This window comes from Enterobacter sp. Ap-867 (genome assembly GCF_011752855.1).
In the GTDB taxonomy this organism is placed as follows: domain Bacteria; phylum Pseudomonadota; class Gammaproteobacteria; order Enterobacterales; family Enterobacteriaceae; genus Cedecea.
On sequence record NZ_VWWS01000003.1, the window covers coordinates 56,707 to 111,957 of the forward strand.

At 54.4% G+C, this 55,251-nt stretch carries 62 protein-coding genes (2 of these 62 cut by a window edge); 37 read left to right on the forward strand and 25 right to left on the reverse strand.

All coding sequences use genetic code 11. The features are described 5' to 3' along the window. The 4 genes from ghrA to F3J26_RS10675 all read left to right on the forward strand — a co-directional run. Positions 1-216: the 3' end of a glyoxylate/hydroxypyruvate reductase GhrA gene (gene ghrA / locus F3J26_RS10660; protein WP_166993710.1), read on the forward strand. The gene continues 726 nt to the left of window position 1, outside the view; 216 of the gene's 942 nt are visible here — the last part of the coding sequence; the start codon falls outside the window, past its left edge; the stop codon is at positions 214-216. A 103-nt stretch (positions 217-319) separates the two neighbouring features. Beyond that, complete coding sequence (locus tag F3J26_RS10665) at positions 320-1,057, forward strand: phosphatase (RefSeq protein ID WP_008453572.1); 738 nt, start codon at positions 320-322, stop codon at positions 1,055-1,057. 28 nt (positions 1,058-1,085) lie between these two features. Further along, complete coding sequence (locus F3J26_RS10670; protein ID WP_166993712.1) at positions 1,086-1,640, forward strand: molecular chaperone TorD family protein; 555 nt, start codon at positions 1,086-1,088, stop codon at positions 1,638-1,640. Positions 1,641-1,743: 103 nt separating this feature from the next. Continuing rightward, entirely contained in the window at positions 1,744-2,232 is a 489-nt protein-coding gene (locus F3J26_RS10675) for a DUF1097 domain-containing protein (protein ID WP_166993714.1), read from the forward strand. Between the two features lie 41 nt (positions 2,233-2,273). Here the strand turns inward: F3J26_RS10675 and csgG are convergent, their stop codons facing one another. From csgG to csgD, 4 genes are read right to left on the reverse strand one after another with little or no spacing between them, the layout of a single operon-like run. Further along, on the reverse strand, positions 2,274-3,107 hold the full coding sequence (gene csgG, locus F3J26_RS10680; RefSeq protein ID WP_166993716.1) for a curli production assembly/transport protein CsgG: 834 nt from the start codon (positions 3,105-3,107) through the stop codon (positions 2,274-2,276). A 38-nt stretch (positions 3,108-3,145) separates the two neighbouring features. Beyond that, positions 3,146-3,562: a curli production assembly/transport protein CsgF gene (csgF, locus tag F3J26_RS10685; RefSeq protein ID WP_008453564.1), complete on the reverse strand. Its 417-nt coding sequence runs from the start codon at positions 3,560-3,562 to the stop codon at positions 3,146-3,148. Positions 3,563-3,571: 9 nt separating this feature from the next. Continuing rightward, positions 3,572-3,958, reverse strand: coding sequence for a curli production assembly/transport protein CsgE (gene csgE / locus F3J26_RS10690; protein ID WP_008453562.1), 387 nt, complete (start codon positions 3,956-3,958; stop codon positions 3,572-3,574). Between the two features lie 4 nt (positions 3,959-3,962). After that, positions 3,963-4,613: a biofilm master transcriptional regulator CsgD gene (gene csgD / locus F3J26_RS10695; RefSeq protein WP_008453560.1), complete on the reverse strand. Its 651-nt coding sequence runs from the start codon at positions 4,611-4,613 to the stop codon at positions 3,963-3,965. A gap of 779 nt (positions 4,614-5,392) precedes the next feature. On the opposite strand from csgD, the gene csgB reads away from it, so the two are divergent. The 9 genes from csgB to ymdB all read left to right on the forward strand — a co-directional run bounded on the left by csgB (position 5,393) and on the right by ymdB (position 13,821). Beyond that, positions 5,393-5,842 carry a curli minor subunit CsgB gene (csgB, locus tag F3J26_RS10700; protein ID WP_008453558.1) on the forward strand — a complete coding sequence of 150 codons (450 nt, stop codon included), beginning with the start codon at positions 5,393-5,395 and terminating at the stop codon, positions 5,840-5,842. A gap of 45 nt (positions 5,843-5,887) precedes the next feature. Then, positions 5,888-6,301, forward strand: coding sequence for a curli major subunit CsgA (gene csgA / locus F3J26_RS10705; protein ID WP_008453557.1), 414 nt, complete (start codon positions 5,888-5,890; stop codon positions 6,299-6,301). 57 nt (positions 6,302-6,358) lie between these two features. Further along, complete coding sequence (csgC, locus tag F3J26_RS10710; RefSeq protein ID WP_166993718.1) at positions 6,359-6,688, forward strand: curli assembly chaperone CsgC; 330 nt, start codon at positions 6,359-6,361, stop codon at positions 6,686-6,688. Positions 6,689-6,808: 120 nt separating this feature from the next. Then, positions 6,809-7,117, forward strand: coding sequence for a YmdA family protein (locus F3J26_RS10715; protein ID WP_166993720.1), 309 nt, complete (start codon positions 6,809-6,811; stop codon positions 7,115-7,117). 103 nt (positions 7,118-7,220) lie between these two features. Then, positions 7,221-7,826 (forward strand): LolA-like protein, encoded by a 606-nt coding sequence (locus F3J26_RS10720; RefSeq protein ID WP_166993722.1) that lies wholly within the window; start codon positions 7,221-7,223, stop codon positions 7,824-7,826. Between the two features lie 97 nt (positions 7,827-7,923). After that, a complete protein-coding gene (fhuD, locus tag F3J26_RS10725; RefSeq protein WP_166993724.1) occupies positions 7,924-8,805 on the forward strand; it encodes a Fe(3+)-hydroxamate ABC transporter substrate-binding protein FhuD in 882 nt (293 codons plus the stop codon). Further along, a complete protein-coding gene (gene fhuB, locus F3J26_RS10730) occupies positions 8,736-10,733 on the forward strand; it encodes a Fe(3+)-hydroxamate ABC transporter permease FhuB (RefSeq protein ID WP_166993726.1) in 1,998 nt (665 codons plus the stop codon). Before fhuD ends, fhuB begins: the two co-directional genes overlap by 70 nt. Before the next feature lie 190 nt (positions 10,734-10,923). Next, a complete protein-coding gene (locus tag F3J26_RS10735) occupies positions 10,924-13,140 on the forward strand; it encodes a TonB-dependent receptor (protein WP_166993728.1) in 2,217 nt (738 codons plus the stop codon). Positions 13,141-13,290: 150 nt separating this feature from the next. Next, positions 13,291-13,821, forward strand: a complete 531-nt coding sequence (ymdB, locus tag F3J26_RS10740; protein WP_166993730.1) for an O-acetyl-ADP-ribose deacetylase — start codon at positions 13,291-13,293, stop codon at positions 13,819-13,821. A 94-nt stretch (positions 13,822-13,915) separates the two neighbouring features. Here the strand turns inward: ymdB and mdoC are convergent, their stop codons facing one another. After that, positions 13,916-15,076 (reverse strand): glucans biosynthesis protein MdoC, encoded by a 1,161-nt coding sequence (gene mdoC / locus F3J26_RS10745; RefSeq protein WP_008453541.1) that lies wholly within the window; start codon positions 15,074-15,076, stop codon positions 13,916-13,918. A gap of 295 nt (positions 15,077-15,371) precedes the next feature. Between mdoC and mdoG the strand changes: the two genes are divergently transcribed. The 3 genes from mdoG (at position 15,372) to F3J26_RS10760 (ending at position 19,761) form a co-directional block, all read left to right on the forward strand. Further along, a complete protein-coding gene (gene mdoG, locus F3J26_RS10750; RefSeq protein ID WP_166994047.1) occupies positions 15,372-16,907 on the forward strand; it encodes a glucans biosynthesis protein MdoG in 1,536 nt (511 codons plus the stop codon). After that, positions 16,900-19,431: a glucans biosynthesis glucosyltransferase MdoH gene (mdoH, locus tag F3J26_RS10755; RefSeq protein ID WP_166993732.1), complete on the forward strand. Its 2,532-nt coding sequence runs from the start codon at positions 16,900-16,902 to the stop codon at positions 19,429-19,431. The genes mdoG and mdoH overlap by 8 nt, the downstream gene beginning before the upstream one ends. 108 nt (positions 19,432-19,539) lie before the next feature. Next, positions 19,540-19,761 (forward strand): YceK/YidQ family lipoprotein, encoded by a 222-nt coding sequence (locus F3J26_RS10760; RefSeq protein ID WP_409450381.1) that lies wholly within the window; start codon positions 19,540-19,542, stop codon positions 19,759-19,761. A 3-nt stretch (positions 19,762-19,764) separates the two neighbouring features. Here the strand turns inward: F3J26_RS10760 and F3J26_RS10765 are convergent, their stop codons facing one another. From F3J26_RS10765 to F3J26_RS10775, 3 genes are all read right to left on the reverse strand, one after another. Beyond that, positions 19,765-20,139 (reverse strand): MysB family protein, encoded by a 375-nt coding sequence (locus F3J26_RS10765; RefSeq protein ID WP_008453535.1) that lies wholly within the window; start codon positions 20,137-20,139, stop codon positions 19,765-19,767. 94 nt (positions 20,140-20,233) lie between these two features. Continuing rightward, the gene (mdtG, locus tag F3J26_RS10770) at positions 20,234-21,460 is read right to left on the reverse strand and encodes a multidrug efflux MFS transporter MdtG (protein ID WP_166993734.1); all 1,227 of its coding nucleotides are present in this window, start codon (positions 21,458-21,460) and stop codon (positions 20,234-20,236) included. Positions 21,461-21,609: 149 nt separating this feature from the next. Beyond that, entirely contained in the window at positions 21,610-22,533 is a 924-nt protein-coding gene (locus tag F3J26_RS10775; RefSeq protein WP_166993736.1) for a Kdo(2)-lipid IV(A) acyltransferase, read from the reverse strand. A gap of 223 nt (positions 22,534-22,756) precedes the next feature. Between F3J26_RS10775 and trhO the strand changes: the two genes are divergently transcribed. Beyond that, complete coding sequence (gene trhO, locus F3J26_RS10780) at positions 22,757-23,809, forward strand: oxygen-dependent tRNA uridine(34) hydroxylase TrhO (RefSeq protein ID WP_008453532.1); 1,053 nt, start codon at positions 22,757-22,759, stop codon at positions 23,807-23,809. 32 nt (positions 23,810-23,841) lie between these two features. Here trhO and F3J26_RS10785 read toward each other — a convergent pair whose 3' ends face one another. From F3J26_RS10785 to mdtH, 9 genes are all read right to left on the reverse strand, one after another. Next, entirely contained in the window at positions 23,842-24,414 is a 573-nt protein-coding gene (locus tag F3J26_RS10785) for a YceI family protein (protein WP_166993738.1), read from the reverse strand. Positions 24,415-24,431: 17 nt separating this feature from the next. Beyond that, positions 24,432-24,986 (reverse strand): cytochrome b, encoded by a 555-nt coding sequence (locus F3J26_RS10790; protein WP_008453530.1) that lies wholly within the window; start codon positions 24,984-24,986, stop codon positions 24,432-24,434. A gap of 264 nt (positions 24,987-25,250) precedes the next feature. Then, positions 25,251-25,364 carry a DUF2770 family protein gene (locus F3J26_RS10795; protein WP_071530454.1) on the reverse strand — a complete coding sequence of 38 codons (114 nt, stop codon included), beginning with the start codon at positions 25,362-25,364 and terminating at the stop codon, positions 25,251-25,253. A gap of 46 nt (positions 25,365-25,410) precedes the next feature. Next, the gene (gene solA / locus F3J26_RS10800; protein WP_166993740.1) at positions 25,411-26,532 is read right to left on the reverse strand and encodes an N-methyl-L-tryptophan oxidase; all 1,122 of its coding nucleotides are present in this window, start codon (positions 26,530-26,532) and stop codon (positions 25,411-25,413) included. 129 nt (positions 26,533-26,661) lie between these two features. Next, entirely contained in the window at positions 26,662-26,916 is a 255-nt protein-coding gene (gene bssS, locus F3J26_RS10805) for a biofilm formation regulator BssS (protein ID WP_008453527.1), read from the reverse strand. A 299-nt stretch (positions 26,917-27,215) separates the two neighbouring features. Next, entirely contained in the window at positions 27,216-27,461 is a 246-nt protein-coding gene (gene dinI / locus F3J26_RS10810; RefSeq protein WP_008453524.1) for a DNA damage-inducible protein I, read from the reverse strand. Between the two features lie 75 nt (positions 27,462-27,536). Then, positions 27,537-28,583, reverse strand: coding sequence for a dihydroorotase (pyrC, locus tag F3J26_RS10815; protein ID WP_166993742.1), 1,047 nt, complete (start codon positions 28,581-28,583; stop codon positions 27,537-27,539). 153 nt (positions 28,584-28,736) lie between these two features. Beyond that, on the reverse strand, positions 28,737-29,297 hold the full coding sequence (locus F3J26_RS10820; protein WP_039301825.1) for a lipoprotein: 561 nt from the start codon (positions 29,295-29,297) through the stop codon (positions 28,737-28,739). A 98-nt stretch (positions 29,298-29,395) separates the two neighbouring features. Then, a complete protein-coding gene (gene mdtH, locus F3J26_RS10825; protein WP_166865567.1) occupies positions 29,396-30,610 on the reverse strand; it encodes a multidrug efflux MFS transporter MdtH in 1,215 nt (404 codons plus the stop codon). Between the two features lie 229 nt (positions 30,611-30,839). Here mdtH and rimJ point away from each other — a divergent pair, with 229 nt between their 5' ends. The 5 genes from rimJ to F3J26_RS10850 all read left to right on the forward strand — a co-directional run bounded on the left by rimJ (position 30,840) and on the right by F3J26_RS10850 (position 35,216). After that, positions 30,840-31,430, forward strand: coding sequence for a ribosomal protein S5-alanine N-acetyltransferase (rimJ, locus tag F3J26_RS10830; RefSeq protein WP_166993744.1), 591 nt, complete (start codon positions 30,840-30,842; stop codon positions 31,428-31,430). A gap of 3 nt (positions 31,431-31,433) precedes the next feature. Beyond that, positions 31,434-32,081 (forward strand): YceH family protein, encoded by a 648-nt coding sequence (locus tag F3J26_RS10835; protein ID WP_008453511.1) that lies wholly within the window; start codon positions 31,434-31,436, stop codon positions 32,079-32,081. A 2-nt stretch (positions 32,082-32,083) separates the two neighbouring features. Then, the gene (locus F3J26_RS10840; RefSeq protein ID WP_166993746.1) at positions 32,084-33,007 is read left to right on the forward strand and encodes a Gfo/Idh/MocA family oxidoreductase; all 924 of its coding nucleotides are present in this window, start codon (positions 32,084-32,086) and stop codon (positions 33,005-33,007) included. A gap of 113 nt (positions 33,008-33,120) precedes the next feature. Then, positions 33,121-34,656, forward strand: coding sequence for a murein biosynthesis integral membrane protein MurJ (gene murJ, locus F3J26_RS10845; RefSeq protein WP_166875183.1), 1,536 nt, complete (start codon positions 33,121-33,123; stop codon positions 34,654-34,656). Between the two features lie 77 nt (positions 34,657-34,733). Further along, positions 34,734-35,216, forward strand: coding sequence for a cold shock domain-containing protein (locus F3J26_RS10850; RefSeq protein WP_008453505.1), 483 nt, complete (start codon positions 34,734-34,736; stop codon positions 35,214-35,216). A 54-nt stretch (positions 35,217-35,270) separates the two neighbouring features. Here F3J26_RS10850 and flgN read toward each other — a convergent pair whose 3' ends face one another. The 3 genes from flgN to flgA form a co-directional block, all read right to left on the reverse strand. Continuing rightward, entirely contained in the window at positions 35,271-35,696 is a 426-nt protein-coding gene (gene flgN, locus F3J26_RS10855) for a flagella biosynthesis chaperone FlgN (protein WP_008453503.1), read from the reverse strand. Positions 35,697-35,698: 2 nt separating this feature from the next. Further along, complete coding sequence (flgM, locus tag F3J26_RS10860) at positions 35,699-35,992, reverse strand: flagellar biosynthesis anti-sigma factor FlgM (RefSeq protein ID WP_039291844.1); 294 nt, start codon at positions 35,990-35,992, stop codon at positions 35,699-35,701. A gap of 95 nt (positions 35,993-36,087) precedes the next feature. Further along, on the reverse strand, positions 36,088-36,747 hold the full coding sequence (flgA, locus tag F3J26_RS10865) for a flagellar basal body P-ring formation chaperone FlgA (protein WP_008453501.1): 660 nt from the start codon (positions 36,745-36,747) through the stop codon (positions 36,088-36,090). A 159-nt stretch (positions 36,748-36,906) separates the two neighbouring features. Here flgA and flgB point away from each other — a divergent pair, with 159 nt between their 5' ends. From flgB to flgL, 11 genes are all read left to right on the forward strand, one after another. Then, on the forward strand, positions 36,907-37,317 hold the full coding sequence (flgB, locus tag F3J26_RS10870) for a flagellar basal body rod protein FlgB (protein ID WP_008453500.1): 411 nt from the start codon (positions 36,907-36,909) through the stop codon (positions 37,315-37,317). Positions 37,318-37,320: 3 nt separating this feature from the next. Further along, positions 37,321-37,725: a flagellar basal body rod protein FlgC gene (gene flgC / locus F3J26_RS10875; protein ID WP_008453499.1), complete on the forward strand. Its 405-nt coding sequence runs from the start codon at positions 37,321-37,323 to the stop codon at positions 37,723-37,725. An 11-nt stretch (positions 37,726-37,736) separates the two neighbouring features. Then, positions 37,737-38,435 carry a flagellar hook assembly protein FlgD gene (gene flgD / locus F3J26_RS10880; RefSeq protein ID WP_008453498.1) on the forward strand — a complete coding sequence of 233 codons (699 nt, stop codon included), beginning with the start codon at positions 37,737-37,739 and terminating at the stop codon, positions 38,433-38,435. 26 nt (positions 38,436-38,461) lie between these two features. Continuing rightward, the gene (gene flgE / locus F3J26_RS10885) at positions 38,462-39,712 is read left to right on the forward strand and encodes a flagellar hook protein FlgE (RefSeq protein WP_008453497.1); all 1,251 of its coding nucleotides are present in this window, start codon (positions 38,462-38,464) and stop codon (positions 39,710-39,712) included. A gap of 20 nt (positions 39,713-39,732) precedes the next feature. Beyond that, on the forward strand, positions 39,733-40,488 hold the full coding sequence (locus tag F3J26_RS10890) for a flagellar basal body rod protein FlgF (RefSeq protein ID WP_166993748.1): 756 nt from the start codon (positions 39,733-39,735) through the stop codon (positions 40,486-40,488). A 30-nt stretch (positions 40,489-40,518) separates the two neighbouring features. Next, on the forward strand, positions 40,519-41,301 hold the full coding sequence (flgG, locus tag F3J26_RS10895) for a flagellar basal-body rod protein FlgG (RefSeq protein ID WP_039291854.1): 783 nt from the start codon (positions 40,519-40,521) through the stop codon (positions 41,299-41,301). A gap of 55 nt (positions 41,302-41,356) precedes the next feature. Then, complete coding sequence (locus tag F3J26_RS10900) at positions 41,357-42,052, forward strand: flagellar basal body L-ring protein FlgH (RefSeq protein WP_085938871.1); 696 nt, start codon at positions 41,357-41,359, stop codon at positions 42,050-42,052. Positions 42,053-42,063: 11 nt separating this feature from the next. Continuing rightward, complete coding sequence (locus F3J26_RS10905) at positions 42,064-43,161, forward strand: flagellar basal body P-ring protein FlgI (protein ID WP_008453489.1); 1,098 nt, start codon at positions 42,064-42,066, stop codon at positions 43,159-43,161. Then, complete coding sequence (gene flgJ, locus F3J26_RS10910; protein ID WP_008453487.1) at positions 43,161-44,105, forward strand: flagellar assembly peptidoglycan hydrolase FlgJ; 945 nt, start codon at positions 43,161-43,163, stop codon at positions 44,103-44,105. Before F3J26_RS10905 ends, flgJ begins: the two co-directional genes overlap by 1 nt. Positions 44,106-44,180: 75 nt before the next feature. Further along, positions 44,181-45,836 carry a flagellar hook-associated protein FlgK gene (gene flgK, locus F3J26_RS10915; RefSeq protein ID WP_008453485.1) on the forward strand — a complete coding sequence of 552 codons (1,656 nt, stop codon included), beginning with the start codon at positions 44,181-44,183 and terminating at the stop codon, positions 45,834-45,836. Positions 45,837-45,850: 14 nt separating this feature from the next. Continuing rightward, complete coding sequence (flgL, locus tag F3J26_RS10920; protein ID WP_166993750.1) at positions 45,851-46,819, forward strand: flagellar hook-associated protein FlgL; 969 nt, start codon at positions 45,851-45,853, stop codon at positions 46,817-46,819. 86 nt (positions 46,820-46,905) lie between these two features. Here flgL and F3J26_RS10925 read toward each other — a convergent pair whose 3' ends face one another. From F3J26_RS10925 to rne, 4 genes are all read right to left on the reverse strand, one after another. Then, positions 46,906-47,088 (reverse strand): DUF1869 domain-containing protein, encoded by a 183-nt coding sequence (locus F3J26_RS10925; RefSeq protein ID WP_008453480.1) that lies wholly within the window; start codon positions 47,086-47,088, stop codon positions 46,906-46,908. Between the two features lie 5 nt (positions 47,089-47,093). Then, a complete protein-coding gene (locus F3J26_RS10930) occupies positions 47,094-47,444 on the reverse strand; it encodes a TehB family protein (protein ID WP_008453478.1) in 351 nt (116 codons plus the stop codon). Between the two features lie 16 nt (positions 47,445-47,460). Beyond that, positions 47,461-47,790, reverse strand: a complete 330-nt coding sequence (locus F3J26_RS10935) for a TehB family protein (protein WP_166993752.1) — start codon at positions 47,788-47,790, stop codon at positions 47,461-47,463. 175 nt (positions 47,791-47,965) lie between these two features. After that, entirely contained in the window at positions 47,966-51,268 is a 3,303-nt protein-coding gene (gene rne / locus F3J26_RS10940) for a ribonuclease E (RefSeq protein ID WP_166993754.1), read from the reverse strand. Positions 51,269-51,837: 569 nt separating this feature from the next. Between rne and rluC the strand changes: the two genes are divergently transcribed. Next, positions 51,838-52,791, forward strand: coding sequence for a 23S rRNA pseudouridine(955/2504/2580) synthase RluC (gene rluC / locus F3J26_RS10945; RefSeq protein ID WP_166994048.1), 954 nt, complete (start codon positions 51,838-51,840; stop codon positions 52,789-52,791). Between the two features lie 34 nt (positions 52,792-52,825). Here rluC and F3J26_RS10950 read toward each other — a convergent pair whose 3' ends face one another. Continuing rightward, positions 52,826-53,410: a Maf family nucleotide pyrophosphatase gene (locus F3J26_RS10950; RefSeq protein WP_166993756.1), complete on the reverse strand. Its 585-nt coding sequence runs from the start codon at positions 53,408-53,410 to the stop codon at positions 52,826-52,828. Between the two features lie 232 nt (positions 53,411-53,642). Here F3J26_RS10950 and yceD point away from each other — a divergent pair, with 232 nt between their 5' ends. The 3 genes in view from yceD to plsX are tightly spaced (at most 16 nt apart) and all read left to right on the forward strand, a layout consistent with a single transcriptional unit that may run on beyond the window. Further along, entirely contained in the window at positions 53,643-54,164 is a 522-nt protein-coding gene (yceD, locus tag F3J26_RS10955; RefSeq protein ID WP_008453471.1) for a 23S rRNA accumulation protein YceD, read from the forward strand. Positions 54,165-54,180: 16 nt separating this feature from the next. Then, positions 54,181-54,351: a 50S ribosomal protein L32 gene (gene rpmF, locus F3J26_RS10960; protein WP_008453470.1), complete on the forward strand. Its 171-nt coding sequence runs from the start codon at positions 54,181-54,183 to the stop codon at positions 54,349-54,351. Between the two features lie 12 nt (positions 54,352-54,363). Further along, a protein-coding gene (plsX, locus tag F3J26_RS10965) for a phosphate acyltransferase PlsX (protein ID WP_166875161.1) crosses the window boundary here: on the forward strand, positions 54,364-55,251 show its 5' portion. Its footprint extends 147 nt past the window's final position; 888 of the gene's 1,035 nt are visible here — the first part of the coding sequence; it begins with the start codon at positions 54,364-54,366; the stop codon falls past the right edge of the window.

Genomic DNA, 55,251 nt, shown 5'->3' on the forward strand with positions numbered 1-55,251 from the left:
GCCGGGCAGCTCAAGGGGGCAATGCTGGACGTCTTCTCTAAAGAGCCGCTGCCGGAAAATAATCCGCTATGGGCACATCCTCGCGTGGCAATTACGCCGCATGTTGCAGCGGTAACTCGTCCTGATGAGGCGATTGCCTATATAGCAAAAACGATTACTCAACTGGAAAACGGTGAAGCCGTTTCAGGTGAGGTCTCACTTCAGCACGGCTATTAAGCATCAAGCCCGGCCCTGGCCGGGCTGATAACGTTCCGGAAGCAGGCTAAAAATTGTCATAGATTGCTGGTATCCTTACTTCAAAATAGAAAAGGAGAAAGCCATGTATCCCGTTGACCTGCATATGCATACCGTTGCCAGCACCCACGCCTACAGTACCCTCCACGATTATATTGCCGTTGCGAAAGCCAAAGGTATCAAGCTGTTCGCCATTACCGACCACGGCCCGGATATGGCGGATGCGCCGCATTACTGGCACTTTATTAATATGCGTATCTGGCCACGACTGGTCGATGGCGTCGGCATTTTGCGCGGTATTGAGTCGAACATTAAAAATACCGCCGGGGAAATAGACTGCACCGGCCCGATGCTGGACGCGCTGGATTTAATTATCGCGGGCTTCCATGAGCCGGTGTTCCCGCCCAAAGATAAAGCCACCCACACCGAAGCGATGATCGCGACGATGGCGAACGGCGACGTACATATCATCAGCCATCCGGGGAATCCTAAGTTTGAGATTGATATCCCAGCTGTTGCGGCGGCAGCGGCGAAGTATAACGTCGCGCTGGAGCTGAATAATTCTTCGTTTACCCATTCGCGTATTGGCAGCGGCCCAAACTGCCGCGCTATTGCCGAAGCCGTGCGCGATGCAGGTGGCTGGCTGGCGTTAGGATCCGACTCTCACACTGCCTTTACGCTGGGTGATTTCACCGAATGCCGTAAAATCCTCGACGAAATCAATTTCCCGGAAGAGCGGATCCTTAACGTCTCTCCGCAGCGCCTGCTGGGCTTCCTGGAAGCCCGTGGTATGGCGCCAATTGCTGAATTTGCCACACTGTAATTAACACCCGTAATGGATAGAGCCAGTCATGAATGAATTTTCAATTATTTGCCGCGTACTCGGATCGCTTTTTTATCGCCAGCCGCAGGATCCCCTGTTGGTGCCTCTTTTTACGCTGATCCGTGAAGGGAAGCTGGCGGCAAGCTGGCCACTGGAGCAGGATGAGCTGTTGGGCCGGCTGCAAAATAGCTGCGATCCGCAGCTGCTGGCGGGCGACTTTAACGCTTTGTTTGTTGGCGAAAAATGCAGCGTGCCGCCATTCCGTTCCGCATGGGAAGAGGGGAGCGATGAAGGCGAAGTGCGCCAGTTCCTGAAGCAGCGTGGCATGCCGCTGGGTGAGTCCCCGGCCGATCATTTTGGGACGCTATTGCTGGCGGCCTCGTGGCTTGAAGACCAGTCTCAGGAAGATGAGTTTGAAGCGCAGGTGACGCTGTTTGATGACTACCTGATGCCGTGGTGCGGGACTTTCCTGGGCAAAGTTGAAGCCCATGCCACAACGGCATTCTACCGTACGCTGGCGGCGATCAGCCGTGAGGCGCTGCAGGCCATGCGCGATGAGCTGCAGGAATCAGAGGATGAGTAATTGTGATGTTAATCACAATTAAAATGTAACACTGATTTCTTATTTGCAAAAAACGTGCGCCAGATCGTAGTGGTTGGTCCGGCCTCTGCTATGATACGGCGCCATGAAGACACTTATTCCATTAGCAATCACCACCGGTATTCTCTCCGGCCTTTGGGGCTGGGTGGCGGTGAGCCTCGGCCTGCTGGGCTGGGCCGGTTTCCTCGGCTGTACCGCTTATTTTGCCTGTCCGCAGGGCGGTATGAAGGGGCTTTTTATTTCCCTGTGTACGCTGTGCAGCGGCGTGCTGTGGGCGCTGGTGATTATTCACGGCAGCGCGCTGGCGCCGCAGGCGGAAATCCTGGGCTACATCATGACCGGCGTAGTCGCCTTCCTGATGTGTATTCAGGCGCGCCATATTTTGCTCTCGTTTGTCCCCGGGACGTTTATCGGCGCCTGTGCAACCTTTGCCAATCAGGGGGAGTGGCACAACGTTCTACCTTCATTGCTTTTAGGCCTGGTGTTTGGCTTTGCCATGAAAAACAGCGGGTTGTGGCTCGCTGCCCGGCGGGACAAGCCAAAACCGAAAGCCAGCTCATTGCTAAGCGAATAAAAAAACCAGCGAAAGCTGGTTTTTTATCGATGCACAGAGCCTCATGAAGTGGGCGGCGTTGAGAGCTGTTTGTATTTCACCAGCACCGGATTGTTAATATCGGCCGGGTTCTGTAGATCCCAGAGTCCCCGGTCGATACCGTCGTTGACCAGATAGATGACCCCCGTTTCAATGGCGGACATCAGGCACAGCATGACCGGCTCGTTGCTGGTATAGCCCACTTCACCTTCCAGCAGACGCTGATAATCAATAAACCGGAAGACGCCGGCTTGCACCTCGTATGACAGGATCGTTTTGCTGGTGTTGACGGACGACATAACTTCGCCGGTACTGACGTCCACCACCCTTAAATTAACGGCAATTTGATCAAGCTGGTACTGCGTGTCGGCCCCAATGCCAAAGTAGCGAGCGCCCGCACCACCCGACTTGACGTTACTCTCGTAGCCAATGATCGAGCCTTCAATCATCACATTGGCCGCCATCAGAGAGTGCAGCGGGGCGCGGTTATTATCGGCCACGGTGCCATTTTCCTGGGCGGCACGAATAATTTTGCGTTCGTTCAGCAGGTTTTGCAGCCCCTGGCGTTCAAGGGGGATAAACCAGCGGGAATCCTTCAATGCCGTGACCAGCATAGACGTCGCGCTCTGCGGTACGGCGGTAGAAAAGTTGCTGGCAGGATAGGGCTTGAACTGGCCCGTTTCGTCCTGAATGTTATACACCGAGACATAAAGCTTCCCTTTTGCTTCCGGCAAATGCGTCAGGTCGAGGTAGCTTTGCGCGCGCGGTAATAACGTTGGTTTGGCAGCCTCTTTTGGCGGAGCCGTTAAACAACCACTTAATAAAAACACCGCCATAATCAGAAGTATGCGCTGCATGATAGTGATCCTTTCAGAGGTATTATGATTTTAAGCCACTAAAAATTCGTGGAATTTGCCTGCAGGCCGGATACCTGAATGGTTGACGTTTTGCCGGTTTTGCGGTCGGTGACGTTGAGCTGAAGCTGGCCGTCAGTGTTGGCAATATCGACGATAAAATCATTGGTGACCATGCGCCCTGGTTTGCCAGTATTAATATTGGTCAGCAGCCCGCCCAGCACCTGCGACTGCAGCGCCTGGGTGAAGTTATCCAGCGCGCTGGGCATTTGAATGCCGAGATCGCTGCTGTAGCTGGGATCTTTATAAGAGTTTTGCGCCTGGGCCGAATTTAACAAATAGGCGCCGTTATTGGGGTTACCGCCAAAATTGGGGTTCACAAACTGGAAAACCATATTCCCGCCCCAGGCCAGCGGCGTAAATAACAGCACGGGCAGTACGGCATGATAAATACGCATCATCGTCTCCTAGAATTCATCGTGGGTTAAATCGCTGGTGCTCAAGAGTTGCTTATCGATCAGCCTGCGTTTAAGCGCCTCATCGGTATGGACCAGTGCAACGTCAACGTTTTTGTCAAAGTCGCGCTTTGTGGGGAAAAGAAAAGCCTGATAAACAACATCCTGGCCTGCGGTAATCGTTATCCAGCTCCCCCAGCGGGCGCTGGGGCGCTCGTTGATGGTTAAATTACCGGTATAGTTGCTTTCCCATTTATCGCTGAAGGCGCGATAAAAGCTGTGGCCAACGGAGGTGACGGTATGGTCTGTCAGCAGTCCAGGGATCTCGACTTCTTCGGCCAGGACACTGCTTATCAGGCAGCAGCAAGCTGCCAGCGTAAATGCAGCTGAACGTTTCATGGGGCTATCGCCGAAGATTATCGTTGGCCCAGGAAACCGCCTGAGTTCGGTTCTTGACGGCTATCTTTCTGAACAGGTTATACAGGTGCGTTTTGACCGTGTTCTCGCTGATAAACAGCGAACGCGCGATTTCAACATTGGAAGAACCAACGCGCAGCTTATTCAGTATTTCCTTTTCGCGCTGCGTCAGGCGGGATGACTCGGCGTTGTTAAACCGGTAGTTGCCGGAGTGGCTGATCAGATAACTGGCCAGTTTCTGCGAGAAGTAACATTCGCCAGCCAGTACCCCGCGCAGTCCCTCGATGACTTTGGGCTCTTCTACAGCAAGATAAAAAACGCCATTGATGTGCGGCCAGCTTTCAATCTCGCGGAAGGGATACTCCTCCGGCGTATTGAGTAACAACAATTTTATCTGACAGTTTTTACGACTTAGTTTATCCTGCCAGAACAGAATGGTCTTTTTATCTGTTTCCGCCATATCAAATAAAATCAGAACATTACCGGGAAATTCATCCAGTGGCCGCTGAATATTATGAATACGGCCATTTATTTCTAACGAGGCGCGCAGGTGCTGTAATAAGGCTGAAGCCTGGAGAGAGGGTTTTGTCATTAACAATAACGTAGGGCCCTGAAGGGCATGGACTTCATTATACATGATGAAACTCCACCTGGTTTATGTCGCTACCTTTTGAATTAATAAGAATTAATTCTCTATAACGTGACGAGTGCCGCGACGGTGCTGTATGTTAAATATTTTTAATCGCCGAAATGATTTTATTTCGGTCAGCAAAAGAAAATTAACTAAAGAAGTGGTAACTGTTTCCAATTTAGCGATTGGATATTTTAACGCAAGTGTTAACTATGTAACCAAATGTTTCTTTGGATATTAAAATGTTTCAATTGAGAGTGTTCGCTATTTAATTTTAAGCAGAAAGTTGTACGTTTTTTGCTTTCTGTATAGAAAATTAATTTTGATTTTTAATTTTAAATAATTGTATTTTATGTATTTTATTTTTTATTTTTTTGTTTTCCTTACTCTGTTCATAATTTTAAAAACTGCGTTCCCAGCATTCAACCGCTTCGCTTAAGAAAACTGATCATGATGACAAGGTTTTTTCATAAACTGACTAAGCATCGCTTAAGTTGTGCTAAGTCAGTGAGAGTTAAGGTGACTTTAAATAAGTGTGCTAATGATTATCCGATCCCTGGATCAGGGGGTTGTAATAGTGATGATTGTCTGTTTTTATTTCGTATTAATACTTTGGTGTGAATTTTATAATGCAAAATACCACCCCAGCATGAGATATTTTTAATTGTTGCCGTAACATACTCATTTGCGTAACGATGCAATAACACATTATTGTTGGTCCGTTATGCTTGACCTGAATGTTACGCGTCATATTGTTCCGGCATTATCTGGTTCAGGGTGACAGAATGAAAAAATATTTTATTTCTATAATGTTCGCTGGCCTGGCGAGTCATTGTTTTGCGGCGAGTAACGATCTCGCCACTGCTGAGTATAATTTTGCTGTCAATGAATTGAGCAATCCTCAATTTAATCAAACGGCCATTATTGGCCAATCTGGTAGCAATAATAATGCTGCAGTAGTTCAGCGGGGTCAGAAGCAACTTTCTGAGGTTACGCAAAGCGGAGCAGGCAACCGGGCAAACATCGAACAATCAGGCAGTTATAACCTGGCTTATATCTCGCAAGAAGGTAACGCCAACGAGGCGGGTATTAAGCAGGATTCATTTGGTAATGCGGCGCTTATTATCCAACGAGGTTCTGGTAATAAAGCAAACATTACCCAGTACGGTACCCAGAAGTCAGCAGTTGTTGTGCAAAACCAGTCACAAATGGCGATTCGCATTATTCAGCGATAAGCAAAATATTTGGGCTGAAACTATCAATCCGATGGGGGTTTTAGTATGAATCTTTTCAAAGTGGCAGCATTAGCAGCACTGGTTGTTTCCGCAGGTGCAATGGCGACCTATCCGCAGCAGGCTCAGCACTCGACCTTGAAAATATATCAGCAGGGTAACGGAAATAATGCCACAGCGCTGCAGTCGAATGCGTTCTATTCGAAGACTGAAATTAAACAGCTGGGCACGGTGAATGGGGCAAAAGTTGGCCAGGGCTCAGACAGCAGCGATATTAAACTGCTGCAGGATGGCTACGGTAACAATGCCACCATCAGCCAGTGGAACGGGAAAAACGCGCAGATTGATGTTCAGCAGTTCGGGACCAACAACGGGGCAGTGGTTAATCAGACGGCATCCAGCTCTCTGGTGTCGGTCACCCAGTTCGGCAACGGTAACCACGCCACTGCGTCTCAGTACTAAAGCGACCTGGCTATCGCGTGAACAGGGCCGACGGCCCTGTTTTTCTTTGGAGGTTGTATGCATACCCTGGTATTGCTTGCCGCACTCTCAAGTCAGCTGACGTTTAATACCCGGCAGCAGGAAAACATCTACACAATAACGCCTGTCGCGACGCTGGCGGCGGATTGCCAGTGCACCTTGACGCTGGTGGCAACCAAAACCGGCCCGTCGGGGAAAAGCTCCAGCCACCAAAGCAGCGAACTGTTTATAAAAGCACATCAGGCCGTCGATCTGTCGCAGCTAAGTTTGAATATTGACCCCGGAGACAGCGTCACGGTCATTGTTACCCTGAGCGACGGAAAAGCCTTTCACCTTGAGCAACAGTGGCAAAAGCCGGGGAAGTCTTGACCGCAAACAAATATATGTGACGGAAGTATTGCAAGAACAAAAAACATGGATCACTGTTTAATTATCTTTGATTTTCTGCCGATAACCTTCAGGGACGACAGCAATCGAGGAGTAATAAACGTGAAAGCAAGTTTTCAGCAGTATTTGCTTTGTCTGGCGATGGGCATCGCGGTTTCACCGCTGTCTCAGGCTGCATCCTCTGGCATCATTCATTTTCGAGGTGAAATAGTAGAAGGCGGCTGTCAGTGGACGTCGGCCAGCTCCAATGTCGCCATGACCTGCACCGAAAAAGGCAAACCCGTCACTCAGACCGTTGCCCTTAGCTCTCTGGATGGTATTACCCTTCATAATGACAGTACGATGCAAACCCGTGTGAAATACCTCGACCCACAGCACAAAACAGCAGTGCTGTACGTTACCTATCAATAACGCCACGGCCCGTTTAACGCGGGCTGTGTATTTTTGGTTTCAGACCACATAGCAGAGTAAACTAACGCGGATCGATTTCAGTTGAACGCATAGGGTTATTGCTGTGAAAAAAAGTTTGCTCCTTTCTCTTCTGCTGGTGGCGCAGGTGACCGGGGCGGTAACGCTGGATGACATCCAAAAGCGATTTGCCGCCGTGCCGGTAATGCGGGTGCAGTTTGAGCAGGAGCGCCAGATAAAAGGCATGGCGCAGCCGCTGCATTCCAGCGGGCGGATTGTGGTGACAAAGCATAAAGGGCTGTGGTGGCAGCAGCGTCAGCCTTTCCCGATGGGACTGGTTGTTGGGGAGAATCGGATGGTTCAGGTGATGGGTAACCAGCCGCCGCAGGCAATCACCGCGGAGAACAATCCGCCAATGTTTCAGTTCAACCAACTGCTGCGTACGCTGTTTTATCTCGATCGAAAAGCGCTTGAGAAAGACTTTATCAGCGAGTTTTCCGACCTGGGGGAGGGAAGATGGCGGCTGGTATTAATTCCCTTTGAGAAAACGCTCAGCGGGCTGTTCCGCTCGATTACGCTTTATGGTGAGAAGTCGCTGGACCGAATTGAGCTGAATGACGTGGAGGATGACGCTACGGAAATAACGTTTACGCACCATCAGTTTGAACCCCGCAGACTTAGTCAGGAAGAGCGCAAACGCCTTGTCTTCTAAATAATGCCCGGCCGCTAGCTGAGTTTTTGATTGCGTTGGCGGCGGCTGGCGGCATAATGTGTAAAACTTAATTAGAACGATAACTATTGCTATTTATATGGACGTTTCTTTAAGCCGCCGACGCCTGCTGGCGCTAGCCTCCCTGCTGCCTCTGGCGGCCATTCTTCCCTGCCAGGCTGATGCCCGCCGCTTTGATGTCGCACGTATTATTGCTCTGGAATGGCGACCGGTTGAAATGTTGCTGGCGCTCGGGATTATGCCGATGGCGATTGCCGATAAGCGTAATTATCACCGCTGGGTAGGGGAGCCAACGTTGCCTGAAACCGTCGTTGACGTTGGGCTGAGAAACGAGCCTAACCGCGAGCTGATGCAGCGTCTCACCCCTTCTCTTTTTCTCATCTCCAAAGGCTTCGGGCCGGCTGAGTCAGATTTAACACCTATCGCTCCCTGCTGGTCGACGGCCTTTAATGATGCCTCTGGCCGCCCGCTGGCGCTGTTGGAAAAAGATCTTCTGAGGCTTGGGCAGTTTTTAGGGCGGGAGCAGCAGGCTACCGAACATCTGGCCCATTTTCACCAGCAGATGGCCGCCACCCGCGCAAAGCTGCCGGGTAATCCCAACCCGCTGGTGATGTTTTCATTTCTTGATAGCCGCCGGGTGATGATCTTTGGCCGCAACAGCCTGTTTAACGACCTGCTGGAACGGCTGGGGATGCGTAACGCCTGGGACGGGAAAACCAATGCCTGGGGAAGCGCCATTGTGGGCATTGAAACCTTGGTCAGGCTGGAAAACGTCACGGCAATTTGCTTTATGCACGGCGATGACGATCCGGTCAAAACGGTGGCGAAATCTGCGCTATGGCAGGTTATGCCTTTCGTGCGCGAGGGCCAGTTACACCTGCTGCCAGCGGTATGGTTTTACGGCGGCAGCTTCTCGGCGCTGCGTTTTTGCCAGCTCCTGCCGGAGGCACTGTGCGCATAATCCTGCTTATACTCTGTGCCTTCACGCTGTTTTTGACCGGCTACAACTTTCAGCAAATGCTGCCCGCCGGGTTCTGGTGGCAAGCGATAACGCTGCCTCAGGTGACCGATGTTTCGCAGATGCTGTTTCACTACAGCCTGCTGCCGCGAACCGCGCTTGCGCTGCTTACCGGCGCCGGGCTGGCGCTGGCAGGCTGCCTGTTTCAGCATATTCTGCGTAATCCTCTGGCCGAACCGGCCACCCTTGGCGTTGCGGCTGGGGCACAGCTGGGGCTGACCCTTGCGACGCTGTTTTTGGCGGGGGCAGGGGAAACCGGCAAACAGCTTGCGGCGCTGGCTGGCGCAATGGCCGTAGGCAGTATTGTGCTCGGGGCTGCCTGGGGTAAACGAATGTCGCCGGTTACGCTAATCCTTGCCGGCCTGGTATTGGGACTTTATTGCGGGGCCGTAAAAAGCTTCCTCGTATTGTTCAACCATGAACGCCTGCAAAATCTGTTTATCTGGAGCAGCGGGATGTTGAACCAGTACGACTGGGCTGGCGTGGAGTTTCTTTGGCCGAGGCTTCTGGCCGTGCTGGTACTCATCGTACTGATGATTCGCCCGCTGGGTATGCTGGCCCTGGATGACACCGTGTTACGTGGACTGGGGATGAAGCTGGCTTTAGTGCGCGTGGGCGGGCTATTTTTGGCCCTGCTGCTGAGTTCGATGCTGGTCAGCGTGGTGGGCGTGATCGGATTTATTGGCCTGTTTGCTCCGGTCCTGGCCGGCATGTTTGGCGTGAGACGTCTGCTGCCTAAACTCCTGGCTTCGATGGCGACGGGGGCATTGCTGCTGTTACTGAGCGATCAACTGGTTCTGTGGGTTGGACGCTATTGGCAAGAACTGCCCACCGGCGCCGTGACGGCGCTGGTGGGGGCACCTTTAATGCTGTGGTTATTGCCACGCCTGCGCCATCAGCGGTTGGCGGCTTCTGATGATGCCAGCGCGATTGCGGAACGCCAACTTTCCCCCGCTACGGTATTGCTGATTATTGCTGTTTTGGCGCTGGTTGCCTTGCTCGCGCTGGGCGTTGGGCGGGAAAGCGCAGGCTGGTTTATCGGCATACAAGAAATGTGGCAGTGGCGCTGGCCGAGGGTGCTGTCGGCGCTTGCCGCGGGCGCAATGCTGGCGGCGGCCGGTACGCTGGTACAAAAAATGACCGGCAATCCGATGGCCAGCCCCGAAGTGCTGGGCGTGAGTTCCGGCGCGGCCTGCGCCATCGTGTTATTGATATTTCTCGTCCCCGGCGACGTCAGCGCCTGGCAACTGCCGGCGGGCTTTGCCGGCGCGGCGCTCACGCTGCTGGCGATGCTCGTTTTAGCCCGCTCCGGGCTGGCTCCGGGAAGGCTTTTACTGACCGGTGTGGCGCTGAGTACCGTATTCGCCACGCTGCTCACGCTTTATCTGGCCAGCGGAGATCCGCGCAGCGGGTCGGTGCTGACGTGGCTGTCCGGCTCCACCTGGAAAGTAACCGGGCAGCAGGCGCTGGTGAGCGGGGGCATGGCACTGGCGCTGATTGGGCTTACGCCCCTGGTGCGCCGCTGGCTCGCTATACTCCCGCTGGGCGGTGAGACGGCTCAGGCCCTGGGCATTGCCCTGAGTCAATCGCGCATCAGCATTCTGGTGCTGGCAGCCGGACTAGTTGCTGCCGCAACGCTCTGCGTGGGGCCACTAAGTTTTGTTGGGTTGATGGCACCGCACATGGCAAGAATGCTCGGCTTCCGCCGCGCAATGCCCCAGCTTATCGTGGCTATTGCTATCGGGGCCGGGCTGATGCTGCTGGCCGACTGGCTGGGCCGAAGCCTTATCTTCCCATTCCAGATCCCGGCAGGATTGTTAGCCACGCTCTGCGGGGCACCGTACTTTATCTGGCTGTTACGCAAAGCGTGACAGGCCTTAAAAGCAGGCTCGTTCCGGGCGTGCCTGCTGTTTGAGTTCCTCTCTATTTCCGTGGCCAGGCGTTTTTACTGGTCAATCTCCCTCTGGGCATTTTTCTTGCAATTTCTAATGATGAAACGATAATCACGATCAAAATCATAATCGTTCTCATTAATTGTTTTTATTTTACCAGGAAATTTCAATGCCTCACCAACCACCTCGCCAGGCCGGGTTTAAACCGCGCCTGATCGCAGCGTTGATCGCTGCCGCCTGCATGCCTGTTGCCGCTGCGCCACAGGAAAATCTTCAGCAAAAAGCTTTAGTTAAAGAAGAGACCATTACCGTCACGGCGACCCCGGATATGCAGTTCCGCGAAGGCGGTAACGAGCTGGTGCCTGCTTATCTGGACGGGCAGGTGGCCAATGGCGGTCGCCTGGGCATGCTCGGTGAGCAGGATGCGCGCAACGTGCCGTTTAACGTCATCGGCTATACCTCCAAAATGATCGAGGATAAGCAGGCCAATACCCTCAGCGACATTGTCCGTAATGACGCGACTATTCAGCCCGTGCGCAGCTACGGTAACTTTGGCGAGTCGTACCGCGTGCGCGGTTTCCTGTTAGACGGGGATGATATTTCTTACGGCGGTCTGTATGGCGTATTGCCGCGGCAGATCACCAGCACGGCTCTTGCGGAACGCGTCGAGGTGATTAAGGGCTCCACGGCCTTCCTGAACGGTGTTCCTCCGGGCGGGTCTGGCGTGGGCGGGGCCATTAATATTGAGCCCAAGCGGGCAGGTAGTGAACCACATACCCAACTTGGCGTGGATTACACCGGGCGTTCGCAGGTTGGGGGCTCTTTGGATACTGGCCGCAGGTTTGGGGATAACGACCAGTTTGGCGCCCGCGTGAACCTGCTGCACCGTGAAGGCGAGAGTGAGGTTCGCGAGCAGAAGAACAGAACATCGTTGGCAAGCGTTGGGCTGGATTACAAAGGCGACAGGCTGCGGACGTCGTTCGACGGCGGCTACCAGAAGATGACGGTACACAATGGCCGTATCGGGGTGGGGGTTGGCGCTATTACGCAGATGCCTGAGGTGCCGGATAACCGCACAAACTACGGGCAGCCGTGGGTTTATTCAGACATGAGCTCTCGCTTTGCCGCGCTGCACAGCGAGTATGATGTGGCGAACAGCTGGACGCTTTATGGCGCGCTGGGCACCAGCGAAACCGACGAAAGAGGCAATTACAGCGTGCCTAAGTTTGTTGATAACAAGGGCCACACCAGCCAGACTCGTTTGTCTACGCGATACATCGCCGACGCTTTCTCCGGCATGGGCGGCGTGCGGGGGAAATTTGATACCGGCTTTATCGGCCACAGCGTGAACCTCGGCTATTCCGGTGTTTACCGTAAAACCCGCGCGGCCTACACCATGTCATCCAGCAAAACCGCCGTTGGGAATAATATCTACGATCCGTCTTATCTCGACCTGAGCCGTTTCCCGACTGTCGCTTCCGGTAGCAATATGGACGATCCGACCCAGCGGAGCCGCACGATAACAAGCGGGGTTTCGCTGTCCGATACGCTCTCCGCGCTGGACGATAAGGTGCTGTTGACCGTGGGCGCTCGCCGCCAGGACGTGCGGGTTCGTAACTACAGCTATACCGGTGTGGAAGACCCTAAAACACGCTTTGATGCTTTCAAGATTACGCCGGTTTATGGCCTGGTAGTGAAGCCGTGGGAGCCGGTTTCTTTTTATGCGAACCACATTGAAGCGCTGCAGCCTGGGCCGACAGCAACCTCTAAAGCAACCAATGCCGGAAACGTGGTCGGGGTTGTGCAGTCGAAGCAGAACGAAGTGGGCATGAAGATGGACTTCGGCCGCGTGGGCGGCAGCCTGGCGCTGTTTGAGATCGAAAAGCCGGTGGGGATGCTCGACAGCAACAATCTTTACGGCCTGTATGGCGAACAGCGCAGCCGCGGTATGGAACTGAACGTATTTGGTGAGCCACTGTACGGCGTGCGCCTGTTGGGAAGTGCCCTTTGGCTTCAGCCAGAAATGGTGAAGACTAACGGCGGGACAAACGACGGTAAGGATGCGATCGGCGTTCCGCGTTACTCCTGGTCCGTGGGCGGCGAATGGGATCTGCCTTGTGTGCAGAACCTGACTGCGACGGGGACGCTAATTCGCACCGGGTCACAATACGCCAACGCCGACAACAGCATTAAGCTGAACGGCTGGACTCGCCTCGATCTCGGCGTGCGCTACAGCACCAAGGTTAACGAACAGACGCTGACCTGGCGCGCCAACGTCGAAAACGTGACTAACGAAAAATACTGGGCTTCTGTCGACGACAGCGGGGCGTATATTACGCAAAGTGACCCACGCACCCTGAAACTTTCCATGACTGTTGATTTCTAATCCAATAACAAAGGCCCCGTGAAGGCGGGGTTTTTTGTGGCTGATATCCGGAGATTTTCAAAAGTTGAAATGTCCGGAAACGATAATAGTCATGTACGCGCCCCGTCTGACGAGAATAGACTACGGCAAAGTACAGTTGGAGAATGGTTAATGAGTGAACGCATACAGGTCGTCCAGGGAGACATCACGCAGATTGAGGTCGATGTGATCGTCAACGCGGCAAACCCTTCGCTGATGGGCGGTGGGGGAGTGGATGGGGCGATACATCGCGCCGCCGGACCTGCGCTGCTGGAAGCCTGTAAAGCGGTACGCCAGCTGCAGGGCGAATGCCCCCCGGGTCAGGCGGTGATTACCGAGGCCGGGAACATTCCGGTAAAAGCGGTGATTCACGCCGTGGGGCCAGTCTGGCACGGCGGCGAGCAGAACGAAGCCGAGCTTTTGGAACTGGCCTACCGTAACAGCCTGGATTTAGCCGCCGCTAACGGCTACCGCTCAATTGCTTTTCCGGCCATCAGCACCGGCGTGTATGGCTTCCCAAAAGCGCAGGCCGCACGCATAGCGTGGGATGTTGCTTACAAATACATTGGTCTGCGCCCGCTGCCGGAGCGCGTGGTATTTGTTTGCTTTGATGATGAGAACACGCAGATTTATCAGCATATTGCGGCTGAGTGTCATAAATAAATCACGACTGCTTCATAAAACTTCAATCTGTGGCCGCTATGATTTCTGTCGCAGAGATAAAAAAGGCCGGTGTTCATACCCGGCCTTTAGTGTGTTATCCCGCAAATGATTGTGGCGTCGCCGCCTTCTCCTTCGGCTTGCCTGAAAACAGGAAACGAAGCAGGGGAATGCGCAGGTGCAGCTCGTAAAGCAGCAGCGCGATGCCGACTACAAAGACCAGCCCGCTGAAGAAACCTAAAATATTGGACGTGATGTGCGGCGTGATAAACGCGCCGAAGAACAGCGTGAGCGGATGGTGTACCAGATAGATAAACAGCGATGCATTAACGAAATAGGTCACTCGCGCGGATTTAAAATTCAGCATTTTATAGCCCAGCGAAAACACGACGTTGACCATCCATAGCCCCATCAGCATGGTGATCACGCTTTCCGTTTCGTACATCCAGGCATCGCCGCTGCCGTAGCGCTGGTTTAATAAATAGGCGGCAAACGCAAAGACCGCGCCCACCTGACTCCAGCGTGAAGGCGTGGTGAACAGGATTTTCAGCGACTCGCGTTTGAATGTCAGCGCGCCAAGCATAAAGAACGGCAGATAAAACAGCGTTTGCATCACCACGAAATTAAACAGCCCGTCGCTTAATAACGGCGCGTGGATAATAAAAATAGTCCGGCGAATAGCGGCGTATAAAATGCCGAAGCCGAGAAATAAAAGTGAGAGTTTTCCCAGGGTAATTGGTGAATTATTATTCTGTTCGTTTCTAATTATAAAATTATTAATTTTTTGAAACAAAACCATGCCCAGGGTCGTTAATATCACCAGGACCAGTAAAAACCACAGGTGAGACACAAGCTCCCACACCAGCGTATTGTATTTTTGATAGCCGGTGAGCGTATGCCACAGGCCAGTTTTGTCGTTGATGTACTGCAGCATCATGAACTGAGGCAGGGTCAGCAGCGGTATTGCGGTGAGCATCGGGATGCCGACGCGCTCTACGCGCACTGTCCACCAGCGTTTCAGCGGGTAGCGCAGAAATAACATGTAGGAAAAATAGCCAGAAATAACGAAGAACACCTGCATACGAAACGCGTGAATAAAATCATTAAACAGCGTCAGGCTCGCGGAGGGTTCTGCGCTATTGACGTGCCAGTGATGGCTCGAATAGATGAGCGAAATGTGGAATGGAATGCCCAACAGCATCAGCCATGCACGAATAGAATCCAGGAAAAACTCACGTTGTTGCGGTGCGTTACTCATAATACTCCAGACATTTTCAGACTATTCGTCTTATCCTTAAGACCCTATCCCATCAGGCTAAAAGTCCAGTTCAGTCTACATATTCGTGGCAACCCTACACTAAGCATGTCATCCTGTCGCCAGGATGAACTCTTAAAGCGTAAGCAGTTGTCTTTATTTTGCTTAAACCCTGAGCCAGTACGCTGAACAAAGCGGTGATTTGGTTGTCGGAAAGCAAAACTTTCCATTAAAATGGATAGATTGATTTAAGCACACAAAGGGGGATGTGCTGGTTAATATGAAACATAAAGCAAATATGATGAAAGTGTCCTGGCTTGGCGCTGCGGTAATGTTGTCCCTTTATACCACCTCGGTTTGGGCGTTCACTATCGACGATGTCGCAAAACAGGCGAAAACCTTAGCGGGCAAGAGCTACGAAGCACCGAAAAGCAACCTGCCTTCGCAATTCCGCGAGATGAAATACGCGGACTACCAGCAGATCCAGTTTAATCACGACAAAGCTTACTGGAGCAACATCAAGACCCCATTCAAGCTCGAGTTCTACCATCAGGGTATGTACTTCGACACGCCGGTTACCATCAACGAAGTGACCGCCACCGCGGTGCACCAGATCAAATACAATCCGGACTATTTTAACTTCGGTGATGTAAAGCACGATAAAGATACCGTAAAAGATCTCGGTTTTGCCGGGTTCAAAGTGCTCTATCCGATCAACAGCAAAGATAAGAACGACGAAATTGTCAGCATGCTCGGAGCGAGTTACTTCCGCGTAATTGGCGCCGGCCAGGTGTATGGCCTGTCTGCCCGAGGACTGGCGATTGATACTGCTTTACCGTCTGGTGAAGAGTTCCCTCGCTTCCGCGAATACTGGATTGAACGTCCAAAGCCAATGGATAAAACGTTAACCCTGTATGCACTGCTTGATTCCCCACGAGCGACCGGGGCTTATCGTTTCGTTATCACCCCTGGACGCGATACCGTGGTGAACGTGCAGTCGAAAGTTTACCTGCGTGACAAAGTAGGCAAGCTGGGCGTTGCGCCGCTGACCAGTATGTTCCTGTTCGGGCCAAATCAGCCTTCACCAACCACCAATTTCCGCCCGGAACTGCATGACTCCAACGGCCTGTCTATTCACGCCGGCAACGGGGAATGGATCTGGCGTCCGCTGAACAACCCGAAACACCTGGCCGTTAGCTCTTACGCTACGGAAAACCCGGTCGGCTTTGGCCTGCTGCAGCGTGGTCGTCAGTTCTCCCGCTTTGAAGATTTAGACGATCGTTACGACCAGCGCCCTAGCGCGTGGGTTGCACCGGTCGGGGATTGGGGTAAAGGCCGCGTAGAGCTGGTTGAAATCCCAACCAACGATGAAACGAATGACAACATCGTTGCTTACTGGACGCCGGATCAGCTGCCTGATCCAGGCAAAGAGATGAACTTTAAGTACACCATCACCTTTAGCCGCGACGAAGACAAAATGCATGCGCCGGATAACGCGTATGTGTTGCAAACTCGCCGTTCTACCGGGGATGTGAAGCAGTCTAACCTGATCCGCCAGCCGGACGGCACCATTGCGTTTGTGGTGGACTTTACCGGGGCAGAGATGAAAAAACTGCCAGCCGACACGCCGGTCACCGCACAGACCAGCATTGGCGATAACGGTGAGATCGTTGACAGCCAGGTGCGCTATAACCCGGTCAACAAAGGCTGGCGTTTAACGCTGCGCGTGAAGCTGAAAGACGAGAAGAAGACGACGGATATGCGTGCTGCGCTGGTTAACGGCGAGCAGACATTGAGTGAAACCTGGAGCTACCAGCTGCCTGCCAATGAATAAGTCTACTGAATTCTCGCCTGACTACATCGAAGCACTCCCGCTTTCTGCTGAGCAGAAGGCGGCTTTGCCTGCGTCCGATCTTCAGGCGGTGCATGAGGCGCTTGATGCGCAGCATCACCACTTTGAACGAGCGGATGATTCTCCTCTGGCTTCGGTAAAAGCTCGTCTCGAGGCGAGCTGGCCGGGTTCTCTCGGCGGCGAACAGCTGATCACCGATGATGAAGGGCGCACCCAGCTTCAGGCTATGCCGAAAGCGACGCGTGCTTCTATGTTCCCGGACCCGTGGCGTACCAACCCGATTGGCCGCTTCTGGGATCGCCTGCTTGGGCGTGAAACGAAGTCTAAGTTCGCGTCTAAAGAAGAAGAGGCCTCTGAGCAGAAATGGCGTACCGTCGGCACGATTCGCCGCTACATTCTGCTGATCCTCACGCTGGCCCAAACCGTGGTCGCAACCTGGTACATGAAGACGATCCTTCCGTACCAGGGCTGGGCGCTGATTAACCCGGCGGACATGGGGGGCCAGGATCTGTGGGTCTCCTTTATGCAGCTGCTGCCGTACATTCTGCAAAGCGGCATCCTGATCCTGTTTGCCGTGCTGTTCTGCTGGGTCTCTGCCGGTTTCTGGACCGCGCTGATGGGCTTCCTGCAGTTGCTGATGGGCAAAGACAAATACAGTATTTCTGCGTCAACGGTGGGGGACGAGCCCATCAACCCCGAGCACCGTACCGCGCTTATCATGCCGATTTGTAATGAAGACGTCGATCGCGTGTTTGCCGGCCTGCGTGCGACGTGGGAATCCGTCAAAGCCACCGGGCAGCAGGCGCACTTCGATGTGTATATCCTGAGCGACAGCTACAACCCGGATATCTGCGTTGCGGAGCAAAAAGCCTGGATGGAGCTGATTGCGGAAGTGCAGGGTGAAGGGCAGATCTTCTATCGCCGTCGTCGTCGCCGCGTGAAGCGTAAAAGCGGCAACATCGATGACTTCTGCCGTCGCTGGGGGAACCAGTACAGCTACATGGTGGTGCTGGACGCCGACTCCGTCATGAGCGGGGATTGCCTGACCAACCTCGTGCGCCTGATGGAAGCGAACCCGAAGGCCGGTATTATTCAGTCTTCGCCCAAAGCCTCCGGCATGGACACGCTGTATGCGCGCTGCCAGCAGTTTGCTACCCGCGTCTACGGGCCGCTCTTTACTGCGGGCCTGCACTTCTGGCAGTTGGGGGAATCCCACTACTGGGGCCACAACGCCATTATTCGCGTGAAGCCGTTCATTGAACATTGTGCGCTGGCCCCGCTGCCGGGTGAAGGTAACTTTGCCGGGTCGATTCTTTCCCATGACTTCGTCGAAGCCGCGCTGATGCGCCGTGCCGGCTGGGGCGTGTGGATTGCTTACGACCTGCCTGGCTCATACGAAGAACTGCCGCCGAACCTGCTGGACGAGCTGAAACGCGATCGCCGCTGGTGCCAGGGTAACCTGATGAACTTCCGTCTGTTCCTGGTCAAAGGTATGCACCCGGTTCACCGCGCGGTGTTCCTGACCGGCGTCATGTCCTATCTGTCTGCCCCATTGTGGTTTATGTTCCTGGCGCTCTCTACCGCGCTGCAGGTTGTACACGCTCTGACCGAGCCGCAGTACTTCCTCCAGCCTAGGCAGCTGTTCCCGGTCTGGCCGCAGTGGCGTCCTGAGCTGGCGATTGCGCTGTTTGCCTCGACCATGGTTCTGCTGTTCCTGCCTAAGCTGCTGAGCATCATTCTTATCTGGTGCAAAGGTTCTAAAGAGTACGGCGGCTTCCTGCGAGTGACCTGTTCACTGCTGCTTGAAGTGCTGTTCTCCGTGCTGCTGGCACCGGTGCGTATGCTGTTCCACACCGTGTTTGTGGTCAGCGCGTTCCTGGGCTGGGAAGTGGTCTGGAACTCGCCGCAGCGTGACGATGACTCCACGCCGTGGGGTGAAGCCTTTATGCGCCATGGTTCTCAGCTGCTGCTGGGCCTGGTCTGGGCAGTGGGCATGGCCTGGCTGGATCTGCGCTTCCTGTTCTGGCTGGCACCGATTGTCTTCTCGCTGATCCTGTCGCCGTTCGTCTCCGTGCTTTCAAGCCGGGCGAGCCTCGGCCTGCGCACCAAACGCTGGAAGCTGTTCCTGATCCCGGAAGAGTATTCCCCGCCGCAGGTGCTGGTGGACACCGAGAACTATCTGGAGCTGAACCGCAGCCGTACGCTGGACGATGGCTTTATGCACGCGGTATTTAACCCGTCGTTTAACGCCCTGAGCACGGCGATGGCCACGGCTCGTCACCGTAAGAGTCTGGTGCTGGAGATTGCCCGCGACCGTCACGTTGAGCAGGCGCTGAACGAAACGCCGGACAAACTCAACCGCGACCGCCGCCTGGTTCTGCTGAGCGACCCGATGACCATGTCGCGCTTGCATTACCGCGTGTGGGCGAACCCGGAGCGTTATTCTTCCTGGGTGGAGAGCTACAGAAAGCTGCAGCTAAACCCGTTGGCGCTGACGGCAAAGTAAGGCCTTAAAGAAGTGATAATGCCGACCTTAGGGTCGGCATTTTTTTGCCTTTTATTCGGCGATGGTTATACTCAGCGCGTTCTGAACAGGAGTGCATGTGTGGGTAGAATAATTGCGGTATTGATGATGGCGTTTCTGCTAAGCGGCTGCGGCAGCATTATTAGCCGGACGGTGCCGGGGCAAGGGCACGGGAACCAATATTACCCCGGCGTGCGCTGGGATGTACGCGAGGGCGCATGGCGCTATATTACCGTGCTCGACCTGCCGTTTTCGCTGATCTTTGACACTTTGCTGTTGCCGATTGACGCCAGCCACGGGCCGTATGAATAACGGCTAGCGCTCATCCCACTCGTCTGCCGCCGTGCGACCTTCTTCGGTGTCCAGCGGCGGCTCGAGCTGAAATTCACCTTCGTCCCATTCGTGCAGCGTATTCTCTTCCAGCCATTCCTGGCGCAGTTCAATCTCATCGAAATCACCGTCAAACACGCTTTGCGCCGCTTCCCCACTGAGCATCGGCAGGCATTCGCCTTCCTCGCTGTCGTCGGTAAAGAACTCGGCCTGCCACATGATGTCACCATCCTGCAAAACGTACTTCTGGAAATTGAATTGCTCGACGCTGGCGCTCTCTTCATCCACGCTCGGGTTGTCGGCAAGATACTGCTCCCGCGCGGCATCAATGGCTTCTTCCAGGGTTGCATACATGCTCATGGTTATCTCCTTGTGGCAAAGGTCGGGGAGCGGCTGCTCCGTTACGATTTCCAGTTAATTGTTGACGCTGTTGGCAAATCTGCAAGTCGGAGATTTATTCCCCCGGAATACGGAGTCGTTCGGCAGGCTGGCGCAGCGTCATCCATGAGTAAAGGGCGTTAAACAGCACCACGCTGGCGGTGACCAGGAATACGGTGCGGAAGCCGTAGCTGGCGGAAACGGCGGCGCCGAGCAGCGGGCCGGTGACGTTGCCAATATCGCGGAAGGACTGGTTGTAGCTGAAAATCCGGCCCGAGATTTGGCTGGAAGAGTTATAGACCAGCAGCGTTTGCACGGCAGGGAGCAGCGCCCCGTCGGCGGCACCGAGCAAGAAGCGTAAGACCCCGAGCTGCCACGGGTTTTGTACCAACGACATCGGGATGAGCAGCAAAACGGAAATTACCAGCGCACCAATCAGGATCTTTTCCGGCCCGATACGATCCCCCAGCTTGCCGAGTCTTGGGGCACTGATCAGCGCCGCTACGCCGGGCACGGAAGCAATCATCCCGCTAATAAACGCCAGATTGCTGACGTTACCGGCCAGATCGCGCACGTAGAGCGTCAGGATAGGCGCGATAGAACCGGTGGCAACCTGGATGATCATCGTGGTGACAAACAGACTCAGTACCAGGCGGGGATTTTTTAATGAGGTGAGTACCTGGCGGGCGTGCAGCATGTCTTTTTTGGAAACGGGCGTGAACGACTCGCGAATAAAAAACAGCGTCATCACGAAGCAGATAAACAGCACCAGCGAGGTGATGAAGAACACCGAGCGCAGCCCGTAGCTGTCCGCCATCAGGCCACCCATCAGCGGGCCTAGCAGCGCGCCGCTGACCGCTCCCGTAGACAGCGTGCCAAGTGCCCAGCCGCTTTTATGGCGCGGTATCTGAGTGGCTATCAGCGCGTTGGCATTCGGCACAAACCCACCCAGCAGGCCAAGTAAGGCCCTAAGCGCCAGAAATTGCCAAATGTTTTGTGCGAGACCCATCAACAGCATGACGACAGACATGCCAAGCGCGGAACGCAGCAGCATAAGTTTTCGGCCTTTACGGTCGGCAAGCCCACCCCAGAAAGGGGATGCCACGGCAGAAAACAGGAAGGTAATGCTAAAGACCAGCCCGGACCACATGTTCAGCTGGCTATGGCCGGTGACGCCGAGTTGCTCAACGTAAAGCGGGAGGAACGGCATGACCAGGCTGAATGCCGCGCCGGTCAGGAAGCAGCCAACCCAGACGACGGCCAGATTACGCTTCCAGTTGATAGTGCTGTCAGGGGGAGTCATACCGCTCCGAAGTTGCCAGTGCCAAAGAGAAGAGAGGGAATTATTACTCTGCTAATTATGCGCCTGTTGGCATTGGGCTGGCAAATCAAAGGGCTTTTTCGATCAAACTACGGCAAAAAAAAACCGCCTGAAAAGGCGGCTGTTAAGCGTTATTGGTAACGGTCGGGCATGCCTTCCGGCCGCGTCTTAAAGCGGCGATGCAGCCACATATACTGCTCCGGTGCCATCAGGATGCACTTCTCTACAATTTTGTTCATCCAGCGTGCCGTTGCTTCCGGGCTGTCAAGCGGTGGGTTCAGCTCTGGCTGAATAATCATCAGCTCGTAGCCTTTGCCGCCCGGCAGGCGACGCGGAACAAACGGCACGGCGCAGGCGCCGGAGAGTTTGGCGAGCGTGTAGGTTCCCGTGGTGGTCGCAGCTTGTTCAACGGCAAAGAACGGCACAAACTCGCTGCCTCTCGGGCCGTAATCGTGGTCCGGGGCATACCAGATGATGTCGCCATTTTTCAGCGCGCGGATCATGCCTTTCAGATCTTTGCGGTCAATCATGCTCTTATTGGAGCGCATGCGCCCCCAGGTCTGCAGCCAGTCCAGCAGTGGGTTGTCGTTTGGGCGGTAAACGCCGATGCCCGGCGTTTTAATGCCGAAAATACGGGCGCCAAGTTCCAGCGTCAGGAAGTGAATGCCAATCAGCAAAATGCCCTGGCCCGTTTTCTCGATGCCTTTAACAATATCCACGCCTTCGTAGTGGCACCATTTATTGATGCGCTCCGTAGACCAGAACCAGGCCATGCCGGTCTCAATCAGCCCCATGCCGACTGACTCAAAGTTGGCGATCACCATCTGCTCGCGTTTTTCCTCGCTCATGTCCGGGAAGCAGAGTTCAAGATTGCGGTAGGCTATTTTCGCGCGACGTTTCATCAGGCGTTTTGCCAGCCGGCCTAGCCCGCAGCCGATGCGATAAAGCACCGGGTAGGGGAGCTGCACCAGCAGGTATAAAAAGCCGATGCCCAGCCAGGTGAGCCAGTAGCGCGGGTGCAGTAATGCACGGGAGAATTGCGGTAAGTTCGTCATGTAAAACCTTTGTGACGGCAATTGCCGGATCTTCTAATCATTCCATTGTGGCATTTTTTAGCGCAGAGCCAAAATACGCGGCGTCGGAGTGCCTGATATTTCATCGATTGTTGCCGCAGATGCCTTTGAGTGAGCAAAATGTAGCGTAAAACGTGGGGATGTAAATAAGCGTTATTTGCTTTATGATGCAGCCCACTTTTTTCAACGATTGCGAGCGAACACCATGCCAGTGTTACACAACCGCGTATCGAATGAGGAGCTGCGCGAGCGCATGCTTGCCGAAACCGAGCCGCGCACGACCATCTCATTCTACAAATATTTCACTATCGAAACGCCGCAGGCGACCCGTGATGCGCTGTATCAGCTATTCCTGAGCCTGAACGTGTTTGGCCGCGTCTATCTGGCGCATGAAGGGATCAACGCTCAGATTAGCGTCCCGGAAAGCCGCGTTGATGCCCTGCGCGAAGCGATTTATGCCTTCCACCCGGCCTTAAATAATTTGCGCCTGAATATTGCGCTGGAAGATGACGGTAAATCCTTCTGGGTGCTGCGCATGAAGGTACGCGACCGTATTGTTGCTGACGGTATTGATGACCCTACGTTTGACGCAAGTGACGTGGGGGAATATCTGAAGGCTGCGGAAGTGAACGCCATGCTCGACGATCCGAGCGCGGTATTTATCGATATGCGTAACCACTATGAATACGAAGTGGGGCATTTCGAGGACGCCGTCGAAATTCCGGCCGACACCTTCCGTGAGCAGCTGCCGAAAGCCGTGGATATGATGCAGGATGACAAAGAGAAGAAAATTGTCATGTATTGCACCGGCGGCATTCGCTGTGAAAAAGCCAGCGCCTGGATGCGCCATAACGGCTTCAAAAATGTGTATCACATTGAAGGCGGGATCATTGAATATGCGCGCCGCGCGCGTGAGCAAGGATTGCCGGTGCGCTTTGTCGGTAAAAACTTTGTTTTCGATGAGCGTATGGGAGAGCGTATATCTGACGATGTGATCGCCCATTGCCATCAGTGCGGAACGCCGTGCGACAGCCACACCAACTGCAAAAATGACGGCTGCCATCTGCTGTTTATTCAGTGTCCGGCCTGTGCTGAGAAATTCTCTGGCTGCTGCAGTGAAGTGTGCCGTGATGAGCTGGCGCTATCTCCAGAAGAACAGCGCCGCCGCCGGGCAGGCCGCGAAAACGGGAATAAGATCTTTAATAAATCTCGTGGGATGCTGAATACCACGCTGGGTATTCCTGACCCCGAGAAGTAATAACATTCCCCCGGTTCGCCGGGGGAGTCTTTTTACTGACGCACGCCTTCGACAGAAATAATCAGATCAACGTCCTGAGAAGCTGGCCCCAGATCCTGAGTAATATTGAAGTCCTTCAGCTTAATTTTACCTTCGGCCTCAAAACCCGCGCGCACGCCGCCCCACGGATCGTTACCCTGACCAATCAGCTTAGCCTTCAGCGTAACCGGCTTTGTCACGCCGTTCAGCGTCAGGTTGCCGATAATATCTAAAGCTTCACCGTCTTTTTTCACTTCCGTTGAGGCGAAGGTAGCCTGCGGGAACTTAGTCACGTTGAGGAACTCTGCGCTACGCAGGTGTTTGTCGCGTTCGGCATGGTTGGTATCCACGCTGGTGGTGTTGATGGTGACGTTGACTTTATCTGCCGAAGGGTTTTTCTCGTCGAAGGTAAAGGTTCCGTCAAAATCACGGAAGGTACCGTACAGCCAGCTATAGCCGAGATGCTGAATACGGAAATTCACAAACGCATGCTGACCTTGTTTATCAATTTTATAGTCAGCGGCCACGGCGGAGCCGGTGGTGAATAACAGAACGCCTAAGGTGGCTCCCAGCAGGATTTTCTTCATTGTCTTACTCTCCATAGTTAACGGGATGCTTTCCCCAGCATGCGCTTGAGGGTGGCATCTTTATCTAGAAAATGGTGCTTTAAGGCCGCAAGAGCGTGTAGAACGGAAACAATCACCACGGTCCACGCCAGCCAGAGATGAACTGTCCCGGCAAGGTCGGCCTGCGCCCCGAAGTCGGTTAGCGTGGCGGGCACATCAAACCAGCCAAACACGCTAATGGGTTTACCGTCAGCCGTTGAAATCAGATATCCGCTCAGCAAAATGGCGAACAATAATGCATACAGCAAAATATGTGCGGTAAGCGCGCCGATGCGCGTCAGACGTGAATAACTTTTTAACGGTGGCGGCGGAGGCGATATAAAGCGCCAGAGAATACGAATAGCCAGAGCAGACATTAACAAGATGCCGATGCTCTTATGTATTTCTGGTGCTTTATGGTACCAGACGTCGTAATAGCCCAGCGTCACCATCCAGAGTCCGAGTGCGAACATGCCATAAACCGTGGCGGCAACCAGCCAGTGAAGGAGAACCGAAAAATGTCCATAGCGTTCGGATGAGTTTCGCCATTGCATATTTATGCGTCCATGTATTTTCTAAAGAAGCTAAAACATAGGCGTTCTGTTAACAGCAGATCAACATAAATATCCGTATTTCGATATATATTTATTGTATGTCTGTTTTTTTGAATAACACTCGCGGCAGGCGTTCAGTAGAGTCGAATGAATATGATCGTTTTTGATTGAGAAGAGTATTTATTGACGGTTAATTATTTGCGCTAAAACTATATTTAATTAATTTTACGTCAATAATTGTCAATGTAACAGGAGTCTGAATAATCAAAAGAAATAGATATAAGCCAGATCGAGAAGTGCAAGTATTGCCCAGAGAAAAAGATACAGAATAAAGTGTTCGCGAATATTGTTGGTTAAAAATTGAAAAAAGCGAATCATGATGGCCCCAAGGAAAAGTGGCGGAAATGCCCGCCACTCGGGGATTCTACGCCGTTTTGAAGCGAGAAAGTACAAACGGGGATAAATCAAAGGCAGGTTTTTGACCCAAAGCAAACTGGCAGGCAATTTCGCCTAAAACGGAGGCGAATTTGAACCCGTGTCCGCTCAGCCCGGTAATGATCAGGGTGTTGTCATGGCCGGGGAGAGTATCAATGATGAAATCTTCATCCGGCGAATTGTCATAGGTGCAGGCTTTACCGTGCAGGCAGCAGCCGATGCCGGGTAAAAATTCGCGCAAGAACGGAAAGACTTCAGACCCATCGCTGGCGACGGCGCCAAAGGGTTTACGCTGCTCGGGGGAGTCAATCAGCTGCCCGCCGTTGTGCTTGCCCAGCTTCAGTTCGTTGTCTTCCGCCGGGAAGCCGTAATACTGATCGCCGTTGGGTGTTTCTGCGGTAAACGCCGGGAATTTGTTGTTCTCGCTGTAGCGCCCATCGGCCTGGTGCCAGGCAAAGATTTTGCGAACCGACGCGATCGGCAGGTCCGGCAGCAGTTTGGTAACCCAGGTCCCCGCGCTGACCAGCAGTTTGCTCCCGTGATATTCACCTTCTTCAGTCACGACGGTGACACCTTCGTCGCCGTGGCGGATCGCCGTCACCTTACAGTTAAAAAGCTGAGCGCTGCCGCCTTGCTTAGCAAGGTTGATGTAGGTTTCGATGGCCAGCTCGCTTTTCAGCACGCCTGAGTCCGTCTCAAACAGGCCGACGTAGTTTTCAGGCACAGCAATCTCCGGCCAGCGGGCGGCAATGGCGGCGGCGTCCAGGGTTTCAACCGGCAGGGAAAATTTCTCTGCGCTGGAGGCGACATTGCGAATAAAGGGCGAATCAGATGGCCCCAGGTTAATGACCCCGGTGCGGTGGAAGAGCTTCTCACCGCTGGCTTCCGCCAGGGCATCCCACAGTTTTTGTGCTCGCAGGACCAACGGGACATATTTTTCACCTTCGCCATAAGCATGGCGCATCAGGCGAGTGTCGCCGTGGTGGCTGCCCTGGTCATGCGGCGGGTGGCCGCTGTCGATCATCAGTACCTTCAGGCCCGAGTGTGTGGCATAGCAGCCTGCGGCGGCACCGACGGAGCCGCTGCCGACAATGATGAGGTCGTAGTTCATAAGCTTTTCTCTGTGGAAAATTATCTGTAGCAGGGTAATTAATTCACCGGAACGATGCAATTGACGGTGACGCTTAAAATAAAAAAGGCACCCCGTTGGGTGCCTGTGGCCATTGTTAAGCATGTGTCGTCAATGCTTGCGATAATCGCTTTCCTGGTAATCACTGGATTCAATTTTGGCTATCCCGGCCTCAAGGATGGAAATAAATTGCCGGGCGACATCGGTGGTCAGCCAGAGGGTCTGACCGATTTCGGTTTCATCGTGCTTCTGATTATTGGATGTCAGGTAATGCAGGCGCAGCATCATGGCGTCGTAGCTGTCGACGGTGCTGATATCCCATCCGACGAGGGGATGAGTCTGAATAACATCACTATTTTTTTCCATCATAACCCCTTTTATACGTGTTTAAAGACAACGACTAGTGAGGTTCATGCGTGATTTATCGTGAAGCGACTTAAGTATATCAACACTCTTGCGGTCATGGGGATGAAATAATTACCTGGTAACACTTTTTCCACATTATTCGAGAAAAGCGAACAATAAATCGACAGGCTATTCCGATGTAATCGGAAAGAAAGGCAGGAAAGACTTTAGCGGCGTTTAAAAAATAATCAAATCGGCGAGGGAAATAAAAAAAACCGGATGGCGACACCCGGCAAAAAGTACCAACATACTTGAGGGTATTAGTCGGCAGAGAACCAATCGTCAGCGCTTTCCCAGGTTTCCTGGAGGATCTCGCTGATTCGCGTTTTGTCTTCTTTGGCACCGCCCAGCACGGAGAGGTTATTGCCGGAGGCATAACGTACCTGCACTTCGCTGCTGGTGTCGGGGAAATGTTGATTGATACGGCGGGAAAGCTCACTGGCAAGGGCATCGATAGCCCCGGCTGGTAATGGTGTGGTTTTGGCTATAGTGACTTCAATACGCATAACGACCCCCTGTACAATATACTGGATATTTATACAGTCTTAATTTCCAGTAAGCAACAGGGGGCGTTGAAAAATTTAGCCTTTAACGGACCAGACGACCTCTTCACCCGCCAGGAACGGCACGATGCTGTCGTCGCCGGCTTCAATCAGTTCTGGCATTTTCTCAGCGACGCGAACCAACTCGATGTGCTCTTCATTGACCGGCAGGCCGTAGAAGCGCGGGCCGTTCAGCGAAGCGAAAGCTTCAAAATGCTGCAGCGCGTTCATTTCTTCAAATACCGTCGCATAGGCACCGAGCGCGGAAGGCGCGTTGAAGCAGCCGGCACAGCCGCAGCTGGCTTCTTTGCGATGACGCGCATGTGGCGCAGAGTCGGTGCCGAGGAACACGCGATCGCAGCCGCTGGCGACCAGCTCGCGCAGTGCTTCCTGGTGGATGCTGCGTTTCAGAATCGGCAGGCAATAAAGGTGAGGACGAATTCCGCCCACCAGCATGTGGTTACGGTTAAACATCAGATGCTGAGGCGTGATAGTCGCGCCAATCAGCGAGTTGCCTTCTTTCACATACTGGGCGGCATCTTTGGTGGTGATATGTTCAAACACCACTTTCAGCTCAGGCAACTGGCGACGCAGCGGCTCCATGACGGTTTCAATAAAGCGCGCTTCGCGATCGAAAATATCGATGTCAGCATGGGTGACTTCGCCGTGCACCAGCAGCGGCATGCCAATTTTCTGCATACGCTCAAGCACCGGCAGAATGGCTGCGGTGCTGGTTACGCCGTGAGCGGAGTTGGTTGTGGCGTTCGCCGGGTAAAGCTTGGCGGCGGTAAACACGCCTGCATTGAACCCGCGTTCGATTTCGTTGGGATCCAGCGTGTCGGTCAGGTAGCAGGTCATCAGCGGCTCAAACTTTTGCCCGGCCGGAACCGCATCAAGGATACGCTGGCGATAAGCGATAGCGGCTTCCACGCTGGTAATAGGGGGCACAAGATTGGGCATGACAATCGCGCGGCCATAGGTCTGGCTGGTGTAAGGCACCACGGTTTTCAGCATCTCACCGTCACGAAGGTGAATATGCCAGTCATCTGGGCGGCGGATTTTTAATACCTGAGGTAATGCGGTCATCAATGTGCTCCGGCGTGAGAGGGAAATCAGTCATCAAGGGCTGGTTTTATGCCGGGCACTAAGGATAAGGGGAAACGTTATCGTTTGCACCCCTTATGTTGCTCATGTTGTACAAAACCCTCAGAGCGCATGAACGGCTCTGAGGGGCAGGGGCTATTCCGTTAACGGAATGATTATCTCACCGGGTTTTACTTCAATGCCTTTGGCATATTTCTTTGCCAGCGACTCGCCGGTGCTGCGGTCTTCACTCAGAATATATGCAGGCTGTTGATTGAAGTAGCTGCGCAGGGACTGGTTAAGGTATGGGATCATGGTCTGCAGTACGGTCTGCATTTTTTGCGGCTCGACCTGAGCGTCAACCACCTCCATTTCCTGCAGGTAGATGGCGCCTTGCTCTTTATTGAACACCGGCAGCGCTTTCAATTTGAGCTTCAGGACGGCTTTCTGGTTACCAAATAGCGACGTCATGTCGAGATTGGCATCGCCGGTCAGGGTGATTTTATTCGGCTCTTCCCGTCCAATCTGGCTGACTAAATGGGTTAACACCACATGAGCTTCAGCCACGCCGGGCAGGCCAATATCCTTCGAGAAGTTATTGTGTTTTTCCAGCGACTGGTTGATTTCCTGTTCGCTCACGCTGTACTGCGTTAACTGGTTGCATCCTGAGAGCAGGCCGCTAAGCATCAATGCTGCGGCAAAAACAATCTTCTTCATAGGCTTCCTCAAAATAGCGGCTCCAATGCCGTGCCTTGCTTTATCAGCATAATGCGGCACGGCGGGAGCGGCTACCGGAAAAAGATGATACGAGAAAATTATCCCTGCCCGCCAGGCTCCAGCATCGTTGGCTCAACGGGTCTAAGGCTAAATTGCCACCACAGGGCGGCAAGGGTGATACAGCCGATAATGCCGAGCATGGCCCAGGGTAATTCCGGCTGCTGCAGGGCTTTACCTGCGTCAAACAGCCAGCCACCGCCGGTGTAACCTAGTGCGCCGCCCAGCGACAGGCCCAAACGGCTGAACCCCATGTAGCTGCCGCGAGCGCGGGCATCCGCCAGCGAGGCGCTGAGCGTTTCCCGGGCAGGCTCAGCGATGATTGAGCCGATGTAGAAGGTACAGATCAGGGCGAAAAGCTGCTGCAGGTTGGAGGCCAGACCAATAGGCATCAGGCTCACCGTCATCAGCACCAGGCCTGCCATTAAGCGTTGCTCCAGGCGGAAACGCCTTTCACTCCAGCGGGCGATAGGGTAGAGCAGCGTCAGCGAAAGCGCGGCTTCAATGGCGTACATCCATTTTACCGCCGACGCGGTACCGGCAATGTCGTTGACCATCAGCGGCAGCATCAGCATGACCTGCACCGCCAGCATGTAATAGCCGGTGAGCGTCAGAACATAGGTGATAAAGCGTTTATCTCGAAACACGCGCCCCATGCCTTCACGCATTGGGGTGCGGATCGTTGAAAGCTTATAGGCGGGCAGCAGCCAGGCATTAAGCGCGGCGCACAGGACAAACATTACGGCACCGACGGCGCATACCAGACGGAAGTCGTACTGCAACAGCCAGCTACCCAGCAGAGCGCCGATCACCGCGCCCGCGCTGTCCTGCATCATCAGGATGGAGAAGAAGCGGCCGCGGTGCTGAGGGCGAACCAGTTTGACGACCAGCGCCGAGCGGGGCGGATCAAACAGTGTTCCGCCAATGGCGGAGAGCAGGCAGGAAAGCCATAGCATCCAGGGTTCCGTGGCGATGCCCATGGTGGCAAAACCTGCGGCCCGCAGCAGCATGCCGGTGACAATCATCGGTTTAGCGCCCAGCCTGTCGGCAATCGCGCCGCCGAAGACGCCGAGCCCCTGCTGGATAAACTGACGCAGACCCAGGGCAATCCCGACCATTAAAGCGGCCCAGCCCAACTGGTCAACGAAGCGAATGGAAATCAAAGGGAAGACAACGAAAAAGCCTAATACCACTAACATGTTATCAAGCAGCAGGAAATATTTACCCAGGCTCCTTGCCTGCGCCACCCGCGACATCTCCCCTCCAGGGAACTTAATTAAACGCGACAAGTCTTTATTCTCGCTTGGCATTCGGGCTTTTAATACCTGATGCAGGACAATATTTTTTTATCGTGCAACGAGTTTGATTCAAGGCTTTCATCGAAAAAAGTGATGTCGCTTCATGTTGTTGTTTTCACACGGCGGTCAGGCGCAGGTATAGTAACAAGATGAGCCTCGTTAACCGGGATGAAGGAGTGGGATAAACATGTTTGGCTACCGCAGTAACGCACCAAAAATTCGCCTGGTGACTGACCGTCTGGTGGTGCGTCTGGTTCATGAGCGAGATGCCTGGCGCCTGGCGGATTACTACACGGAAAATCGCCTGTTTCTGAAGCCCTGGGAACCCGTTCGGGATGAGAGCTACTGCTATCCTTCGGGCTGGCAGGCAAGGCTGGGCATGATAAGTGAAATGCACAAGCAGGGTAGCGCGTACTACTTCGCGCTGCTCGACCCGGAAGAAAAAGAGGTTATCGGCGTCGCCAACTTCTCCAACGTGGTGCGTGGCTCCTTCCATGCCTGCTTTCTCGGGTACTCCATCGGTGAAAAGTGGCAGGGGCAGGGACTAATGTACGAGGCCTTGGCCTGCGCCATTCGCTATATGCAACGTAGCCAAAATGTGCATCGCATTATGGCCAACTATATGCCGCATAATCAGCGCAGCGGCGACCTTCTGGCGCGCCTGGGCTTTGAAAAAGAAGGCTATGCAAAGGATTATTTGCTGATTGACGGCGTATGGCGGGATCACGTTCTCACCGCGCTGGTTAATCAAGACTGGACCCCAGGTCGTGGAGTTTAAAAGATGAAATATCAGTTAACGGCGATTGAAGCCCGCGTTATCGGCAGCCTGCTGGAAAAACAGCTCACTACGCCAGAGCAATATCCGATGTCCGTCAACGGCGTGGTGACCGCCTGTAATCAGAAAACAAACCGTGAACCTGTGATGGAGCTGAAAGAGCATGAAGTCCAGGACTCGCTGGACGGGCTGGTCAAAGGCCATTATTTGCGAACCGTCAGCGGGTTTGGCAACCGCGTGACGAAATACGAGCAGCGTTTTTGCAACTCCGAGTTTGGTCATTTAAAGCTAGCGCCAGCGGAAGTGGCTGTGGTTACGACTTTGCTGCTGCGCGGCGCGCAAACGCCGGGTGAGCTGCGCAGCCGTGCCGGGAGAATGTTTGAGTTCACCGATATGGCGCAGGTAGAAGCGACGCTGGAAGGGCTGGCTGGCCGTGAAGATGGGCCGTTTGTCGTACGTCTGCCGCGTGAGCCGGGTAAACGAGAAAGCCGCTATATGCATCTTTTCAGCGGTGAGGTTGAGGCGTCAGTGTCCCCGGAACAAAGTATCAGCCCGGTTGCAGACGATCTCAGCGCGCGAGTGGCCGCGCTGGAAACTGAAGTCGCCGAACTTAAACAGCGTCTGGATTCCTTGTTGGCGCATTTGGGAGATTAAGGATGACGAAATTACGTATTGGCGTCGTGGGGCTGGGCGGGATCGCGCAGAAAGCCTGGCTTCCGGTTCTGGGGGCATCCGAGGACTGGTCGCTGGTGGGCGCATTTTCACCGACCAAAGCGAAAGCGCTGCCGGTGTGTGAAACCTGGCGTATGCCGTATATCGATTCGCTCAGCAATCTGGCGGCGCAGTGCGATGCTGTTTTTGTGCATAGCGCCACCAGTTCCCACTACGCGGTGGTGAATGATCTGCTCAATGCGGGCGTCAGCGTCTGCGTGGATAAGCCGCTGGCGGAAAACCTGGCTGACGCCGAAAAGCTGGTGGAGCTTGCAGAGCGCAAAAAACGCACCCTGATGGTGGGCTTTAACCGCCGTTTTGCCCCGCGTTACCAGCAGTTAAAGGCAAAGCTGTCTGCCGGGGCATCCTTGCGGATGGACAAACACCGCAGCGACAGCGTCGGCCCGGGGGATCTGCGCTTCACGCTGCTTGATGACTATCTTCACGTCGTGGATACCGCGCTCTGGCTTGGCGGCGGCAGTGCCCAGCTGCAAAGCGGGACGTTGCAAACCAATGAATCAGGGCAAATGCTGTACGCCGAACACCATTTCAGCCAGGGCAACCTGAGCGTGACCACCAGTATGCATCGCCGCGCCGGAAGCCAGCGAGAGTGGGTGCAGGCGGTGACTGACGGCGGGCTGTATGAGGTAACCGACATGCGTCAGTGGCGCGAAGAATGCGGCGCGGGTGTGGTGGAACAGCCCATTCCCGGCTGGCAAACCACGCTGGAACAGCGCGGCTTTGTGGGCTGTGCGCGTCACTTTATCGACTGCGTGGCGAACCAAACTGTCCCGGAAACCTCCGGCGAGCAGGCGCTGCTGGCGCAGCGTGTCGTTGAGAAGCTCTGGCGCGAGGCAATTAGCGAATAAGCTGTAACATATCGCGGTAGCAATTCAGCGCCGTATCGGTAGACTATGCCGACTTGTCATCATCCATGTACGCCTGCATTGCAGGCGTTCATGTTTGTGGAATAACAGAATAAATGAACCTATTAAAATCGCTGGCAGCCGTCAGCTCGATGACCATGTTTTCACGCGTGCTTGGTTTCGCTCGCGACGCCATTGTGGCAAGGGTATTTGGGGCAGGGATGGCGACGGATGCCTTCTTTGTTGCCTTTAAGCTGCCGAACCTGCTGCGCCGAATCTTTGCCGAAGGCGCTTTCTCCCAGGCGTTTGTGCCTATTCTGGCCGAATACAAAAGTAAGCAGGGCGAAGATGCCACGCGCGTCTTTGTCTCATACGTTTCCGGGCTGCTGACGCTTGCGCTGGCGCTGGTCACCGTCCTCGGGATGCTTGCTGCGCCCTGGGTTATTCTGGTCACTGCGCCGGGTTTTGCCGACACGGCGGATAAATTTGCGCTAACGTCGAGCCTGCTGCGCATTACCTTCCCGTACATTTTACTGATTTCGCTGGCGTCGCTGGTCGGGGCAATTCTCAATACCTGGAACCGTTTCTCTGTGCCAGCCTTTGCCCCGACGTTCCTTAATCTCAGCATGATTGGCTTCGCGCTGTTTGCCGCCCCGCACTTTAATCCACCGATTCTGGCGCTTGCCTGGGCGGTAACGGTAGGGGGCGTATTACAGCTGGCCTATCAGCTGCCGCACCTGAAGAAAATTGGCATGCTGGTGCTGCCGCGTATCAGCTTTAAGGATGCGGGCGCAATGCGGGTTATCAAACAGATGGGGCCGGCTATTCTCGGCGTTTCCGTCAGCCAGATTTCACTGATCATCAACACCATCTTTGCTTCGTTCCTGGTGTCCGGATCGGTTTCCTGGATGTATTATGCCGACCGCCTGATGGAGTTTCCGTCTGGGGTTTTAGGCGTGGCGTTAGGCACTATTCTGCTGCCGTCGCTGGCGAAGAGTTTTGCCACCGGCAACCACGATGAATACTCCCGCCTGATGGACTGGGGGCTGCGCCTTTGCTTCCTGCTGGCGCTCCCAAGCGCGGTGGCGCTGGGAATTCTGGCAAAACCGCTGACCGTCTCTTTGTTCCAGTACGGTAAGTTCTCAGCTTTCGATGCCCTGATGACCCAGCGGGCGCTGGTGGCGTATTCGGTCGGCCTGATGGGGCTTATCGTGGTTAAGGTTCTGGCGCCAGGCTTCTATTCCCGGCAGGACATTAAAACCCCGGTTAAAATCGCTATCGTGACGCTGATTTTGACGCAGCTAATGAACCTCGCGTTTATCGGCCCGCTAAAACACGCCGGACTTTCCCTGTCGATTGGTTTGGGGGCCTGTATTAACGCCTCGCTGCTTTACTGGCAGCTGCGTAAGCAGGATATCTTCCAGCCACAGCCCGGCTGGACGGCATTTCTGCTGCGTCTGGTCGCCGCCGTGTTGGTGATGTCTGCGGTACTGATTGGGATAATGTACGTTATGCCTGCGTGGGATCTGGGCAACATGCCTTATCGCCTGCTGCGGCTGATGGCGGTGGTGGTGGCCGGCATCGTCGCTTATTTTGCGACATTGTTGCTGTTGGGCTTCAGGTTGAAAGATTTCGCCCGCCGCACAATTTGATTTTTTCTGGGTGGATGACGGTTTCGTCACGCCGCCCTATTCTTTATATGTTGAAAGGTTAATTAGGTGACAGAGCGATGAGAGGAATAATCACAACCTGGTTCGAAGAGAAGGGCTTCGGATTTATCAAAGATGAAAACGGTGAAAACCGTTATTTCCACGTGATTAAAGTCGCCAACCCGGAACTTATCAAAAAGGACGCGTCGGTGACCTTCGAGCCGGGAACCAATAATAAAGGGCTGTCGGCGTTTGCTGTGAAAGTGGAGCCTGAGAGCAAGCATCTGTTTATTGCGGGCGAGCGGCTTAAAATCACCTCGATCAAATCTTTCGTGGTGTACAGCGAAGAAGAGCCCGCGGACGGGAAGATTGATAAAGAAAATGCGGTGCTGTCGGTTGGGTTGCTGATGAACAGCATTCGCCCGAAGGCAGAGAAAAAAGAAGGGGAAATGCGCACGGTGAAAAAACTGGCCGTGACCACCTTCCAGGGCGAAACACATCTGTTCTCAGAGGATGAGATTGATATTGAGGCGACGGTAAAAGTCTTGAAATCGCTGAAATAAGCAAGCAGCTGGTCAAGGAGAGCGTTGACCAGCTGTTTTCATTGGCGAGGAGAATCAGATCGTGATTTTTTTGCCGCCGCGGCTGCCCTGCGCCGTTGCCTGCCCATCGGCGCCATAGAAGTCCGGTGCCTGATGCGGTTTTAACACGGCAATAGCCTGCTCATTGCGGGCCATCTGGTCTTCCAGCAACCAACCGTTATGCTGATTAATGTCCCGCAGGTGCAGGGTTTTTTGCGTGATCGTCTGCCAGCGCTGGCTAACGTCCAGGCTGGTGACCGCCCCGGCGTTTTGTTCCGCGCGACGCTGTTGTTCCAGGTAATCCAGCGTAGCCAGCAGCGAGCTTTTATCTTCAGTTATACGTTGCAGCGCATTGCTGTTTATCTGGCCTGCGGAAAGCTGCAGCTGTTCAGCGTCCATCACCTCTTTCAGTGAATTCAGCACTGCGGTCATTTGGTCCAGCACTTCTAACAGACGACTCACCGTTATTTACTCGACAAATAGCTTTGGGCTTCCTGGATCAGCGCGTCGGCGATCTTGCCGGTATCCATCTTCAGGTCGCCGTTACGAATGGCCGTCTTCAGCGCTTCAACGCGTTCCATGTTGATATCGCCGGTGCCGGGCTGCATCAGTTTGGCCTGCGCATCACTCAGCTTTACGCTGGTGCTGTTGGCGGTAGTGGATTTTTCAAGACGGCTTTTCAGCGTCTGTGGATCGCTGGTTTCACGTGGTTGAACAGTGCTTACCGGTTTCAGTGGCGACGTGCGATCAATGCTCATTGTTCTCTCCTCATCGAGGGGCTCGCGGCGTAAGAGCCAGTCAGTATCATTTGTTGATAGTACTATCGGCAGTCGCCGCGGAATCTTTAAAAAGATTATAGATTAATCAGAATATTCCCATCAGCATCCACCGTCCCGCTCACCACCTGCCCTGAGGACATGCGAACGCGGGCATTTTGCGCGACGGCGGCGTTATTCAACGCTTTGCCTTCTCCGTTGACGCTAAAGCCTTCGCCGGAGGCAATCACCTGAACCTGCTGACCGGCTTTTACTCGCCAGGCCTGGCGTACCATCGTCTGAATCACCGGCTGCCCGGGGGCAATATCCCGAAGTGAAACGGCGTCCGTCGCCTGGCCGAGATCCAGCATAGTCCGTGGCGGCAGTTGGTCAAGGCGCCCCTGGGTTAACTGCACGCTACTGGCATCGATCCTTGCACCACGGGAAATAGGGCGGCTGGCAACCACATACTGGCCCGTGGCAATCACCTGAACCTGGATAAACCGTTTGTCGCTGCCGCAGCGGGCCATGACGCTAACGTTGCCCCACAGTTTGGCATTGCCGGGCGTTGAGAATTCTGGCTGAGGGCAGGCTGGAAGCTGAGCCTCTGGCGTTTTCACCTTGACGCTGACGTCATCGCTGATCCCCGCCAGTCGCTGTTGAAAATACTCAGTCAGCGGCTGATCGAGTGCGCTCGCCATAGCCAACTGACCGAACAGCAAACTGGCTATACCGCTCAAGATTTTCAGACTTCTCATCGCGCTTCTCCGTATTCAGATTGCGGTGATTTTAACCGCGAGTCGTTTTGATCAAGGCGATAAATAGCGACGTATTTTGCGTTTATTCCACCCATCGCGTACGCGTAAGGGGATTTAAGCTTTCGGACGATTCCTAATTCTATGGACCATGGAGGAAGCATGCTCGATAAACTGGACGCCGCACTGCGATTTCAGCAAGAAGCGCTTAATTTGCGTGCTCAGCGCCAAGAGATTCTGGCCGCGAATATCGCCAATGCCGACACGCCGGGCTTTCAGGCGCGCGATATCGACTTTGCCAGTGAAATGAAAAAAGTGATGGAGCGCGGACGCGTTGAAGGAGGCGGCATGTCTCTGGCGCTCACTTCGGCACGCCATATCCCGGCAGAAACCCACTCCACTCCGTCGCTCGATCTCCTTTACCGCGTACCTGACCAGCCCGCCATGGACGGTAACACCGTCGATATGGACCGTGAACGTACGCAGTTTGCCGATAACAGCCTGAATTACCAAACAAACCTCACGGTGCTTGGCGGGCAAATCAAAAGCATGATGTCGGTGCTACAGGGATAATCGATGGCCTTACTCAATATTTTCGACATCGCCGGTTCGGCTATGACGGCCCAGTCCAAACGCATGAACGTGGCAGCAAGTAACCTCGCCAATGCCGACAGCGTCACCGGACCAGACGGTCAGCCTTACCGCGCAAAACAGGTCGTTTTCCAGGTGGATGCAGCCCCTGGCGCGGCGACCGGTGGCGTTAAAGTGACCAAAGTGATTGAGAGCGATGCGCCGGACAAGCTGGTTTTCCAGCCGGGTAACCCGCTTGCGGACGCGCGCGGCTACGTGCGTATGCCAAACGTTGATGTGGTCGGGGAGATGGTCAACAGCATGTCCGCCTCCCGTAGCTATCAGGCCAACGTCGAAGTGCTCAACACCGTGAAGGGCATGATGATGAAAACGCTCACTCTCGGTCAGTAACAGGAGCCTATATGTCCATTGCAGTCAAAGTGAACGATCCGACTAACAATGTTGATCCTACGGCTGGTGCATCGAAAAACAGCCTGACCGGCAACAGCGCCGCAGACCTGCAGGGGAGTTTTCTGACCCTGCTGGTGGCGCAGTTAAAAAACCAGGATCCGACCAACCCGATGCAGAACAACGAACTGACCACGCAGCTGGCGCAGATCAGTACCGTTAGCGGCATCGAAAAACTTAACACCACGCTGGGTTCCGTCTCCGGCCAGATCAACCAGAACCAGTCTCTGCAGGCCAGCGCCCTGATTGGCCATGGCGTCATGATCCCGGGCAACAAAATCCTGGCGGGGACCGATTCAAAAACCAACACCATCAGCACCACGCCGTTTGGCGTCGAGCTGCAGCAGGCGGCGGACAAAGTCACGGCCACCATCTCCGATAAAGACGGCAAAGTGGTGCGTACTATCGAGATTGGTGGACTGAGTGCCGGGGTGCATACCTTTACCTGGGACGGCAGCGCCAACGACGGCACCAACGTGCCGGACGGCTCTTATACCGTGGCGATCAACGCCACGAATGGCGGGACACAGCTGGTGGCTCAGCCGCTGGGCTTCGCTATGGTGAGCGGTGTTATCAACGGCAAAGATGGCCTCAAACTGGATCTCGGGACCTACGGTTCTACGACCCTCGATGCAATCAGGCAAATTATTTAAGCCTATAACCTAAGCAGGAGTAAGACATGGCGTTTTCTCAAGCGGTCAGCGGCTTAAATGCTGCGGCCACCAACCTGGACGTGATTGGTAACAACATTGCCAACTCCGCCACCTATGGTTTTAAATCAGGTTCGGTCTCTTTTGCCGATATGTTCGCAGGCTCTAAAGTGGGTCTGGGCGTTAAAGTCGCGGGCGTGACCCAGAACTTTGGCGACGGGACTACCACCGGGACCGGTCGTGGCCTGGACGTCGCTATCAGCCAGAACGGCTTCTTCCGCCTGGTAGACAGCTCCGGCTCGGTATTTTATAGCCGTAACGGCCAGTTCAAGCTGGATGAAAACCGTAACCTGGTGAACATGCAGGGCCTGCAGCTGACCGGTTACCCGGCAACCGGCACACCGCCAACCATTCAACAGGGCGCCAACCCGGTAGGCTTGTCGATCCCGAACACGCTGATGCCGGCGAAGACCACCACCACTGCGTCCCAGCAGATCAACCTGAACTCTACCGATAAGATCCCGACCGTAACGCCGTTCGATCCTACCAATGCGAACAGCTACAACAAGAAGGGCACGGTCACCGTTTATGACAGCCAGGGTAACGCCCATGGTATGGATGTTTACTACGTTAAGAGCGCGGATAACGCCTGGCAGGTTTACACCAAAGACTCTTCCGTAGCGGGTTCTACGGCAACGTCCGCCGGGTTTATGCGTTTCGACAACAACGGCAACCTGCAGGGGATTACTGCCAATGCCGCCGATCCGATTCCAAACCCGAACACGCTGCCAACCAGCATCAACGTGACCACCGGCGTCACCAACGGCGCGACACCTGCGACCTTCGCGCTGAGCTTCCAGAACTCCATGCAGCAGAACACCGGGTCTAACAACATCGTGGCGACCAACCAGAACGGCTACAAGCCGGGTGACCTGACGTCTTATCAGATTAACGACGATGGCACCGTGGTCGGGAACTACTCCAACGAGCAGACCCAGCTTCTGGGGCAAATCGTGCTGTCCAACTTTGCGAACCCTGAAGGTTTGCAGTCCCAGGGCGATAACGTCTGGACCGCAAGCAACTCTTCCGGTGTTGCGTTGCTGGGCCTGGCGGGCACCGGTAACTTCGGAACCCTGACCAGCGGCGCGCTGGAGTCTTCGAACGTGGATCTGAGTAAAGAACTGGTCAACATGATCGTCGCGCAGCGTAACTATCAGTCGAACGCGCAGACCATCAAAACCCAGGACCAGATCCTCAACACCCTGGTTAACCTGCGCTAAGCGCCTGAAGGGACGGCTTAATGGATCATGCAATCTACACCGCCATGGGCGCTGCCAGCCAGACGCTGAATCAACAGTCAGTCACGGCGAGCAACATGGCGAACGCTTCCACACCGGGCTTCCGCGCGCAGCTTAATGCTTTGCGTGCTGTCCCGGTGGAAGGGCTTTCTCTGCCAACTCGTACCCTGGTGATTGCCTCAACGCCAGGGGCTGATATGACGCCTGGTCAGCTGGACTACACCTCGCGCCCGATGGACGTTGCTATGCAGCAGGATGGCTGGCTGGCGGTGCAGACGCAGGACGGCGGAGAAGGCTATACCCGCAACGGTAACATTCAGGTCAGCCCTGCCGGTCAGTTGACCATTGGTGGCCGGCCCGTTATCGGTGAAGGTGGCCCGATTGCGGTGCCGGAAGGTTCGCAGCTTACCATCGCCGCGGACGGAACTATCTCCGCGCTGAACCCGGGCGACCCGCCAAATACCGTGGCGCCGATTGGCCGACTGAAGCTGGTGAAAGCCACGCAGCAGGAGGTGGTGCGCGGGGATGACGGGCTGTTTCGTTTGACCCCCGCCGCCCAGGCGACACGCGGTGCCATCGCGCAGGCCGACCCAACGATTAAGGTGATGTCCGGCGTACTGGAAGGCAGCAACGTCAAACCGGCAGAGGCGATGGCGGATATGATCGCCAACGCCCGTCGTTTTGAGATGCAGATGAAAGTTATCGCCAACGTTGATGAAAACGAACAGCGCGCTAACACGCTGCTGCAAATGACCTAACGCCCGGCTTACTTATTACAGGATTCAAACATGATCAATTCTTTATGGATCGCCAAAACGGGCCTTGATGCACAGCAAACCAATATGGATGTGATTGCCAACAACCTGGCAAACGTCTCCACCAATGGTTTCAAGCGTCAACGCGCCGTGTTTGAAGATTTGCTTTATCAAACCATTCGCCAGCCGGGGGCTCAGTCTTCTGAGCAGACGACGCTGCCGTCCGGTTTACAGATCGGGACCGGCGTTCGTCCGGTGGCCACCGAGCGTCTGCACAGCCAGGGCAACCTGTCTAAAACGGACAACAGCAAAGATGTGGCCATCAAAGGCGAAGGTTTCTTCCAGGTTCTGCTGCCGGACGGTACCGCCGCCTATACGCGCGACGGTTCTTTCCAGGTTGACCAAAATGGACAGCTGGTGACGGCGGGCGGTTTCCAGGTGCAGCCTGCGATTACCGTACCGGCAAACGCGCTGAGCTTGACTATCGGGCGTGACGGTGTGGTGAGCGCAACTCTGCAAGGGCAGACCGCGCCGGTGCAGGTAGGGCAGCTGAACCTGACGACCTTTATGAACGATACCGGCCTGGAAAGTATTGGTGAAAACCTTTACACCGAAACGCAGGCATCCGGTGCGCCAAACGATTCCACGCCGGGATTGAACGGCGCAGGTCTGCTCTACCAGGGCTATGTTGAGACCTCAAACGTAAACGTTGCTGAAGAGCTGGTAAACATGATCCAGGTTCAGCGCGCTTACGAAATCAACAGCAAAGCGGTCAGCACCACCGACCAGATGCTGCAAAAACTGACGCAAATGTAAGGCGTTTGCCGACGCGTGAAAGCGCGTCGGCTGCCGTGACCTGAAGATGAAAGCAATGCAAAACCCAATGGTGCTCCGTCCTGTTCTCCTGAGTCTGGTGTTTGCCGTAAGCGGCTGCGCCTTAGTGCCTAGTAAACCGCTGGTTGAAGGGGCCACGACCGCGCAGCCGGTGCCTGGTCCTTCGCCAACGATTAACGGATCAATATTCCAGACCGCACAGCCGATGAACTACGGCTATCAGCCGCTGTTTGAAGACCGTCGTCCACGTAATATCGGCGATACTCTGACCATCCAGCTTCAGGAAAACGTCAGCGCCAGTAAGAGCTCCTCGGCGAACGCCAGCCGCGATGGAAAATCGGCCCTCGGCTTCGACACGGTCCCGACTTTTGCTTCGGGGCTATTGGGAGGAGGGAAAGCTGACCTGAGCGCTTCCGGCAGCAATGGCTTTAACGGTAAAGGCGGCGCCAACGCCAGCAACACCTTCAGCGGCACGCTGACGGTGACGGTCGATCAGGTGCTGGCCAACGGAAACCTGCACGTCGTAGGTGAGAAACAGATTGCCATCAACCAGGGGACGGAGTTTATCCGCTTCTCTGGCGTAGTGAACCCGCGCACCATCAGCGGCAGCAACACCGTTGCGTCGACCCAGGTGGCGGATGCCCGAATTGAGTATGTCGGTAACGGCTACATTAATGAAGCGCAGAATATGGGCTGGCTGCAGCGCTTCTTCCTTAACGTATCGCCGATGTAAGCGAGGGTACCATGGTGAAATATTTATTCGGGTTGGTTGTGCTGCTGACAGCGGCTTATGCATCAGCTGACCGCATTCGCGATCTGACCACCGTGCAGGGCGTGCGTGAAAACTCCCTGATTGGCTATGGCCTGGTGGTTGGGCTGGACGGCACCGGTGACCAGACGACGCAAACGCCGTTTACCACCCAAAGCCTGAACAACATGCTTTCCCAACTGGGTATTACCGTACCGACCGGCACCAATATGCAGCTGAAAAACGTGGCAGCGGTGATGGTGACGGCAAAATACCCGGCGTTCGCGCGAGCAGGGCAAAACATTGATGTTGTTGTTTCGTCCATGGGTAATGCGAAGAGCCTACGCGGCGGGACTCTCTTAATGACGCCGCTCAAAGGCGTGGATAATCAGGTTTATGCCCTGGCGCAGGGTAACGTGCTGGTGGGCGGTGCGGGCGCTGCTGCCGGTGGCAGCAGCGTGCAGGTGAACCAGCTTAACGGCGGGCGTATCACCGGCGGCGCGGTCGTAGAGCGTGAGCTGGCCGGGACTTTCGGCAACGGCAACACCCTCAACCTGCAGCTTAACGATGATGACTTCAGCCTGGCCCAGCGGATCACCGACACCATTAACCGCTCCCGTGGCTTCGGCAGCGCAACAGCGCTGGATGGCCGTACGATCCAGATCCGCGTGCCAAGCGGCGGTAGCTCTCAGGTTCGTCTGCTGGCGGATATCCAAAACCTTGAAGTGAGTATGCCGGTGCAGGATGCGCGCGTGGTGATCAACTCTCGCACGGGTTCCGTGGTGATGAACCGCGAAGTGACGCTGGATAACTGCGCCGTTGCGCAGGGGAACCTGTCGGTGACCGTAAATCGTCAGAATCAGGTCAGCCAGCCGAATACGCCATTTGGCGGCGGCCAGACCGTGGTGACGCCGCAAACGCAGATCGACCTACGTCAGAGCGGTGGCTCGGTACAGCGCGTTAATTCCAGCGCCAACCTGAATAATGTCGTCCGTGCGTTAAATGCGCTGGGGGCCACGCCTATCGATCTGATGTCTATCCTGCAATCCATGCAAAGCGCAGGCTGCCTGCGTGCAAAACTGGAAATCATCTAATGCTGACTGACGCCCGTTCACTTGCCAATGCCGCGTTTGACGCCAACTCGCTCAATGATTTAAAGGCGAAGGCCGGACAAGATCCTAAGGGCAACCTGAAAGAGGTGGCTCATCAGGTGGAAGGGATGTTCGTGCAGATGATGCTGAAAAGCATGCGTGAGGCGCTGCCGAAAGACGGTCTGTTCAGCAGCGAGTCCACGCGGATGTACACCAGCATGTATGACCAGCAGATAGCCCAACAACTGAGTGCGAAAGGGCTGGGGCTGGCGGATGCGATGGTTAAGCAAATGAGTAACGAGCAGGTCGAGCCATCGGAAACGGCAGGTCAGGTACCGATGAAACTCGACCCGCAAACGGTCACCAGCTACCAGAACCAGACGCTAACGCAAATGGTGCGTCAGGCCGTGCCTCGCGCGCCTTCTAATGAAGAGCCGATGAGCGGAGACAGCAAAGACTTCCTGGCGCAGCTTTCGCTGCCGGCGCGTCTGGCCAGTGAGGCCAGCGGCATTCCGCACCACCTGATTCTGGCGCAGGCCGCGCTGGAGTCCGGCTGGGGCCAGCGTCAGATCCGCACCGAAAAAGGGGAACCGAGCTTCAACCTGTTCGGCGTTAAGGCAACGCCGGGCTGGAAAGGGGCGACGACGGAAATCACCACCACCGAATTTGAAAACGGTGAGGCGAAGAAGGTGAAAGCGAAGTTCCGCGTTTACAGCTCTTACCTGGAAGCGCTTTCTGACTACGTTGGCTTGCTGACGAAAAACCCGCGCTATGCTGCCGTGACGAATGCGTCTTCAGCAGAGCAGGGTGCTCAGGCGCTGCAAAACGCCGGTTATGCCACGGATCCAAACTACGCACGTAAGTTGACCGGCATGATCCAGCAGCTGAAAGCCATGAGCGACAAGGTTTCCAAAGCCTACAGCACTGATTTGTCGAATTTGTTCTGAAGAGACTCAAGTCCCGTGGCCTGCTGCCGATAATAGGTAGCAGAACCTTTGACCACACGCTATCAAGGAACCTTCATGTCCAATAGCCTGATTAACAGCGCCATGAGTGGCCTGAGTGCTGCCCAGGCGGCATTAAGCACCGTCGGCAATAACATTTCGAACTATAACGTAAGCGGTTATACCCGCCAGACGACGATTCTGTCCCAGTCAAAAAGCACCCTGACCGGCGGCGGCTATATTGGCAATGGCGTGTATGTCAACGGCGTGCAGCGTGAGTACGACTCCTTTATCACTAACCAGCTGCGTGCGGCCCAGACGCAAAGCAGCGGGCTGACAACCCAGTATCAGCAGATGTCAAAAATCGACAACATTCTGTCCGGGACGACCAACTCGCTGTCAAAAACCATGCAGGATTTCTTCTCCGGCCTGCAGACGCTGACCAGTAATGCTCAGGATCCTGCGGCTCGTCAGGCGCTGCTGGGCAAAGCGGATGGTCTGGTAAACCAGTTTAAGGTCACCGACCAGTACCTGCGCGATCAGGACAAGCAGGTTAACCTGTCGATCAGCAGCAGCGTGGACCAAATCAACACCTACGCTAAGCAAATTGCGAATCTGAACGACCAGATCTCACGCCTGAAAGGTGTGGGCGCGGGTTCAGCGCCAAATGACCTGCTGGATCAGCGCGATCAGCTCGTTAGCCAGCTAAACCAAATTGTTGGCGTAGACGTCAGCGTGCAGGATGGTGGTACGTACAACGTATCAATCGGCAATGGTATTAGCCTGGTGCAGGGCGACACGGCTAACCAACTGGCGGCGGTTAACTCCAGCGCCGATCCTTCCCGTACGACAGTCGCTTTTGTCGATCCGATTGCCGGTAAAGTGGAAATTCCAGAAAGCCAGCTGAATACAGGTTCTCTGGGTGGGCTGTTTACCTTCCGTACTCAGGATTTGGACAGCGCTCGTAACCGTCTGGGCCAGATGGCTCAGGCCTTTGCGACGGCCATGAACAGCCAGCACACCCAGGGCTATGATGCCAACGGCGACAAAGGCACCAACCTGTTTACCGTCGGTGGCCCAACAGTCCTGAGCAACAGCCGCAATACCAGCGGCACGCAGCTCACCGCGACCACCACCGACAGCAAGCAGATTCAGGCCAGTGATTATAAGGTTGAGTTTGTGGGCGGAAACTGGAAAGTGACCCGTCTGTCGGACAACGCCAACATTAACCCCGGCGCGACAACGGACGCAAGCGGCAACGTCAGCCTGAACTTTGACGGGCTGAAAGTTGGCGTGAGCGGCACGCCTGCCAACAACGAGAGCTTTACCGTTAAACCGGTATCCGACGCGGTAGTGAACATGAGTCTGGCCGTGAAAGATGAGTCGAAACTGGCGCTGGCAAGCGATCCTACCGCCGGCAAGAGCGATAACCGTAACGCTCAGGCCATGTTGGATCTGCAGAACTCTAAGCAGGTCGAAGGCAACAAGTCGTTCAACGATGCGTATGCCACTCTGGTCAGCGACGTGGGTAACAAAACGGCAAGCCTGAAAGTGACTAGTACGACTCAGGGGAATGTGGTGACGCAGCTCACCAAGCAGCAGCAATCTATCTCGGGGGTTAGCCTCGATGAAGAGTATGGCAACCTGCAGCGTTACCAGCAGTACTATATGGCTAACGCCCAGGTCCTTCAGACTGCATCATCGTTGTTTGATGCGTTGCTGAACATTCGCTAACGGGAGCCAGCGTCATGCGTATCAGTACCCAAATGTTATATGACCAGAACATGCGCGGCATTAGCGACGCGCAGAGTTTATGGCTGAGTTATGGCGAGCAGATGAGCACCGGTAACCGCGTTAACCGGCCATCAGACGATCCTGTTGCAGCGTCTCAGGCGGTGGTGCTTTCCCAGGCTCAGTCGATGAACGACCAGTACAAACTGGCGCGTACCTTTGCGACGCAGAAGGTTTCGCTGGAAGAGAGCGTTTTGCAGCAAACGGTCTCTTCAATACAAAGTGCCCAGGAGAAAGTTGTTTATGCTGCCAGCAGCGGAACGTTGAGTGATGACGACCGTGCCTCGCTGGCAACCGATCTCGAAGGTATTCGCAACCAAATACTGAACCTGGCGAACAGTACCGACGGGAACGGTCGTTATATTTTTGCCGGTTATAAAACTGAAGCAGCACCGTTCACCGGTGGGGCAGGTAGCATCACCTATCAGGGCGGAACGCTCCCGATTACCCAACAGGTTGATACCTCCCGAACCATGACAATTGGGCATACCGGCAATGATGTTTTCAATCGCATCTCAAGTAACGCCACGCCGGAGCCCGATGGCTCGCCGAGCGAGACCAACATCTTTAATATGCTGGACTCTGCTATCGCGGCCTTGAAAACGCCAACGACCGGGTTGGACGACGCAGGTAAGAAAGCCCTTGATGCGGCCGTCGCGAAAACAAACCGTGGGCTGAGCAATGCCCTGAGCAATGTGTCCACCGTGCGCGCTGAGTTAGGTACCCAGCTTAATGAGCTGAGCAAGCTGGATGACCTCGGTAATGAAAGAGCGCTGGCGCAAACTGACCAGATGAGTCAGCTGGTCGGCGCCGACTGGACGGCAACTGTCTCTAACTATGTTCAGCAGCAGGCTGCGCTACAGGCTTCTTATAAAGTCTTCACCGATTTGCAAGGCATGTCACTGTTCCAGCTTAACAGCCGATAGCCTTCAACGTTTTGGGCGCGTGATGAAACTGAACGCGCTTTATATGCCCGCTTCCGCACCCCGGAGCGGGCTTTTTTTTGTGCATTTCACCAGCCGCAAACTTCGTGTTCATCTTCCGTGTCATAAGCGCGGACGGTGTTGACCAGCTCTTTGACCACTTCGGCAGCGACGTCCGGGATCAGCAGCGTCATTGGCGTTTCGGTCTCATAATCGACCGAGACGCCGTTACTGTTGTTGGTGACGCTGACGGTATAAGTTGCTTTGCCCATCATGATTACCTCTGGCTGTTGACCACTTTACCCAGGCCGTTGCCTTCCAGTTTTGCTTCAGGAGAGGCGAAGAAGTCGATATTGAAATAAGTGTCGTCGGTCAGCAACTCAATGCGGTGCCACTTCTGCGGCGGAGAAATGGCAAAGGCGCCTGCCTCAATAACGATTTCCACGTCAGGTGTTGTTGAATCGGCGTCGGGAAAACCAAAATATTTCACTGCGCCCTGCATCACTGAGAGGCGGCCAAAGACGCCCGCTTTGGTGTTGTGGTGGGTAAATAAAGCGGCAGGGGCGGTCTCTTTAGTCCAGAACGGCGTGGCGCGGGTATGTAGATAGTTTTTGGGAATAGTCAGCATAATTAGATTCCTTCTGTCATGACATGGAGCGGAGCACTTCCGGGGCGACAAAAAAGTCGATGTTAAAGACGGCGTCGTCGGTGAGCAGCTCGAGGTGATGCCATTTCTCTGGCGGGAATACGCCGAAGTGACCTGCTTCAACAATCAGTTCTGTTTCTGGCTCTGGCGAGGTGGCATCGGCATAGCCCAGGTAGCGAACCTTCCCTTGCATGACGCTCAGGCGAGGGTACACGCCGGGGCGCGTATCTTTATCGAGATGTCGCTGAAACAGGCCCGCGGGGGCGGAGTTTTTATCCCAGAAGGGAGAAGAGCGGGTGTGAATGCAGTTCTGCGGTACAGGGAGCATAGTGCGTTTCTCCTCAATAAGTTCTGCAAGCATTACATCATACAATTAGCCACAGCGTTTATCATAAAGTGCATTTTAAATGCATCTTATTGGTTGGCGATTGTTTCGCTTATCGATCAGACTGGGGAAATAAAAAAGCCGGTCAGGTGACCGGCTTTTGACTTAGCGCTGAAGATTACTCCACGCTTTGTGGGCGAGTGGCTGGCGCTGTAGCCTGGTGGCTGGCGCTGTGCCCGCCGGCAGAGCCTTTCCCGCTGAAGCCGAAGTCCGGGCGAACCCAGTCGCTTTGGCGAGGCGCTTCAGGCGTGTATTCCGGAGCCGGAGCGCGGGTCATTGGCGCCGTGGCGTGCTTAGCGGCAACAGAAGATTCGGTGTTAACCTCCGGCGTCACAGGCGCTGCTTCAACCACAGGCGCTGCTTCCACAACAGGTTTTACCTCTTCAACTACTGCAACCGGCGCTTCTTCAACCGCTGGAGCCTCTTCAATCGCTGGAGCCTCTTCAACCGCTGGAGCCTCTTCAACCGCTGGAGCTTCTTCAATCGCTGGAGCTTCTGCCGCTACCGGCGCTGGTTCGCTGACTTCTGCGATCGCCTGAGCAGTTTCTTCCTCTGCAGGCGAAACCTGTGCCACGATCTCTGCGACAGGCGCTTCATCCACTTCGGCAACCGGCTCCGACTGTTCAGCCACCGGTGCTTCAATCACTTCTGGATGAGCTGTTTCCACCACGGCAGGTTCAATAACGGTTTCCACCGCTTTCACCGGCTCGATGACCAGGCCGTCTTCAACAGGGGCTTCTACTGCTGCAGCCTCAGCGACGTTAACGTGCTGAACGTCTTCGTGAGCCTGGAACGCCTCTTCCTGAGCAAGCTGATCGTGTGGACGGGCAACAGGGTAGGTGATGAACACTTTCCCGGATGCCAGCTCTGGAGAGGCGCATGCTGCTGCCAGTGGCATCGGGGATACCGCCGGGTAACGCTCATCACGATAGCGACGACGGCGCTGGCCGCTGACACGCAGGTGACGAGGAGAGCGACGTGAACGACGCGGCATACCGGCAGTATCGCGGTTTTCACCGTTATCATCCTGCTGTTCTGCATTTACCGGCGCTTCTACAACCGCAGGCAGTGCAATCGGTGCCTGCTCGGTGCTGGCCTGTACAACCTGAGTTTCTTCTACTGCAGGAACATCGGCAGATTCAAAGCGAACTTTCTGGTTCAGCTGGCGCGGTTTACGGCGCTGCATAACCTGAGTGCGTTCTTCCCGCTCGGCATCCTGCTCGACAACATTGTCCTGCTGCAGTGCTTTGACTTCCTGCTGTGCCTGACGTTTTTCATCAGAGCGACGGCGGTTACGCTCGCGACGTGGCTGTTGCTCGTCACGGGACTTCTGCTGTTTTTCAGCATCGTCAACGGCAGCAACAACGTTCTGGCGTGATTCACGAACTTCCGCATTTTGCTGTTGACCGTTACGACGGTTGCGACGATTGTCGTCACGACCTTCACGCGGTTCGCGAGCTTCACGGGCTTCATTGTTGCGGTCATCGCGGCTGTTGCGATTGTCACGGTTGTCGCGATCGCGGTTGTTACGGTCCCCACGGTCATTGCGATCGCCACGATCGCGGCGGTTGTTCTGACGGCGGTTATTGTTACGTCGATCCTGACGCTTATTTTCAGCGTCGGTCGCTTTCTCTTCCTTCACTTCTTTCACTTCAGCGGCAGAGGTGTCGCCGGCGAAGAGTTTTTTCAGTGCAGAGAAGAAGCGGCTAACCAGGCCCGGCTGTGCAGCGGCATCAGCTTTTGGCTGAGCGGCTGGTTTTGCGGCGACAACAGCAGGTTTCTCCGCCGTGGTTTCCTGTGGCGCAGGTGGCACCTCTGGCATGACAAAGGTGGCCAGTGCAGGCTGCTCAGGGCGCTTACGCTCGGTGTACTCTTCGTCAGACGGCACCGCCATCTCTTCTTCATGCAGCTTAGGCAGCATGTAGCTCAGCGTCTGGGTTTCTTCGCCTTTACGCACGCGCAGTACGGAGTAGTGCGGGGTTTCCATCTGATCGTTTGGCACGATAATCGCGCGCACGCCGCCCTGGCGTTTCTCAATGGCGCTTACTGCATCACGTTTTTCGTTCAGCAGGTAAGAGGCGATTGGCACAGGAACAATGGCGTGAACTTCTTTGGTGTTCTCCTTCAGCGCTTCTTCTTCAATCAGACGCAGAATGGAGAGCGACAGGGATTCGTTATCGCGAATGGTGCCGGTACCGCTACAGCGAGGGCAGACGTGGTGGCTGGACTCGCCAAGAGAAGGGCTCAGACGCTGACGCGACATTTCCAGCAGGCCGAAACGTGAGATATGGCTGATCTGGATGCGGGCTCTGTCTTGACGCACGGCTTCACGCAGGCGGTTTTCAACCGCGCGCTGGTGGCGAACCGGCGTCATATCGATGAAGTCGATAACGATCAGGCCGCCGAGATCACGCAGGCGCAGCTGACGGGCAATTTCATCGGCCGCCTCAAGGTTAGTGTTGAAAGCGGTTTCTTCGATGTCGCCGCCGCGGGTTGCACGCGCGGAGTTGATGTCGATGGCGGTCAAGGCCTCGGTAGTATCAATAACGATAGAACCGCCGGACGGCAGACGGACTTCGCGCTGGAAGGCGGACTCAATCTGCGACTCAATCTGGTAGTGGCTGAACAGCGGAATTTCACCGGTGTAGAGCTTAATTTTGCTGCTGAAATCCGGGCGACCCAGAGCAGCGATGTGCTGGCGAGCCAGCTCAAGCACTTTCGGGTTGTCTATCAGGATTTCGCCGATGTCCTGGCGCAGGTAGTCGCGGAAGGCGCGAACAATAACGTTGCTCTCCTGGTGAATCAGGAAAGGAGCAGGGCGGTTTTCAGCGGCTTTCTGAATGGCTTCCCAGTGCTTCAGGCGGAAGCTCAGATCCCACTGCAGCGCTTCTGCAGATTTGCCCACACCCGCGGTACGTACGATAAGACCCATACCGTCCGGCAGTTCAAGGGAAGAAAGCGCTTCTTTTAATTCGGTACGGTCATCACCTTCGATACGACGAGAAATGCCGCCGGCGCGAGGGTTGTTTGGCATCAGAACCAGATAGCTGCCTGCAAGGCTGATAAAGGTGGTTAAGGCTGCGCCTTTGTTACCGCGTTCTTCTTTATCAATCTGGACGATCACTTCCTGGCCTTCGCGCAGAACATCTTTAATGTTTGGGCGACCGTGGGAAGCGTAGTTCGAAGGGAAGTATTCGCGAGCGATCTCTTTCAGAGGGAGGAAACCGTGTCTTTCTGCGCCATAATCAACAAACGCCGCTTCCAGACTTGGTTCAATACGGGTGATTTTGCCTTTATAGATGTTTGCTTTTTTCTGTTCGTGCCCTGGGCTTTCAATATCCAGATCGTACAGACGTTGCCCATCTACAAGGGCGACACGCAACTCTTCTTGCTGAGTTGCGTTAATTAACATTCTTTTCATCGTAACTTACTCATTATTCTTACATTGGCGACAGAGCTGCGGGCATGGTGACGCTAACCGGGAGTGAACCGATGGCCTCGTGACTAAACGCGTGTCGCCAACCTCACGGTTGTCGTTTGCTGAGAGGCGCAAAGTGTCGGTTGCCTGTATTTCATACGGAAATACAGCGCAATTATCGTGGGAATAACCTTAGAATATTTCTTAAGAGTTGATTCCATATTACCGGTCAGGCTGCAACCCGCAGCCCGCTAACTGCCTGAAAGTACAATACGTCTTACGCCATTGCTGCGTGGATGGACGTTCAGGCAAAATGGGTATTCCGCAAACTTTCTTGTTCTAACAAGATTCAACACGGAAAACCGCAACATTATTCCACTGCTAACCTTGTTATAGCAAGATGACTTTTGCTATTAGCGCCCTGTTTCTTACAGTTTTTTAACCGCTATTTTAACCTCGCCACAAAGGGGATGAAAAAAGGCGGTCTGGACGGTTTAAAACAGAACAGATTGTCAGTTAAGCACATAAAAATGAGTGGCGCTATGCGCCAGGGCTATTTAGAATCGCCGACCATGAAAACAGAGACTCCATCAGTAAAAATCGTTGCAATTTCCGCCGATGAGGCCGGGCAGCGTATCGACAACTTTTTGCTCGCCCGCCTGAAAGGCGTGCCAAAAAGCATGATTTATCGCATCGTGCGCAAAGGTGAAGTGCGGGTAAATAAAAAACGCATCAAGCCAGAGTACAAACTTGAAGCAGGCGATGAAGTGCGCATTCCGCCGGTGCGCGTTGCCGAGCGTGAGGAAGAAGCCGTTTCTCCGCATTTGCAAAAAGTCGCTGCGCTGACCGATGTCATTCTTTATGAAGACGACCACATTCTGGTGCTAAACAAGCCTTCCGGTACTGCGGTACACGGCGGTAGCGGCTTGAGCTTCGGGGTGATTGAAGGGCTGCGCGCCCTGCGCCCGGAAGCGCGCTTCCTTGAGCTTGTACATCGCCTTGACCGCGATACGTCCGGCGTTCTGCTGGTCGCTAAAAAACGCTCTGCGCTGCGCTCGCTTCATGAACAACTGCGCGATAAAGGCATGCAGAAGGATTACCTTGCGCTGGTGCGCGGGCAATGGCAGTCGCACGTAAAAGTCGTACAGGCGCCGCTGTTGAAAAATATCCTGCAAAGCGGGGAGCGCATCGTGAGAGTGAATAGTGAAGGCAAGCCTTCTGAGACTCACTTCAAGGTGGAAGAGCGCTACGAATTTGCGACGCTGGTTCGCTGCAGTCCGGTTACCGGGCGCACGCACCAAATTCGTGTGCATACTCTCCACGCGGGCCATCCGATCGCCTTTGACGATCGTTACGGTGACCGCGAGTTTGATAAGCAGCTTGCGGGCACCGGGCTCAACCGTCTGTTCCTCCACGCTGCCGCGCTCAAGTTTACCCACCCGAATACCGGGGAGGTGATTCGCATTGAAGCGCCGCTGGACAATCAGTTAAAGCGCTGCCTGCAGGTTTTACGCAACGCTAAATAAAGAAAAATGCTCCGCTTTGACGGAGCATTTTTTATTACGCCAGCAGCGGGTTACAGTCTTCGTTGCGCAGCATTTTGCACAGGCTGATGAGCGGCAGCCCGATTAACGTATTGGGATCTTTCCCCTCAAGCCTTTCAAACAGCGTGATGCCCAATCCTTCGCTTTTAAAACTCCCGGCACAGTTGAGTGGCTGCTCTTTTTGCACGTAGCGGCGAATTTCATCCTCCGTCAAATGACGAAAATGAACATCAAAAGGCTCGCACAGCGTTTGTAGCTGCCCGTTGGCAGAATTATACAGAGCCAGCCCGGTATAAAAGGTCACGATAGTGCCCCGGGCCAGCATCAGCTGATGTACGGCATTCTCTACCGTGTGTGGTTTTCCCGTGATGTGGTTATTCAGAACACAAACCTGATCGGAACCGATAATAAGGTGGTGCGGGAAGCGTTCTTTTAATGCCTGCGCTTTGGCCTGGGCGAGACGGGTCACTAAATGGCGTGCATCTTCTCCCGGGTATGGCGTCTCATCGACCTCTGGTGACGCAGTGATGAAAGACATGCCGAGCTTTTCAAGCAGGCTGCGGCGAAAGGGGGAGGTGGAAGCCAGAACAATCGGTTTCATATTTTTTTCATTAAAGATAGCGAATTGGATGAAGGCATTTTAAACTGTGCCACCGCAATGTGTGCGAATATACCCGTCATATTTTAAGCCGCACGGGCGTTACCTGTACTCACTTAGCTGAGCTGGGCGTCTGCCTGCAACTTAAACTATTTAGGGTAGAAATGGCAAAAGGCGCTGTTTCCAGGCCTTTTTCTTTGACTCTATGACGTTACAAAGTTAATATGCGCGCCCTATGCAAAAGGTAAAATTACCCCTGACTCTTGATCCGGTTCGTACGGCTCAAAAACGCCTTGATTACGAAGGAGTGTATGCTTCCGATCAGGTTGAGCGTATCGCCGAGTCTGTAGTCAGTGTGGATACTGATGTAGAATGCTCCATGAGATTCGCTATCGATAACCAGCGCCTCGCGGTCTTGACCGGCGATGCAAAGGTGACGGTAACGCTCGAATGCCAGCGTTGCGGGAAACCGTTTGTGCATCATGTTCACACAACGTATTGTTTCAGTCCGGTCCGCTCTGACGAACAGGCTGAAGCACTCCCGGAAGCGTATGAGCCGATTGAGGTTAACGAATTCGGTGAAATCGATCTGCGGGCGCTGGTGGAAGATGAAGTTATCCTCTCCCTGCCTGTAGTTCCGGTGCATGATTCTGAACACTGTGAAGTGTCCGAGGCGGACATGGTCTTTGGCGAACTGCCTCCAGAGGCGGAAAAACCAAACCCATTTGCCGTATTAGCCAGTTTAAAGCGTAAGTAATTGAGGAGTAAGGTCCATGGCCGTACAACAGAATAAACCAACCCGTTCCAAACGTGGCATGCGTCGTTCCCATGACGCGCTGACCACCGCCACCCTGTCCGTGGACAAAGTTTCTGGGGAAACTCATCTGCGTCACCACATCACTGCCGACGGTTTCTACCGCGGCCGCAAGGTTATCGCTAAGTAATCTGGCGCAACCTTGAGACGTCTAACCCTAGCGTTAGATGCCATGGGTGGGGACTTCGGTCCTTCCGTGACAGTGCCTGCAGCTTTGCAGGCACTGGACTCTAACTCTTCGCTTAATCTTCTTTTAGTCGGCAATCCCGACGCAATCACGCCATTACTTGCCAAAGCTGATTTCGAGCAACGCTCACGTCTGCAGATTATTCCTGCGGAATCGGTTATTGCCAGTGATGCCAGACCTTCTCAGGCGATCCGTGCCAGCCGGGGATCGTCAATGCGCGTTGCGCTGGAGTTGGTTAAAGAAGGGCGGGCAGAGGCTTGCGTCAGTGCCGGGAATACCGGTGCGCTGATGGGGCTTGCGAAGTTACTGCTCAAGCCGATAGACGGAATAGAGCGCCCGGCGCTGATGACGGTATTACCTCATCAGCAAAAAGGTAAAACGGTGGTGCTCGATCTCGGCGCCAATGTTGACTGCGACAGCACGATGCTGGTGCAGTTTGCCATTATGGGTTCCGTGATGGCCGAAGAAGTACTGGGTATTTCTCGCCCGCGCGTTGCGCTGCTGAATATCGGCGAAGAAGAGACGAAGGGGCTGGACAGTATCCGCGACGCCTCTGCATTATTAAAAACAATGCCTTCATTGCACTATATTGGATACCTTGAGGCCAACGAATTGCTCACTGGCAAGACGGACGTTCTGGTCTGTGACGGTTTTGTCGGCAACGTCACACTCAAGACGATGGAAGGTGTTGTCAGGATGTTCCTTTCACTGCTCAAATCGCAGGGGGAAGGAAAAAAAAGGTCGTGGTGGCTGATAATATTGAAGAAGTGGCTACAAAAGCGTCTGATAAGGCGATTCGGTCACCTCAACCCCGACCAGTATAATGGCGCCTGTCTGTTAGGA

Excerpts from the sequence above, each read along its gene's own strand:
- F3J26_RS10665 (WP_008453572.1), top strand. The coding sequence starts at position 320 with ATGTATCCCGTTGACCTGCATATGCATACCGTTGCCAGCACCCACGCC.
- F3J26_RS10670 (WP_166993712.1), top strand. The coding sequence starts at position 1,086 with ATGAATGAATTTTCAATTATTTGCCGCGTACTCGGATCGCTTTTTTAT.
- F3J26_RS10675 (WP_166993714.1), top strand. The coding sequence starts at position 1,744 with ATGAAGACACTTATTCCATTAGCAATCACCACCGGTATTCTCTCCGGC.
- csgG (WP_166993716.1), bottom strand. The coding sequence starts at position 3,107 with ATGCAGCGCATACTTCTGATTATGGCGGTGTTTTTATTAAGTGGTTGT.
- csgF (WP_008453564.1), bottom strand. The coding sequence starts at position 3,562 with ATGCGTATTTATCATGCCGTACTGCCCGTGCTGTTATTTACGCCGCTG.
- csgE (WP_008453562.1), bottom strand. The coding sequence starts at position 3,958 with ATGAAACGTTCAGCTGCATTTACGCTGGCAGCTTGCTGCTGCCTGATA.
- csgD (WP_008453560.1), bottom strand. The coding sequence starts at position 4,613 with ATGTATAATGAAGTCCATGCCCTTCAGGGCCCTACGTTATTGTTAATG.
- csgB (WP_008453558.1), top strand. The coding sequence starts at position 5,393 with ATGAAAAAATATTTTATTTCTATAATGTTCGCTGGCCTGGCGAGTCAT.
- csgA (WP_008453557.1), top strand. The coding sequence starts at position 5,888 with ATGAATCTTTTCAAAGTGGCAGCATTAGCAGCACTGGTTGTTTCCGCA.
- csgC (WP_166993718.1), top strand. The coding sequence starts at position 6,359 with ATGCATACCCTGGTATTGCTTGCCGCACTCTCAAGTCAGCTGACGTTT.
- fhuD (WP_166993724.1), top strand. The coding sequence starts at position 7,924 with ATGGACGTTTCTTTAAGCCGCCGACGCCTGCTGGCGCTAGCCTCCCTG.
- fhuB (WP_166993726.1), top strand. The coding sequence starts at position 8,736 with ATGGTTTTACGGCGGCAGCTTCTCGGCGCTGCGTTTTTGCCAGCTCCT.
- F3J26_RS10735 (WP_166993728.1), top strand. The coding sequence starts at position 10,924 with ATGCCTCACCAACCACCTCGCCAGGCCGGGTTTAAACCGCGCCTGATC.
- ymdB (WP_166993730.1), top strand. The coding sequence starts at position 13,291 with ATGAGTGAACGCATACAGGTCGTCCAGGGAGACATCACGCAGATTGAG.
- mdoC (WP_008453541.1), bottom strand. The coding sequence starts at position 15,076 with ATGAGTAACGCACCGCAACAACGTGAGTTTTTCCTGGATTCTATTCGT.
- mdoG (WP_166994047.1), top strand. The coding sequence starts at position 15,372 with ATGATGAAAGTGTCCTGGCTTGGCGCTGCGGTAATGTTGTCCCTTTAT.
- mdoH (WP_166993732.1), top strand. The coding sequence starts at position 16,900 with ATGAATAAGTCTACTGAATTCTCGCCTGACTACATCGAAGCACTCCCG.
- F3J26_RS10765 (WP_008453535.1), bottom strand. The coding sequence starts at position 20,139 with ATGAGCATGTATGCAACCCTGGAAGAAGCCATTGATGCCGCGCGGGAG.
- mdtG (WP_166993734.1), bottom strand. The coding sequence starts at position 21,460 with ATGACTCCCCCTGACAGCACTATCAACTGGAAGCGTAATCTGGCCGTC.
- F3J26_RS10775 (WP_166993736.1), bottom strand. The coding sequence starts at position 22,533 with ATGACGAACTTACCGCAATTCTCCCGTGCATTACTGCACCCGCGCTAC.
- trhO (WP_008453532.1), top strand. The coding sequence starts at position 22,757 with ATGCCAGTGTTACACAACCGCGTATCGAATGAGGAGCTGCGCGAGCGC.
- F3J26_RS10785 (WP_166993738.1), bottom strand. The coding sequence starts at position 24,414 with ATGAAGAAAATCCTGCTGGGAGCCACCTTAGGCGTTCTGTTATTCACC.
- F3J26_RS10790 (WP_008453530.1), bottom strand. The coding sequence starts at position 24,986 with ATGCAATGGCGAAACTCATCCGAACGCTATGGACATTTTTCGGTTCTC.
- F3J26_RS10795 (WP_071530454.1), bottom strand. The coding sequence starts at position 25,364 with ATGATTCGCTTTTTTCAATTTTTAACCAACAATATTCGCGAACACTTT.
- solA (WP_166993740.1), bottom strand. The coding sequence starts at position 26,532 with ATGAACTACGACCTCATCATTGTCGGCAGCGGCTCCGTCGGTGCCGCC.
- bssS (WP_008453527.1), bottom strand. The coding sequence starts at position 26,916 with ATGGAAAAAAATAGTGATGTTATTCAGACTCATCCCCTCGTCGGATGG.
- dinI (WP_008453524.1), bottom strand. The coding sequence starts at position 27,461 with ATGCGTATTGAAGTCACTATAGCCAAAACCACACCATTACCAGCCGGG.
- pyrC (WP_166993742.1), bottom strand. The coding sequence starts at position 28,583 with ATGACCGCATTACCTCAGGTATTAAAAATCCGCCGCCCAGATGACTGG.
- F3J26_RS10820 (WP_039301825.1), bottom strand. The coding sequence starts at position 29,297 with ATGAAGAAGATTGTTTTTGCCGCAGCATTGATGCTTAGCGGCCTGCTC.
- mdtH (WP_166865567.1), bottom strand. The coding sequence starts at position 30,610 with ATGTCGCGGGTGGCGCAGGCAAGGAGCCTGGGTAAATATTTCCTGCTG.
- rimJ (WP_166993744.1), top strand. The coding sequence starts at position 30,840 with ATGTTTGGCTACCGCAGTAACGCACCAAAAATTCGCCTGGTGACTGAC.
- F3J26_RS10835 (WP_008453511.1), top strand. The coding sequence starts at position 31,434 with ATGAAATATCAGTTAACGGCGATTGAAGCCCGCGTTATCGGCAGCCTG.
- F3J26_RS10840 (WP_166993746.1), top strand. The coding sequence starts at position 32,084 with ATGACGAAATTACGTATTGGCGTCGTGGGGCTGGGCGGGATCGCGCAG.
- murJ (WP_166875183.1), top strand. The coding sequence starts at position 33,121 with ATGAACCTATTAAAATCGCTGGCAGCCGTCAGCTCGATGACCATGTTT.
- F3J26_RS10850 (WP_008453505.1), top strand. The coding sequence starts at position 34,734 with ATGAGAGGAATAATCACAACCTGGTTCGAAGAGAAGGGCTTCGGATTT.
- flgM (WP_039291844.1), bottom strand. The coding sequence starts at position 35,992 with ATGAGCATTGATCGCACGTCGCCACTGAAACCGGTAAGCACTGTTCAA.
- flgA (WP_008453501.1), bottom strand. The coding sequence starts at position 36,747 with ATGAGAAGTCTGAAAATCTTGAGCGGTATAGCCAGTTTGCTGTTCGGT.
- flgB (WP_008453500.1), top strand. The coding sequence starts at position 36,907 with ATGCTCGATAAACTGGACGCCGCACTGCGATTTCAGCAAGAAGCGCTT.
- flgC (WP_008453499.1), top strand. The coding sequence starts at position 37,321 with ATGGCCTTACTCAATATTTTCGACATCGCCGGTTCGGCTATGACGGCC.
- flgD (WP_008453498.1), top strand. The coding sequence starts at position 37,737 with ATGTCCATTGCAGTCAAAGTGAACGATCCGACTAACAATGTTGATCCT.
- flgE (WP_008453497.1), top strand. The coding sequence starts at position 38,462 with ATGGCGTTTTCTCAAGCGGTCAGCGGCTTAAATGCTGCGGCCACCAAC.
- F3J26_RS10890 (WP_166993748.1), top strand. The coding sequence starts at position 39,733 with ATGGATCATGCAATCTACACCGCCATGGGCGCTGCCAGCCAGACGCTG.
- flgG (WP_039291854.1), top strand. The coding sequence starts at position 40,519 with ATGATCAATTCTTTATGGATCGCCAAAACGGGCCTTGATGCACAGCAA.
- F3J26_RS10900 (WP_085938871.1), top strand. The coding sequence starts at position 41,357 with ATGCAAAACCCAATGGTGCTCCGTCCTGTTCTCCTGAGTCTGGTGTTT.
- F3J26_RS10905 (WP_008453489.1), top strand. The coding sequence starts at position 42,064 with ATGGTGAAATATTTATTCGGGTTGGTTGTGCTGCTGACAGCGGCTTAT.
- flgJ (WP_008453487.1), top strand. The coding sequence starts at position 43,161 with ATGCTGACTGACGCCCGTTCACTTGCCAATGCCGCGTTTGACGCCAAC.
- flgK (WP_008453485.1), top strand. The coding sequence starts at position 44,181 with ATGTCCAATAGCCTGATTAACAGCGCCATGAGTGGCCTGAGTGCTGCC.
- flgL (WP_166993750.1), top strand. The coding sequence starts at position 45,851 with ATGCGTATCAGTACCCAAATGTTATATGACCAGAACATGCGCGGCATT.
- F3J26_RS10925 (WP_008453480.1), bottom strand. The coding sequence starts at position 47,088 with ATGGGCAAAGCAACTTATACCGTCAGCGTCACCAACAACAGTAACGGC.
- F3J26_RS10930 (WP_008453478.1), bottom strand. The coding sequence starts at position 47,444 with ATGCTGACTATTCCCAAAAACTATCTACATACCCGCGCCACGCCGTTC.
- F3J26_RS10935 (WP_166993752.1), bottom strand. The coding sequence starts at position 47,790 with ATGCTCCCTGTACCGCAGAACTGCATTCACACCCGCTCTTCTCCCTTC.
- rne (WP_166993754.1), bottom strand. The coding sequence starts at position 51,268 with ATGAAAAGAATGTTAATTAACGCAACTCAGCAAGAAGAGTTGCGTGTC.
- rluC (WP_166994048.1), top strand. The coding sequence starts at position 51,838 with ATGAAAACAGAGACTCCATCAGTAAAAATCGTTGCAATTTCCGCCGAT.
- F3J26_RS10950 (WP_166993756.1), bottom strand. The coding sequence starts at position 53,410 with ATGAAACCGATTGTTCTGGCTTCCACCTCCCCCTTTCGCCGCAGCCTG.
- yceD (WP_008453471.1), top strand. The coding sequence starts at position 53,643 with ATGCAAAAGGTAAAATTACCCCTGACTCTTGATCCGGTTCGTACGGCT.
- rpmF (WP_008453470.1), top strand. The coding sequence starts at position 54,181 with ATGGCCGTACAACAGAATAAACCAACCCGTTCCAAACGTGGCATGCGT.